The sequence below is a fragment of the Streptomyces sp. NPDC043867 genome (genome assembly GCF_056435845.1).
Map to the genome: position 1 here is coordinate 57,672 of NZ_JBWKDS010000029.1, position 42,475 is coordinate 100,146.

Annotated in this window: 35 protein-coding genes (1 of these 35 running past the window's edge); 11 read left to right on the forward strand and 24 right to left on the reverse strand. The window is 73.9% G+C overall.

The genetic code is table 11. The annotated features are described in order from the left end of the window. From AC069T_RS26215 to AC069T_RS26240, 6 genes are all read right to left on the reverse strand, one after another. Positions 1–1,182, reverse strand: partial view of an amino acid adenylation domain-containing protein gene (locus AC069T_RS26215; RefSeq protein WP_478785065.1) — the beginning only. The gene continues 6,582 nt to the left of window position 1, outside the view; only the first 1,182 of its 7,764 coding nucleotides appear in the window; it begins with the start codon at positions 1,180–1,182; the stop codon falls past the left edge of the window. 43 nt (positions 1,183–1,225) lie between these two features. Beyond that, complete coding sequence (locus AC069T_RS26220; protein ID WP_478785066.1) at positions 1,226–2,413, reverse strand: NAD(P)/FAD-dependent oxidoreductase; 1,188 nt, start codon at positions 2,411–2,413, stop codon at positions 1,226–1,228. Positions 2,414–2,549: 136 nt separating this feature from the next. Next, positions 2,550–2,780, reverse strand: coding sequence for an acyl carrier protein (locus AC069T_RS26225; RefSeq protein WP_478785067.1), 231 nt, complete (start codon positions 2,778–2,780; stop codon positions 2,550–2,552). 36 nt (positions 2,781–2,816) lie between these two features. Next, positions 2,817–4,400 (reverse strand): amino acid adenylation domain-containing protein, encoded by a 1,584-nt coding sequence (locus AC069T_RS26230; RefSeq protein ID WP_478785068.1) that lies wholly within the window; start codon positions 4,398–4,400, stop codon positions 2,817–2,819. Between the two features lie 92 nt (positions 4,401–4,492). Further along, positions 4,493–5,215 (reverse strand): LmbU family transcriptional regulator, encoded by a 723-nt coding sequence (locus tag AC069T_RS26235; protein WP_478785069.1) that lies wholly within the window; start codon positions 5,213–5,215, stop codon positions 4,493–4,495. A 188-nt stretch (positions 5,216–5,403) separates the two neighbouring features. After that, on the reverse strand, positions 5,404–5,619 hold the full coding sequence (locus tag AC069T_RS26240) for an MbtH family protein (protein ID WP_476755028.1): 216 nt from the start codon (positions 5,617–5,619) through the stop codon (positions 5,404–5,406). 423 nt (positions 5,620–6,042) lie between these two features. Between AC069T_RS26240 and AC069T_RS26245 the strand changes: the two genes are divergently transcribed. The 5 genes from AC069T_RS26245 (at position 6,043) to argB (AC069T_RS26265) (ending at position 12,815) form a co-directional block, all read left to right on the forward strand. Then, the gene (locus tag AC069T_RS26245; protein ID WP_478785070.1) at positions 6,043–6,789 is read left to right on the forward strand and encodes a thioesterase II family protein; all 747 of its coding nucleotides are present in this window, start codon (positions 6,043–6,045) and stop codon (positions 6,787–6,789) included. Between the two features lie 1,308 nt (positions 6,790–8,097). Then, positions 8,098–9,276, forward strand: a complete 1,179-nt coding sequence (locus AC069T_RS26250) for a serine hydrolase domain-containing protein (protein ID WP_478785071.1) — start codon at positions 8,098–8,100, stop codon at positions 9,274–9,276. A gap of 269 nt (positions 9,277–9,545) precedes the next feature. Beyond that, entirely contained in the window at positions 9,546–10,574 is a 1,029-nt protein-coding gene (gene argC / locus AC069T_RS26255; RefSeq protein ID WP_478785072.1) for an N-acetyl-gamma-glutamyl-phosphate reductase, read from the forward strand. 127 nt (positions 10,575–10,701) lie between these two features. After that, on the forward strand, positions 10,702–11,853 hold the full coding sequence (gene argJ / locus AC069T_RS26260) for a bifunctional glutamate N-acetyltransferase/amino-acid acetyltransferase ArgJ (RefSeq protein ID WP_478785073.1): 1,152 nt from the start codon (positions 10,702–10,704) through the stop codon (positions 11,851–11,853). Next, on the forward strand, positions 11,850–12,815 hold the full coding sequence (gene argB, locus AC069T_RS26265; RefSeq protein WP_478785074.1) for an acetylglutamate kinase: 966 nt from the start codon (positions 11,850–11,852) through the stop codon (positions 12,813–12,815). The genes argJ and argB (AC069T_RS26265) overlap by 4 nt, the downstream gene beginning before the upstream one ends. A gap of 153 nt (positions 12,816–12,968) precedes the next feature. Here argB (AC069T_RS26265) and AC069T_RS26270 read toward each other — a convergent pair whose 3' ends face one another. Beyond that, positions 12,969–13,907, reverse strand: a complete 939-nt coding sequence (locus tag AC069T_RS26270) for a ParB/RepB/Spo0J family partition protein (protein ID WP_478785075.1) — start codon at positions 13,905–13,907, stop codon at positions 12,969–12,971. A gap of 684 nt (positions 13,908–14,591) precedes the next feature. On the opposite strand from AC069T_RS26270, the gene AC069T_RS26275 reads away from it, so the two are divergent. Further along, positions 14,592–15,383: an LmbU family transcriptional regulator gene (locus tag AC069T_RS26275; RefSeq protein WP_478785076.1), complete on the forward strand. Its 792-nt coding sequence runs from the start codon at positions 14,592–14,594 to the stop codon at positions 15,381–15,383. Positions 15,384–15,411: 28 nt separating this feature from the next. Here the strand turns inward: AC069T_RS26275 and AC069T_RS26280 are convergent, their stop codons facing one another. After that, positions 15,412–16,056 (reverse strand): FMN-binding negative transcriptional regulator, encoded by a 645-nt coding sequence (locus tag AC069T_RS26280; protein ID WP_478785077.1) that lies wholly within the window; start codon positions 16,054–16,056, stop codon positions 15,412–15,414. Positions 16,057–16,334: 278 nt separating this feature from the next. Between AC069T_RS26280 and AC069T_RS26285 the strand changes: the two genes are divergently transcribed. The 3 genes from AC069T_RS26285 (at position 16,335) to AC069T_RS26295 (ending at position 19,816) form a co-directional block, all read left to right on the forward strand. After that, a complete protein-coding gene (locus AC069T_RS26285; RefSeq protein WP_478785078.1) occupies positions 16,335–17,705 on the forward strand; it encodes a lysine N(6)-hydroxylase/L-ornithine N(5)-oxygenase family protein in 1,371 nt (456 codons plus the stop codon). Between the two features lie 490 nt (positions 17,706–18,195). Next, entirely contained in the window at positions 18,196–19,104 is a 909-nt protein-coding gene (argB, locus tag AC069T_RS26290) for an acetylglutamate kinase (RefSeq protein WP_478785079.1), read from the forward strand. A gap of 301 nt (positions 19,105–19,405) precedes the next feature. After that, entirely contained in the window at positions 19,406–19,816 is a 411-nt protein-coding gene (locus AC069T_RS26295) for a hypothetical protein (protein WP_478785080.1), read from the forward strand. 80 nt (positions 19,817–19,896) lie between these two features. Here AC069T_RS26295 and ddaH read toward each other — a convergent pair whose 3' ends face one another. The 14 genes from ddaH to AC069T_RS26365 form a co-directional block, all read right to left on the reverse strand. Further along, on the reverse strand, positions 19,897–20,745 hold the full coding sequence (gene ddaH / locus AC069T_RS26300) for a dimethylargininase (RefSeq protein ID WP_478785081.1): 849 nt from the start codon (positions 20,743–20,745) through the stop codon (positions 19,897–19,899). 329 nt (positions 20,746–21,074) lie between these two features. Continuing rightward, complete coding sequence (locus AC069T_RS26305) at positions 21,075–21,536, reverse strand: nuclear transport factor 2 family protein (protein WP_478785082.1); 462 nt, start codon at positions 21,534–21,536, stop codon at positions 21,075–21,077. Between the two features lie 219 nt (positions 21,537–21,755). Next, positions 21,756–23,009, reverse strand: a complete 1,254-nt coding sequence (locus tag AC069T_RS26310) for an MFS transporter (RefSeq protein WP_478785083.1) — start codon at positions 23,007–23,009, stop codon at positions 21,756–21,758. Between the two features lie 49 nt (positions 23,010–23,058). After that, positions 23,059–24,384 carry a M16 family metallopeptidase gene (locus AC069T_RS26315; protein WP_478785084.1) on the reverse strand — a complete coding sequence of 442 codons (1,326 nt, stop codon included), beginning with the start codon at positions 24,382–24,384 and terminating at the stop codon, positions 23,059–23,061. Next, positions 24,381–25,682, reverse strand: a complete 1,302-nt coding sequence (locus tag AC069T_RS26320; protein WP_478785085.1) for a M16 family metallopeptidase — start codon at positions 25,680–25,682, stop codon at positions 24,381–24,383. Before AC069T_RS26320 ends, AC069T_RS26315 begins: the two co-directional genes overlap by 4 nt. Next, on the reverse strand, positions 25,679–26,221 hold the full coding sequence (locus AC069T_RS26325) for a GNAT family N-acetyltransferase (RefSeq protein WP_478785086.1): 543 nt from the start codon (positions 26,219–26,221) through the stop codon (positions 25,679–25,681). The genes AC069T_RS26320 and AC069T_RS26325 overlap by 4 nt, the downstream gene beginning before the upstream one ends. After that, entirely contained in the window at positions 26,218–27,138 is a 921-nt protein-coding gene (locus tag AC069T_RS26330; RefSeq protein WP_478785087.1) for an AAC(3) family N-acetyltransferase, read from the reverse strand. The genes AC069T_RS26325 and AC069T_RS26330 overlap by 4 nt, the downstream gene beginning before the upstream one ends. Further along, on the reverse strand, positions 27,135–29,084 hold the full coding sequence (locus tag AC069T_RS26335) for an alpha/beta hydrolase family protein (RefSeq protein WP_478785088.1): 1,950 nt from the start codon (positions 29,082–29,084) through the stop codon (positions 27,135–27,137). The genes AC069T_RS26330 and AC069T_RS26335 overlap by 4 nt, the downstream gene beginning before the upstream one ends. Next, positions 29,081–30,364: a TfuA-like protein gene (locus tag AC069T_RS26340; RefSeq protein ID WP_478785089.1), complete on the reverse strand. Its 1,284-nt coding sequence runs from the start codon at positions 30,362–30,364 to the stop codon at positions 29,081–29,083. The genes AC069T_RS26335 and AC069T_RS26340 overlap by 4 nt, the downstream gene beginning before the upstream one ends. Beyond that, positions 30,361–31,554, reverse strand: coding sequence for a YcaO-like family protein (locus tag AC069T_RS26345; RefSeq protein WP_478785090.1), 1,194 nt, complete (start codon positions 31,552–31,554; stop codon positions 30,361–30,363). The genes AC069T_RS26340 and AC069T_RS26345 overlap by 4 nt, the downstream gene beginning before the upstream one ends. Then, complete coding sequence (locus AC069T_RS26350; protein ID WP_478785091.1) at positions 31,551–32,699, reverse strand: JmjC domain-containing protein; 1,149 nt, start codon at positions 32,697–32,699, stop codon at positions 31,551–31,553. The genes AC069T_RS26345 and AC069T_RS26350 overlap by 4 nt, the downstream gene beginning before the upstream one ends. Continuing rightward, a complete protein-coding gene (locus AC069T_RS26355) occupies positions 32,699–33,565 on the reverse strand; it encodes a JmjC domain-containing protein (RefSeq protein ID WP_478785092.1) in 867 nt (288 codons plus the stop codon). The genes AC069T_RS26350 and AC069T_RS26355 overlap by 1 nt, the downstream gene beginning before the upstream one ends. Positions 33,566–33,637: 72 nt before the next feature. Further along, on the reverse strand, positions 33,638–33,814 hold the full coding sequence (locus AC069T_RS26360) for a hypothetical protein (protein ID WP_476755052.1): 177 nt from the start codon (positions 33,812–33,814) through the stop codon (positions 33,638–33,640). Positions 33,815–34,223: 409 nt separating this feature from the next. Further along, positions 34,224–35,420 (reverse strand): aminotransferase class V-fold PLP-dependent enzyme, encoded by a 1,197-nt coding sequence (locus tag AC069T_RS26365; RefSeq protein ID WP_478785102.1) that lies wholly within the window; start codon positions 35,418–35,420, stop codon positions 34,224–34,226. A 410-nt stretch (positions 35,421–35,830) separates the two neighbouring features. On the opposite strand from AC069T_RS26365, the gene AC069T_RS26370 reads away from it, so the two are divergent. Together AC069T_RS26370 and AC069T_RS26375 are read left to right on the forward strand one after the other, a co-directional pair. Further along, positions 35,831–36,256, forward strand: a complete 426-nt coding sequence (locus AC069T_RS26370) for a hypothetical protein (RefSeq protein WP_478785093.1) — start codon at positions 35,831–35,833, stop codon at positions 36,254–36,256. A 292-nt stretch (positions 36,257–36,548) separates the two neighbouring features. Continuing rightward, positions 36,549–37,820 (forward strand): class I SAM-dependent methyltransferase, encoded by a 1,272-nt coding sequence (locus AC069T_RS26375; protein WP_478785094.1) that lies wholly within the window; start codon positions 36,549–36,551, stop codon positions 37,818–37,820. A gap of 263 nt (positions 37,821–38,083) precedes the next feature. Here AC069T_RS26375 and AC069T_RS26380 read toward each other — a convergent pair whose 3' ends face one another. Next, entirely contained in the window at positions 38,084–39,319 is a 1,236-nt protein-coding gene (locus AC069T_RS26380) for a helix-turn-helix domain-containing protein (protein ID WP_478785095.1), read from the reverse strand. Positions 39,320–39,866: 547 nt separating this feature from the next. Next, positions 39,867–41,999: a condensation domain-containing protein gene (locus AC069T_RS26385; protein ID WP_478785096.1), complete on the reverse strand. Its 2,133-nt coding sequence runs from the start codon at positions 41,997–41,999 to the stop codon at positions 39,867–39,869. Positions 42,000–42,475 lie beyond the last annotated feature (476 nt).

Genomic DNA, 42,475 nt, shown 5'->3' on the forward strand with positions numbered 1-42,475 from the left:
CGCCCCGCCGGAGCTGTCGGGGAGCAGGTCGAAGAACAGGTCGAACTTGGCGGTGCCGGTCTCCAGCCGCTCGGCGCGGACGGTGAGGCCGGGCAGTTCCAGGGCCGGCACGGGCGGCTGCCAGGAGAGCATGACCTGGAAGAACGGGTTGTAGGCGGTGGAGCGGTCCGGGTTGAGGAGTTCCACCAGCCGCTCGAAGGGCATGTCCTGGTTGTCGTAGGCGGCCAGCGAGCGGTCGCGTACCTGCTGGAGCAGTCCGCGGAAGGTCGGGTTGGCGGAGAGGTCGACGCGCAGCACCCAGGTGTTGACGAAGAACCCGACGAGGTCGCGCAGTTCCTCGTCGGTGCGGTCGGTGATCGGCGCGCCGATGGACACGTCGTCGCCGCATCCGAGGTGGTGCAGGAGCACCGCCAGCGCCGAGTGCATGACCATCGACACGGTGGTGTCCAGTTCGGTGGCCAGCTTCTGCACGCTGTCGAGGAGGTCGCCGTCGATGGTGAACGCGACGCGGTCGCCGTCGGGGCTCATCACCCGGGGGCGGGGGCGGTCGGTCGGCAGGGCCAGCGGCTGCGGCAGGTCGGCCAGGGCCTCGCGCCAGTACGCCAGTTGGCGGGCCGCCAGGCTCTGCGGGTCGCTCTCGTCACCGAGCACGTCCCGCTGCCACAGCGTGTAGTCCGCGTACTGCACCGGCAGGGGCTCCCAGGTGGGTGCCCCGCCCTCGGTGCGGGCCGCGTAGGCGGTGGTGAGGTCGCGGAACAGGGGTCCGAAGGATTCCCCGTCCACGGCGATGTGGTGCGCGACGACGACGAGGGTGTGCTCGCGCGGTGCGCAGCGCAGCAGCCTGGCGCGGATGGGTGCGTCGCCGGCCAGGTCGAAGGTCTCGGTGGCGGCCTCCTCGACGGCCGCCGCCCGTCCTTCCCGGGTGACCTCGAGGACCGGCAGGTGGAAGGGCTGGTCACCGGGCGCCAGCACCTGCTGGTGCGGGACGCCGTCGTCGTCCTCGACGATGACCGTGCGCAGGACCTCGTGCCGGTCGATGACGTCGCGAAGCGCCGCCTGAAGCGCCCCCACGCGCAGTTCACCGGTCAGGTGCAGGGCGAAGGCGCCGTTGTAGGTCGCTGACGGGCCTTCGAACCGGTCCACGAACCACAGCCGACGCTGCGCGAACGACAACGGGATCATTGTTTCTCCAAATCGGCGGAACCAGGAGGGGGCGGGTCGTCACTCAGCTCAGGTCGAGCAGGGTCAGCAGTTCGTCGTTGTAGAAGTCGTCGATGGAGCAGGCGCCCGACAGCGTCGAGAAGTAGCGGTCGATGTGCTCCTGGTGGCCGACCAGTTTCTGCAGCATCTCGACCCGTCCCTGGGGCTTGAGCTCGGCCACGTTGAGCGCGCCCTGGTAGTGGCTGAGGGCTTCGCCGCTGAGGTCGTTCTCGTAGCGCCGCAGCGCGGTCCTGAGGGCGGCGTCGTCGTGCAGTCGGGCGCCGATGCGGTCGGTGAGGGACTGGGCCTGGACGAAGGCCTCGGTGATGCCGCGGGCGGTGATGGAGTCCTTGTGGTTGACCGCGTCGCCGACCAGTACCCAGCCGGGCCCGTAGGCCTTGCGGAAGTAGTTCTCCTGGTGGCCGGTGCCGTACAGCTGCTCCACGCGCCGGCCCGCCGACATCCGCTCGTACAGCTCGGGGGCCGTGGTGCGGAAGGTGTCGAGGTAGAAGGGTTCGACTCCCTTGCGGACGTCGTTGTACTCCTCCTGCGGGAAGTAGGTCATGAGCAGGGTGAGGTCGTCGTTGGTGGGGATGACGCCGACCCAGCGGCCGGGCCGCTCGTACAGCTCGAAGTGCGAGGGGACGTCGGCCCAGTAGCTGTAGTAGGTGCAGGTGACCCGCGGGTGCTCGATGACGTTCTGCGCGCCCGCCTTGCGGGCCACCAGCGAGCGCATGCCGTCCGCGCCGACGACCAGGCGGGCCCGCTCGGTGGTCTCGGTGCCGCCGGGCGTGGTGCAGCGCACCCCCACGACCCGGTCGTCCTCCCACACCAGGTCCTTGACCGTGCAGGACTCGCGGAACTCCACGCCGGCCGCCACGGCGCCCTCGGCCAGGACCGGGTCCAGGACGTAGCGGCGCGGCGCGTAGGTGTACCGCAGGCCGTCCAGCGGCAGGGAGAAGCCCTCGATGCGGACGCCGGGGCCCTCGTAGCTCTGGTGGGTGATCGGGCGGCAGCCCGCGTCGCGGAGTCTGTCGAGCAGTCCCCACCGGTTGAGCAGCGACATGCCCTGCATGTGGATGTAGTGCGAGGACAGGGTGTCCTGGGGGAACTGTGCCTTCTCCAGGAGCAGGACACGATAGCCCTGCCGGGCGAACAGCATGGCCGTCGGCGAACCCGCACAACGGGCACCGATGACAATCACGTCGTACATGGCGCGCCTCTCTTGCCGAATAGGTGGTGAACGCAGCTTCCGGCCGCGGCCGGAAAAAGCCCTTTTGGTGTGGAGCGCGCTGCGCGGGGCGGCGGGCCCGCAGGTGCTGCCGGGCGCGGACGGGACGCGGACAGGCTCAGGGGGCCAGTGCGCCCTGGGATTCGATGTACGCGCAGATCGAGGCGATGGTGGGGTTGAGGAACATCTGGTCCATGGGGACCTCGACGCCCAGCTCCTCCATGAAGGCGCCCTGGATCTTGACCATGATCAGGGACTGGCCGCCCAGGGCGAAGAAGTCGTCGTCGGCCGCTATGTCGTCGCGCTGAAGTTCCCGGCACCAGATGGCGCGGACGCTGTCGGCACTCATCGTTGTCCTTTCCGTTGCTCGTCAAGGGGCGTTCGGCTAGGCCGCCGTGCCGCTTTCGGCGTACGTCCTGAGTGAGTCGAGGAGGGCTGCGCGGTCGACTTTCCCGTGCGGGCTCAGCGGAAGCCGCAGAATGTTCACGAAGCGGGCCGGAACCATGTTCCGCGGCAGGGTGCGCAGCAGGCGGGTGCGGACCTCGTCCTCGGTGAGCTCGTTCCTGGTGGGGACGATGAACGCGGTCAGCTCGGCCTCGCCGGAGTCGGTGTACGTGACCGCCACGGCGGCCTCCCGGATCCCGGCGAGCTTGCCGAGGGCGCGCTCGATGTCGGTGGGGTCGATCCGCATCCCCCGCACCTTGACCTGGGCGTCCATCCGGCCGGCGACGACGAGGTGGCCGGCCTCGGTGACATGGCCCCGGTCGCCCGTGCGGTACAGCCGCACCGGTGCGCCGTCGACGACGACGGTGGTGAACTTGTCGTTCTCGGGGCCCGCGGCACCCAGGTAGCCGGCGCCGACGCCGGCCCCGGCGATGCAGATCTCGCCGTACTCCCCCGGCCCGACACCGCGCAGCTGCTCGTCGAGGAGGTGGATGTCGGTGTTGTAGGCGGGTGTGCCGACCGGCGGGATGTCCTGTTCGCCGGAGCGGTACTGGGCCAGGTCGTAGGAGGTGGCGACGTCGGTGCACTCGGCGACGCCGTACTGGTGCAGGAGGGTGCAGGTGTTGCCCTCGCGCCGGGCCCAGCCGGTGAGCCGTTCGGGTTTGAGTGCCTCCCCGCCGAAGAGCACGTAGTCGAGCCGGGTGAGCGCGTCACCGCCGCGGGCCCGCTCCCAGTCCACCAGCACGTACAGCGTGCTGGAGGCGCAGTGCACCACGCGGATCTCGTGTTCGTTCAGGATGCGGTAGGCCATCATCGCGTCGAAGTTGCGGCTGGCCATCAGGTACTGGGTGGCGCCGCAGAACAGCGGCGTCATCAGGGCCCGTTGGGAGAGGTCGAAACCGAACGCGCTGACGACCAGGTTGTGGGAGCCGCTGTGCAGGCCGTACTCGAGCGTGAGCCAGTTCATCAGGTTGAACCAGCCCTCGTGGCGCACCGCGGTCAGCTTCGGCGTACCGGTCGACCCGGACGTGAAGACGGCGTAGCACACGTCGTCGCCGGTGACGGGGACGCCGGGTGAGGTCGCCGGGAGGGCTGCCAGGTGTCCGGAGAGCTGTTCGAGGTCGACGACGTCGACGGCCGCGTCGTCGACCATGGCGGCCGTCGCCGGGGAGGCCACGATCAGGGCGAGGCCGGGGACCTGGCCCAGCAGCAGCTGGAGCCGGGCCGCCGGGTAGGCCGGGTCGAAGGGTACGTAGGCCGCGCCCGCCTTGAGCGTGCCGAGGATGGCGACGAGCATGTCGGGCGAGTAGTCGAGACAGACGCCGACCTTCGCGCCCCGGCCGTGCCCGCGGGCGGTGAGGAAGTGCGCGAAGCGGTTCGCCCGCGCGTCCAGCTCTGCGTACGTCACCTGCCGGCCGGCCCAGACGACGGCGACGGCGTCGGGGGCGGCCTGCGCGTTCGCCTCGAACTGCTGGTGGACGACGGGCTCCGGGGGCAGGGCGACCCGCTTTCCCTGAAGGATCATCAACTGACTCCGATGTGAAGGAGGGTGCGGACCGGACGGGGTGCCGGCGCGCCACAGGTGAAACGGTGGGCGGCCGGCCCGTCGGGCAGGCCCTAGGCGGCCGGCCGCACGGCGGCGGGCCGGCCGAGGGTTTCGAGGACCTGGGTCACCCACTTGTCAAGAGGCAGACCGTGCGCTGCGGCGGCTTTCGAGCAGTACTCCAGCTGGCCGGCGGACAGCTCGATGGTGAGCGTGGTGACGTTCTGCCGGTTGGCCCCGGCCGCCGGGCGGGGTGCTTCCTGCTGCTCGTCACCGCCGCAGGGGGTGGGAGCCGCGTCGTTCTGCACGGCGAGGCCGGCGCGCAGTGCCCTGCGCAGTTCGTTGCGCGACCACTTCTGCGCCTCGGCCTTGCGCAGCCAGTAGTCCTGCTCGGCCGGCGCCAGGCGGGTCACCTCGGCGTGGTGGGCGAAGCTGAGGCTGTCGTGCCTGCGGTGGTGCTCGAAGCGCCTGGCCACCCACGCGTAGTTGCGCAGGGTCTGGTAGTCGAGCCCGGTGCGCTCGATCGCCTCCTTGTAGCGCCGCCACCCGTAGGTGGCCTCGCCGTAGATCAGCCAGTCGGCGAGCCACCACGCCGAGGAGTTCACCAGCTCGCGCAGGTTGGTCCCGATCTGCTCCCAGGACCGCTCGGGCAGGTTCTGCGGGAACGTCATCCCCGACTTCTGCACCGTGGCCTGCCTGCCCACGAAGGACAGGAACACCTCGCGCTGCGCCGGCTCACCACCGGTGTCCGCCGGCCTCGCCCCGTACCTGCTCGCGGTCCTCACAGCCCCCGTCACAACCCTTCATCTCCCCACTCGACGTGTCTTGTCCGGCATGGGCCTTGTCACTCGGCCGAGCGCCCCGGCTGCGTCGCCGCCGAACCCGCGGAGCCGGGCACCGCGGGCCGCGGCGCCCGCACCGGGGCCCTCGGGTCCAGGGGCGGACGGGTGCCGCCCGCGGTCAGGTCCGCGAACGGCGCCGCTGTTCAGTCCGCCGCCATGGCCTCCTGCAGGCTCTTGGGGCGCAGGTCCGTCCAGTTCTGCTCGACGTACTCCAGGCACTCGGTCCTGGCCGCCTCACCGAAGACCACGCGCCAGCCCGCGGGCACCTCGGCGAACACCGGCCACAGGGAGTGCTGCTCCTCGTCGTTGACCACCACGTAGAAGCGGCCGTCCGCGTCGTCGAAAGGGTTCGTGCTCACCTGACACCGTCCTTGTCCGTCATGAGGTGACTCGAGATGGGAAATCGCCGGGGCCGGGTGCACGAGGGCACCGGGTGCGGATCGCGCCGGGCGGTGTCCGTCCGGTCGACAGGACACTTCGCTGTCCGGTCGACGGGACACCCCGGTGGCGGCCCCGGCGATGCCACGTCACCGTAGGGACCCGGCCCTCGGCGCAACAAGGGCGCCGGGCGTGCCGGCCCTCCCGCCGGCCGCCCGCACCTGCGCCCGCCCGGATCCCCTGTACCGCGCCGCTCTCCTGTGCCACGATGCCGCGCTCGCGGGGGCGCCTGAGGATCACTCAAGAGCCGCCACACCTGCGGCGGAGCCCGCTGGGTGCCTCGTCCCGGCGGCCCGGCACCCCTCTATGGTGCGAAGGTGCGCCGTCCGATCCGAGGGGGAGCGATGGACAGCACCCGACCCGCCCTGCGCCTGTTCGTCCTGCACCACGCGGGGGGCTCCCACGTGCTGTACCGGCACTGGCCGGCCGCGCTGCCCCCCACGTGGGACGTGCGGCTGCTCGACGCCCCCGGCCACGGTCTGCTCCTCGACCTGCCGCGGATCAGCGACGCCGGCCGCCTCGCCGACTTCCTGCTGGACGGCATGGCACCGGAACTCACCTGCCCCTACGCCCTGTTCGGACACAGCATGGGGGCCCTCGTGGCGTACGAGATCACCCGGCGGGCCGCCGGCCGGGGCCTGCCGCTGCCGGTGTGGGTCGGGGTCTCCGCCCGGCCCGCGCCGCAGCCGGCGGGGCCCGGGCCGCGGTACCACGAGCTGCCCGACGCCGAACTGCAAGCCCGCCTGAAACAGCTCGGCGGCACGCCCGAGGAGGTCTTCGACGACCCCGGCCTGTGGAGCGTGTTCGCCCCCGTCATCCGCGCCGACCTGCGCCTGGTGGAGACCTGGCGGCCCGCTGAAGACGCCGCTTTGCTGCCCGTGGCGCTGTCCGCCTACGCGGGCGCCGGGGACCCCTTTGCCGCACCGCCGGGGATGGCGGCCTGGGCGGAGCACACCGAACACTTCCTCGGCCTGCGGGTCCTGGACGGCGGCCACTTCTACTTCCAGGACGATCCCGGCCCGCTGCTGCGCCACATCGAACTCGACGCGAGGGCCGCACTCGACGCGACGGCCGGCGCGGCACGCACCTGACGAACCCCGCCTCCCGCGCCCGCAGGACACCGGCCCGCTTTGCACCCGGCCTGCGCGGGAGCGTACTGCGCGGCACGACCCGGGGGCGTCCGGTGCCGTGAGCGTGCTGCGCGGCCCGGCCCGGGGGCGTCAGGCGTCGCTTGAGGTGAGAGCGGGCGGGGGCGCGACGGCGGGCGCCGGCCCGCCGCGCAACGGCGGCAGGTGAACCCCGGGACGGGGCCGGTCGCCGGGGCGGCGTGCCACGGCCGGGGACAGGCGGCCGGACTGCTGCGGCACACCTCGCCGTACCGGCCAGCACCACACCCGGGCGCTGCCACCGGCCCCGGTACGGCGGCCATGTCACCCCGCGCGGGAAAGCGCCGCGTCCCGGCTGCGCTGCCGCCCCACGTCGGCGACCTGACCGCGCGAGCGGTACGGCGGCCATGTCACCGCGCGCAGGAAAGCGCCGCGCCTGCGCCGTGCGCCATGCCCCCGGGACGCAGCCGGTGCCGCAGCCAAGGGCACCCCGGCACGGGGATGCGCCGTGCACCCGGGCCGCCCCCGCCGTGCCCTCACGCGGCCCGCGCAGGGCCGTGTGCCGCCGGTACGGCGGCCATGTCACCCCGCGCAGGGAAGCGCCGCGCCTGCGCCGTGCGCCATGCCCCCGGGACGCAGCCGGTGCCGCAGCCAAGGGCACCCCGCCCGGGGATGCGCCGTGCACCCGGGCCGCCCCGCGCCGTGCCCTCACGCGGCCCGCGCAGGGCCGTGTGCCGCCGGTACGGCGGCCATGTCACCCCGCGCGGGAAAGCGCCGCGCCTGCGCCGTACGGCGCAGTCACCCGGGACGCAGCCAAGGGCACCCCAGCACGGGGGTGCGCCGTGCCCCGGGCCGCCCCCCGCCGTGCCCTCACCACGGCCCGCGCAGGCGCCGCCGGTACGGCGGGCCAGGTCTCCCCCGCGCGGGGATGCCCCGCGCCCGCGCCGGCGCCCCCTGGGCGCGGGGATGTGCCGCGCCCGAGCCCGCGCCGTGCAGCGGCAGGAGTCGGTCCGGGGCGCGGTGCCGGGCCTGCCCCGGGCCGCCCCGCACCGGCGCCGCCCGTGCCGTCGGGCCCGGTGGGCCGGCGTGTACTCCCGGCCAACTCCCTTGGCGTGCGCGCCGCGTGACCCGTCGGTCCCGCGGGGCATCCGGTGTGCCGCCCGACCGCTTTGTCGTTGTTCGCGGTCTTGCTGCGCACGCTATCCGCACACATCGGCGGTGACCTACTCTGCCGCCGACGGACCGCACAAGTACGGCATCAGCCAATGAGAGACGACTGTCAGGAGCGGGGAAATGACGATACGGATGAGGCCGAGAGCCGGCATGGTCGGCGTGGCGGCAGTCGCGGTCACGGCCACCGTCCTCACGGGTCCGGCCCGGGCGGACACGGCCGGCGGGGTGTCCGCCCATCAGGCGACGCAGGCCGCGATCGAGGCGGCCGTCGCGGCGGGTGTCCCCGGCGTCACCGCCGAGGCGCGCGACGCCGACGGCGTCTGGAAGACGGCGGCGGGCGTCGGCAACCTGAAGACGGGTGAGCCGCGCGGCAAGAACGACCGGTTCCGCGTCGGGCACCTCACCAGCACCTTCGTGGCGACGGTTCTGCTGCAGATGGAGGCGGAGAAGAAGCTCAGCCTCGACGACAGCGTGGAGCGCCATCTGCCCGGACTGGTGAGCGGCAACGGCAACGACGGCCGTGCGATCACCGTGCGCCAGCTCCTCAACCACACCAGCGGCCTGCCCGACTACTTCGCCGACAGCGACTACGTCGCCACCTACGTCCTGGGTGAGGGCTACCTCCAGCACCGGTACGAGACCATGCCGCACAGCAAGCGCGTGGAGGTGGCCCTCGCCCACCCGCCGATGTTCGCGCCGGGGGCCAGGCACGGGTTCTCCAACACCAACGACGTCCTGGCCGCGATGGTCGTCGAGAAGGTGGGCGGCAGGGCGTACGAGGACGAGGTGCGCAAGCGCGTCATCGAGCCCCTGGGGCTCAAGGCGACGTCCACTCCCGGCACCGGCGCGCAGCTGCCCCAGCCGAGCGGGCGCGGCTACTCCAAGCTCTTCTTCGACACGAAGCCGGACCGGATCGACGACGTCACCGAGGTGAACGGCTCGCAGCTCTGGGGCAACACCGACATCATCTCCAGCGCCGGCGACCTGAACAGGTTCTACGGGGCGCTGCTGCGCGGGAAGCTGCTGCCGGCGCAGCAGCTGAAGGAGATGAAGACGACCGTCGTCAACCCCGACTTCCCGATCTCCTCCTACGGGCTGGGCCTGGAGCGGCTGACGCTGGGCTGCGGCACCAGCATCTGGTACCGCGACGGCGGCACCGTGGGGTGGCTGTCCCTGGTCGCCCTCACCGACGACGGCCGTCACCAGCTCACGTTCAACTACAACGGTGACTGGCGGGCGGACGAGATCCTGTCCATCCTGAGCGCCGAGTACTGCGGCACGTCCTCGCGTACGCGCTGACAGCCCCGCCCCACCCTCCTTGTGTGCGCGGGCCGGCACCAGCAGGACGCCGGCCCGCGCCCCGCCCGCGGATGCCGGGACCCCTCCCGGGGTCTTCGGGTCGCGTCCCGGGCGGCAGCCGGCAGCCGGTGTGGTGCGGGCACGGCGCCGGTGAGCTGCGGTGGTGCGGTCCCGCGCAACCTCCCAGACTTGTCATGGGCATGGTGAGGGTGATTGCTGGCGGGGCTCGGGCCGCGTTAGAACGGCATGTCTGCCAACGGGGAGGATCCATGAAGGTGCGAGTGGCCGTGGCGGGAGCCAGCGGGTATGCGGGGGGTGAGCTTTTGCGCCTGCTCCTGGCCCATCCCGGTGTGGAGATCGGTGCGCTGAGCGGGCATTCGGGCGCGGGAGAGCGGCTCGGTGCGCTGCAGCCGCACCTGGCGCCGCTGGCCGGGCGGCGGGTGCAGCCGACCACCGCCGACGTCCTTGCGGGGCACGACGTGGTCTTCCTGGCTCTGCCGCACGGCCATTCCGCAGCCCTGGCGCGGCAGTTGGGCCGGGAGAGCCTGGTCGTCGACTGCGGCGCGGACTTCCGGCTGGCGGACGCGGGTGACTGGGAGAGGTTCTACGGCTCGCCGCACGCGGGCACCTGGCCCTACGGTCTGCCCGAACTGCCGGGCGCCCGGGCCGCGTTGGCGGGCGCGCGGCGCATCGCGGTGCCGGGCTGCTATCCGACCGCGGTGCTGCTGGCCCTGTTTCCCGCGTACGCGGCGGGGCTGGCCGGGCCCGAGGCGGTCGTCGTCGCGGCGTCCGGCACGTCCGGCGCGGGCAGGGCGCCCAGGGCGGATCTGCTCGGCAGTGAGGTCATGGGTTCCATGCGGCCGTACGGCGTGGGCGGCGGCCACCGGCACACCCCCGAGATGAGGCAGCACCTGAGCGCGGTGGCCGGCCATCGGGTCGCCGTCTCCTTCACCCCGACGCTGGCCCCGATGCCGCGCGGCATCCTCGCCACCTGTTCCGCCGCGGCGCGGCCCGGGACCAGCGCCGAGGAGGTGCGGGCGGCGTACGAGAAGGCGCTGGACGGTGAGCCGTTCGTGACGCTGCTGCCCGAGGGGCAGTGGCCCGCCACCGCGGCCGTGCACGGATCGAACGCCGCGCAGATCCAGGTGGCCCTGGACCCCGAGGTGGGCCGGATCATCGTGGTGAGCGCCATCGACAACCTCACCAAGGGCACCGCGGGCGGTGCCGTGCAGAGCATGAACGCCGCCCTGGGCCTGCCCGAGGGGCTGGGGCTTTCCACCACCGGAGTCGCACCGTGAGCCGGGGCCCGTCACCGGCGGTCCGCAGGGGCGCCGGGCCGCAGGCGGCGGCGAGGGCCGCACTCCTGCGCCGCGCGGGCGCCGGTGACATCAGCCGCCGGTGCGGCGGGGCCGACGAGGAGATGCAGTGAGTGTCACCGCAGCACGGGGCTTCACCGCGGCGGGCATCGCCGCGGGAATCAAGCAGAACGGTGCCCGGGACCTGGCCCTCGTCGTCAACGAGGGGCCGCGCTGTGCCGCGGCGGGTGTCTTCACCTCCAACCGCGTGCAGGCCGCTCCGGTCCAGTGGTCCCGGCAGGTGCTGGCGGGCGGCCGCGTCCGCGCGGTCGTGCTCAACTCCGGTGGCGCCAACGCCTGTACCGGGCCGCAGGGCCTGCGGGACACCTGCGCCACCGCCGGGAAGGCCGCCGGGCAGCTCGGCCTGGACGCGGCGGACGTGGCGGTCTGCTCCACCGGGCTCATCGGCGTGCCGCTGCCCATGGACCGGGTCCTGGCCGGCGTCCAGAGCGCCGTCACCCGCCTGTCCGACTCCGGCGGCCGGGACGCGGCCCTCGCCGTCATGACCACCGACACGGTGCACAAGACGGCCGCCGTCACCCGGGGCGGGTGGAGCGTCGGCGGCATGGCCAAGGGCGCCGGCATGCTCGCACCTGGCCTGGCCACCATGCTGGTGGTCCTGACGACGGACGCGGACGTCGGCAGCGGGACCCTGGACCGGGCGCTGCGGGCGGCCACCCGGGTCACGTTCGACCGTGTCGACTCCGACGGCTGCATGTCCACCAACGACACCGTGCTGCTCCTCGCCTCCGGCGCCTCCCGCATCACCCCCGGCTACGAGGAGTTCGCGCAGGCGGTGCGGGCGGTCTGCGGCGACCTCGCCCGGCAGCTCGTGCGGGACGCCGAGGGCGCCGGCAAGGACATCAGGGTCGAGGTCGTGAACGCGGCGAGCGAGGACGACGCCGTCGAGGTGGGCCGCTCCATCGCCCGCAACAACCTCCTCAAGTGCGCCGTCCACGGCGAGGACCCCAACTGGGGCCGCGTCCTGTCCGCCATTGGCACCACCGCCGCCGCCTTCGAGCCCGGCCGGCTCAACGTCGCCATCAACGGCGTGTGGGTGTGCAGGAGCGGATCGGTGGGCGAGGACCGCGCACGGGTGGACATGAGCGGCCGCGACGTCACCATCACCGCGGACCTGGCCGCGGGCACGGACTCGGCCGTCATCTGGACCAACGACCTCACCGCCGACTACGTCCACGAGAACAGCGAGTACTCCTCATGAGCGCTTTTGCCTCTCCCCCGCCGTCCGGTGCGGGCCGCCCGGGCGAGGACACGGCCCTGCCCAAGGCCCACGCCCTGGTCGAGGCGCTGCCCTGGCTGGCACGCCATCACGGCAAGACGGTCGTCATCAAGTTCGGCGGCAACGCCATGGTCGACGACGCGCTGAAGGCGTCCTTCGCCAAGGACGTCCTGTTCCTGCGGCACGCGGGCCTGCACCCCGTCGTGGTGCACGGCGGCGGACCGCAGATCAGCGCACAGCTGCGGCGCCTGGGCCTCGAGCCCCGGTTCGAGGAGGGCCTGCGGGTCACCACCGACGAGACCATGGACGTCGTGCGCATGGTCCTGGCCGGTCAGGTGCAGCGCGAGCTGGTCGGGCTGCTCAACGAGCACGGCCCGCACGCGGTGGGCATGACGGGTGAGGACGCCCGCCTGATGACCGCCGTCAGACGCTACGCGCACCGAGAGGGCCGGCCGGTGGACATCGGGCGCGTCGGTGAGGTCGTCCACGTCGACGCCGGGATCGTGCAGGCCCTCATCGACGACGGACGCATCCCCGTCATCTCCTCCGTCGCCCGGCCCCAGGACGACAAGGACGCCGCCCAGGGCGGTGTCTTCAACGTCAACGCCGACACCGCGGCCGCGGCACTGGCCGCCGCGCTCGGCGCCGAGGCGCTGCTGATCCTGACCGACGTCGGGGGCCTGTACGCGAACTGGCCGCACAGCGACGAGGTGATCCCCCGCCTCAGTGCCGGAGAACTCAGCCGGCTGCTGCCCCGGCTGGCCTGCGGGATGATCCCCAAGATGGAGGGCTGCCTGTACGCCGTGAACCACGGGGTGCGCAGCGCCCGCGTCGTCGACGGCCGGGTCGAGCATGCCGTCCTGCTGCAGATCTTCACCGACGAGGGCGCCGGCACGGTGATCGTGCCGGACGCCGGCGCGGGCTTGGAGGAAGCGACGGCATGAACGAGGACCCGGGCCCGGGCCGGGCGGGCAGTGCGGCGGCGGCCTGACCTCGCCGGCAGACCCGTTTTCCGGGTGCCGCCCCGCCGCTCCTCAAAGTGGCGGGGCGGCGTTCGCGTTGCGGCCGGCCGCCTGGCTGCGGGGCCGTGTGGGGGCTCACGTCCGGCGGGTCTCCAGTTCGTTGGCGAGGCGCAGCCAGTGGTCGGCGCAGCGGCGTGCGGCCTGCGCGAGGATGTCGGCGCGGTGTCCGGGCACGCTGCGTGCCAGGCGCAGCCACTTCGCCTCGTCGCCGATCGAGTGGACGTTGAGCATCTGCAGCAGCATCCGGCCGGCCTCCGTGCGCAGGGAGGGGTCCTTGCACACGTTGGGCAGGAGCAGCCCGATGGCGGCCGCGGAGGCGCGTGTCGCGGGCCGGGGCGGGCCCGGCTGCGGGAGGGTCCCGGGGCCGGCGGGTGAACTCGCGCCGGGTGCGGGCCTTTTGGGCAGGAGGGGGTCCTGTCCCTGGCGTATGCGGTCGCGTACGTCCTTGGCGGTGGCGGTGGCGATGCCCGCCTGCTGGGCTATCTCCCGCAGTGATGCGGCGGGGTTGGCGGCGATGACCTGGCTGGCCCGCAGCCGTCCTTCGGTGGCCTGCAGCGGCCGGGTGCGCCCGTCGCGGCCCACGCGCGTGTTCAACTGCGCGTTCTGGTCACTTGAACGGCGCCGGATGGAGGCGACGGTGCCGGCGGCGAGGCCGGCGGTGGCGGCGATGCGCCGGTCTGACCAGTGCGGGCGGGCGTGCAGGATCCGCTGTGCCGCGGCCGTCCGGTCGGCCGGTGACAGCGGCAGTCCGTGGGTGGTGTTGAGCCGTACCGCCAGGGTGAAGGCCTCCGTCTGCCCGCCTTCGAAGAACTGTGCGTTGATGGTGGCATCGCCGCGCAGCCGCGCGGCCTTGAGCCGGTGCATGCCGTCGATGACGCGCATCGTCGCGCGGTGCACCAGGATCGGCGGCAGCGGCGACTTGAGGGCGGCGAGCATGCGGACGCGGTCGCTGTTCTCGCCGTCGATGCGCGGCGAGTCGGCGTCCAGCAGCGCGTCCAGGGGCACCGCGGCCACGCGGCGTCCCGGGGCCGGCTCCCCTGCCGCGGCGGGGCCGGACACAGCCGGTGCGCTGTCGGCGGTGATCAGGTGAAGACCCATCACAGGCCCCTGTCCCGCGCCGTGGCACCGGGCCGCCCGGCCGCCCGGCGGCTGCCGCGCACTTGTGCGGCGGTGTTCACGAGGTGCATGTCCACGTACGGCTCCCCTCTGCGGCCATAACGGCCACGAGGCACAAAATACCTGCCCGCCGGTTCTTTTCCACGTTCCGGTGGCCGATTTACGCGCGCCGGGGATGCGAACCGTAAGGAAACATACCCACCGGATTCCCGGAGTGTTGGGGCGGTGGTGCCGCCGGGCGGAATTCCGGGCCGCGGTCCGGGACAAGGGAACCGTGCCGCGGCGCAGGAATTCGCCGGGCCCCGGCATGCCCCGCGGGCACCGGGAAAGGAAGAAGAAAAAAAGGGGGGGTGCAGGGCGCGCGCGGGGCCCGGTGGCCGTGGGGTGTCCCGTCGGCGGGACAGCTCCGCCGGGCCTGGAGGGATCACGGGCCCGGCCGCGGGAGGGCACCGATGATGCCACCGGAAGACGGCGCCATGCCGCGGGGACGTTCGACGTGCACTCGTTCGAGTGCCGCTCCGGTACCCCTCCATCCCGCCCTGCGAGGGTTCTCACCGGTTATGGGACCCACCTCATGGAGGCATGATGACGCGTCAGGCCGGTCAGACCGCAGGGTCGCACAACGGCCCGGCAGCAGCTCCCGCGCAGCCCCCCGCACGCACCGCGGGTGCCGGGCCGCGCCGGGGCCAGGTGCTGACGACCAGGGTGGGTCTGCAGATGCCGGCCAAGATGGCCTACGACGAGTGGGAGCGGGCCGGGCGCCAGCTCGCCGACGTCCTGGACTCCTCGTCCTGGTGGCTGGGCGACTGGCTGGTGTACGGCAAGGACCACTACACCGACCGCTACCAGCGGGGGATACGGGCCGCGGGCCTGTCGTACCAGACCCTGCGCAACTACGCGTGGGTCTCGCGGCGTTTCGACCTCACCCGGCGCCGGGCCGCCCTGAGCTTCCAGCACCACGCCGAGCTGGCCTCCATGCCGGTCGAGGAGCAGGACCTGTGGCTGGAGCGCGCCGAGCAGCGGCAGTGGACCACCAAGCAGCTGCGCGGCGCCATCCGCGCCGCGCGCCACAGCGAGCAGCCGCCGCCCGCCGCCGCCGAGCCGAGCCGGCGCCTCGATGTCCCCGGCAGCCGTTTCCAGTGCTGGCACCGGGCCGCCCAGCAGCTGGGCGTCGACTTCGAGCAGTGGGTGATGGCCGTGCTGGACAGTGCGGCGGCCAGCGCCCTGCAGGAGCCGGGCACGGCCGGGGAGCGTGCGGAGGTCACCGGGCTCACGTCGGTCAAAAGCCTGCCCGCGCCGGCCGCGGACGCCGGTGCGGACAGCACCCGGCCCAAGGGCCCGGCGGAGCGGGTCCCGGTGGCCATCAGCGCCTGAACCCGCCGGCGCCGGGGCCACCGGCACCTCACGGCAGCCGGTTCATCAGCGCGGCGGTCTCGCGCTTGTAGGTGCACGCGCTCTGCCCGAACGACTCCCGTACCCGCTCGCGCACCTCGCCGGGCTGTTCCTGGCTGAGTTTGAACATGCCCTCGGCCCCGGTCACCGTGAACCGGAAGGCCCCCACGGCGGGCACGATCTTGCGGAAGTAGCCGAGCGAGTCGCTCATGTCCCAGCCGGTGCCGAACCCCTCCTCGAAGGCGCGCACGGTGGACTGCACCACGCCCAGCGTCTCCTCCGTCGAGGTGATCCTCTCCACCACGCCCCGGACGTGGACCGCGGTGAAGTTCCAGGTCGGGGCCGCCGGCGTCTTGTCGTAGACGGTGGGTGACACATAGGTGTGCGGGCCGGTGAACGTCAGCAGCAGCACGGCGCCCGTCTCCAGCGCCGCCCAGTGCGGGTTGGCCCGGTTCAGGTGCCCGAGCAGCGTGGTCCCCACCAGCTCGCCGCTCCGGTCGCCGGAGGTCTCGGGGTCGAAGATCACCGGCAGGTGGGTGGCGAACGGGCCGTCCTCGGCGCTGCCGTTGGACACCGCGAGCGCCAGCGGATTACCACGGATCAGATCCACCATCCACGAACTTTCCGGTTCGCGATAAAAGCTCGGAACGAACATCCGGAGTCACCTTTCGGCAATTGTCTCGGGGCACGGCAAAGGGGGCAGGACTCACCTGCGGGGAGCCTGCGTCACGCAGAAGCCTTGAGAATCCGCGCCGACCGTACCCCCGTCCCGTCGACGGGACAACGCTTTCGGATATCGAGCACCCGGCGGCGTCGTCGAACCGTCTTCATGCCGCCCTCTAGTTGCCTTTTAGACACTCTCCGGAGAACACTGTACGACGGTCTCTCGAGCCACCGGTCGAGTTTTTCAGACGCAAAGCGGGAGAATTTTCTATGGACATAACGGGTAGGCCCAGCCAAGAAATCTACGACGTGGTCGGTATCGGGTTCGGCCCGTCCAACATGTCGCTCGCGATCGCGCTGGAGGAACACGAAGCGAGCTCTCCGCAGCATTCGATCAAGTGCCACTTCTTCGAGCGGCAGCCCACGTTCGGCTGGCACCGGAACATGCTGCTGCCGTCGACGACGATGCAGATCTCCTTCCTCAAGGACCTGGCGACCTTCAGGAATCCGGCGTCCCGGTACAGCTTCGTCTCGTATCTGCACGCCTCGAACCGGCTGGTGCAGTTCGTGAACAACCAGGACTTCTTCCCGACCCGGCAGGAATTCCACCAGTACCTGGAGTGGGCGGCCGCCGGCCTCGACGACCGGGTCACCTACGGCGCCGAGGTCACCTCCATCCGGCCCGCCACCGGGGCCGGGGCCCCCGCCTCCGACCTCCTGCAGATCGAGGTGCGCACCGGCGACGGCACCACCAGCGTGGTCACCACCCGCAACGTGGTCGTCTCCACGGGCCTGGTTCCGCGCCTGCCCGAGGGCGTCAGCGGTAACGAACGGGTGTGGCACAGCTCGCAGTTCCTGAGCCGCTTCAACGCCTTGGCCCCGGGCGACCTCAAGAGCGTGGCGGTGGTCGGCGCCGGCCAGAGCGCGGCCGAGATCACCCGGTTCCTCTACGACTCGCTGCCGCACGCCGAGGTCAGCGCGGTCATCCCGTCCTACGGCTACTCCGTGGCCGACGACACCCCCTTCGCCAACCAGGTGTTCGACCCCAGCGCCGTCGACCAGTACTACTTCGGCACCGAGCGGGCCCGGGACTCGTTCTGGCGCTACCACCGCAACACCAACTACTCGGTGGTCGACGCGGACGTCATCCGGGCCCTGTACCAGCGCTCGTACGACGAGCAGGTGCGCGGCAGCCAGCGGCTGCACTTCCGCAACCTCACCCGGGTCGCCGAGATCCAGCAGGCCGGCGACACGACGCGGGTTCTCCTGCACTCGCTGCTCGACGACCGCAGGGAGGAACTGGCCGTCGACGCGCTGGTGTTCGCCACCGGCTACGACGGCCTGGACCCGGCCCGCCTGCTCGGCGACTTCGATGAGAACTTCGAGCGCGACGAGGTCGGCAGGCACCGGATCACCCGCGACTACCGCCTCGTCGCCGCATCGGGGCCCGCCTGCGGCGTCTACCTCCAGGGCGGCACCGAGCACAGCCACGGCCTGTCCTCGGCCCTGCTGTCGAACATCGCGGTGCGCAGCGGCGAGATCGCCGACTCCATCGTGCTGCGGCGCGCCGAGCGGGAGCTGGACAGCAGCCGCGCCGTCGAGGTCGCCGACGTCGCCGAGGTCGCGTCCTCGGCCGCCTGAGAAGGCACACCACGGGGGTGGGTTCCGGCTGCTGTCGCCGCAGCACCGCAGCCCACCCCGCGGCGGTTTCACCACGGCGTTTTCACACCGCGCGCCGTTCATACCGTCCGGCGCGGCCCCTTCGTATTCCACTGCCCCTCGAGCCGTCCGCGACCCGTTTTGGAGCGGGGAATGGGATATCCGTCAGGGGAGGAATCCGGTGGTGTCGGAAAAGCGGGAAAGCAGTCGCCTCCGGGGGCGAGTTGACGGGAATCGGTGTTCCGCCGGGCCGCGTCCGCGCGCCATGATGACGGCACAGCCGACGCCCGGGCCGGCAGGTGTTCACCTTCCCAAGAGCCCGCATCCCGGCCAAGTGTTCTCGTGCGGTGTTCAAGCGCATGTCCACCGGTCATCAGGGCCCGGCCCGTGGCCGGCCCCCACCAGAAGGAGTCGTTCCCATGAGCGCCAACTGCCCGGCCGGCTGCCTCGTTGCCCGGCGTGCGAGGTCGTGGTGAGCGCCGGGGTGCACCCGGCGCTGGCCAAGGCCCGGTCCATCGGCGACGCCCTGCCGTGGCTGGCCCGCCACCAGGGCCGCACGGTCGTCATCAAGCTGGGCGGCCACGCCATGGTCGACGAGGACCTGACGGCGGCCTTCGCCCGCGACGTGGTCTTCCTGCGCTACGCGGGGCTGCGGCCCGTGGTGGTGCACGGAGGAGGCCCCCAGATCGATGCCGAGCTCGCACGGCGCGGCCTGGCGCGCGAGTTCAGGGGCGGGCTCAGAGTCACCTCGCCGCCCGCGATGGACGTGGTGCGCATGGTCCTGGCCGGGCAGGTGCAGCGCGAGCTGGTCGGGCTGATCAACCGCTTCGGCCCGCTCGCCGTCGGCATGACCGGCGAGGACGCGGACACCCTGACCGCGGTGCGGCACGTGCCGTGGATCGACGGGGAACCGGTGGACGTCGGCCGGGTCGGCGACATCACCGGCGTGGACACCGGCGCCCTGGACAGCCTGCTGGCCGACGGCCGGATCCCGGTCGTCTCACCGCTCGCGCGCAGCGCCGAGGACGGCGCGGTCTACAACGTCAACGCCGACACCGTGGCAGCGGCACTGGCGGCCGCCCTGCGCGCCGAGGCGCTGGTCATGCTGACCGACGTCGCGGGCCTGTACGCGGGCTGGCCGCACAGTGAGGAGGTCATCGGGCGGCTGACGGCCGGCGAGCTGGAGAAGCTGCTGCCGGAGCTGAGCGAGGGCATGGTCCCCAAGATGACCGGCTGCCTGCACGCCGTGCGCGGCGGCGTGGGCGCGGCCCGGGTCATCGACGGCCGGATCCCGCACGCGGTCCTGCTGCAGATGTTCACCGACGACGGCACCGGCACGGTGATCGTGCCGGACCCGCACGAGGCCGAGGTCCTGGCGTGAACGGCCACCGGCCGCAGCGGTCGTGTCCTGGCGGCCGCCGCCGGGAGGGCGGCACCCGCACGACGACACTCCAGCGAAGGCGAGGGCAGTGCCCGTGACCCACACCCCCTGGTTCCCCCCGCCCGGCGGCCGCGGTGAGGCCCCGCCGTCATCCGCCCCGCCCGGCGGGCGGGGTGAGGCCCCGCCGTCATCCGGCGCGTCCGCCGCGGCCGGCCCGGACGGGGAGGCGGCCGGCTGTCCGGCTGCGTCCCTCCCGCCCCGGGCCCGGCTCGTCCTGCTGGATTCCCGGCCCGGAACCGGCGTGCTGCCCGCGGCGGACGAGCCCGCCGCGCACCTGAGCGTCCTGCCGGCGTACCGGGACACCGCGCCGGCCGAGCCGGCAGGGCAGGCCGCGGTGTCGGGGCCGGGTGATGGCGCCTTGCGGGCGGCGCCGCGCAGTGATCCGCCCGACGCCCTCATCCGCATGCGGTTCGCCGACGCGCTCACCCTCGAACGGGCCGGCGCCGCGTTCGGCGCCGTCGCGCACCCCGGGCCCGGCGAGGCGAGCTGCGACCTTGTCACGCTCACCCTGCAGATTCCCGGCGACGCCGGCGTGCAGACCCTGCGGGCCGTGCTGGCCGCCCTGGACGCGGCGGCGCTGACCCCCGAGTCGCTGACCGTGCACACGCACGAACTCGACGACCTGTTCGCCGCGTTCACCAGCCTGCCCTGAAGCGGCGGGCGGGGCCGTCCCCGGCCCCGCCGGCCCAGGCGCGCGGCACCGTGCCCGGCGGCGGCCGCGGCGGCGGGGTGTCAGGACAGCGTGAGGGTGCAGCACTTGACGCTGCCGCCGGCCTTGAGCAGCTCCCCCAGGCTCACCCCGACCGGGTTGAAGCCGCGTTCCCTGAGCTGGGCGATGAGCCCGGTGGCCGCCTGGGGCAGCAGCACGTTGAGGCCGTCGCTGAAGGCGTTGAGGCCGAACACCGCGGCGTCCTGGGCGCGGGCGAGGATCGCGTTGGGGAACATCTCCCGCAGCACCGCCCGGCTGCCGGGGCTGAAGGCCGCCGGGTAGTACATGACCTCCTCCGGGGAGAGCACCGCCAGCGCCGTGTCCAGGTGGTAGAAGTCGGGGTCGACCAGGGTCAGGCCGGTCACGGGCAGGCCGAAGAACTCCTGGGCCTCGGCGTGCGAGCGGGGGTCGGTGCGAAAGCCGGTGCCGGCCAGCATCCGGCGCCCCACGCGCAGGTAGTCGCCCTCGCCCTCGTTGATGTGCTCGGGCCACAGCAGGTCGGTGAAGCCGTCCTGTGCGAACCAGTCGAGGTAGGCCGGGCCCTCCGCGGTGCGCTGCCGGTGCCGGAACCGGGCGCCGAGCACCTTGCCGTCCACCACGGTGGCGCCGTTGGCGGCGAACACCATGTCCGGCAGGCCCTCGATCGGCTCGATGACCTCGACGCTGTGCCCGAGCGAGAGATACAGCTCCCGCAGCTGCTCCCACTGCAGCAGGGCCGTCCCGGCGTCCGTCGGCTTGTGCGGGTTCATCCACGGGTTGATGCGGTAGGTCACGTCGAAGTACTGCGGGCGGCACATCAGCAGGCGGTGCGCGACCGCCCTGCGTGCCGTGCGGGGAGCCTGTTCGTCGACGGTGTCGGTGTGGGCGGCCACGGCGGGTTCCTCCTTGTGTTCTTCGTGGGAGAGGCGGGGGCGGGCCCGGCCCGGCGGGGTGTGCCGGGCCGGCCGCCCGGGCCCGCGAACGGGCTCTGGTCCGGGCGTGGGGGTGTCGGGCGCGGTGCGCGCCCGCTCCCCCGTGGGTCGACGCGCCCGCCCTCGTCGGGTGACGGCAGGCGGGCGCGGACAGGGAGGTGATGAGCACGGCCACTGTAGGCAGGGGCGCGGCTCCGCGTCCCGTGCGTGGTGCGGAACTTCGAGTTCAGCTGAAGCGGCGTTCCACCTCACGCCACCGGGCGCCGGGCCCAGGGCCCCGGCTGTCCAGGTCAGGTCAGGTCGTCGCGGGTCACCCGGCGGTGCGCGGTGCGCCAGGTGCCGTGGGTGCGGACCAGGACGTCCTGCATGACGCACACGTACAGGACCTTGGAGCTGCTCTGGGGGGGCGTGGTGTGCACCAGGGCCGAGCAGCGGGTGTGCAGGGTCCCCTCGGGCCGGGGATGGACGTCGAGCATGCCGACCCAGTGGTGGAGGCGGGCGCCGGCCTGCCGCAGCCGTGCCGCGCCGGCGCGCTCGTAGCGGGCGAGCCCGGTGCGGGCTGCCACCGGCCCGGGCAGGAAGGGCAGTTCGAGGACGGCGTCCTTGGTGAAGGTGGCCGCCCAGGAGTGGGTGTCGTGTGTGTCCAGGAGCTGCATCTGGTGGGCGTAGAAGTGCTGCGCCTGCGCGTACAGGGCGGCGAACTCCTGGCCGGGCCAGGCGGGTTGGGTGCTGTGCGCCAGCTCGACGGGCATGATCTCAGCCTCCGCTTTTGTCCGTGGCCAGGTCGTGTCCACGGGGGTGGTGAGGGACGCCGGGGGAACCCGCGTGAGGGATCCGGACTCGGCAGGGGCAGTCTCCGCGTCCGGGATCGAGCATCTTTCGCATACCCCTCAAGTGCTGTCGGCGCGGCCCGCTCCGGTGCCCGCCGGGCCCGGCGGTACGGGGCCGGCGGTGGCTGTCCACTGTCCGTCTCAGGCGGCTGCGCGGGGCTGGGGGGCGGGCTCGCGGTGCTGTGCGGGCAGGGCGCGGCGGGCCCGGGTGACCGAGGGGCCGATGGCGGCCGTGCCGGCCAGGAAGAGGGCTGCCAGGGCCAGCCAGCCCAGCGGGCCGTGGCCCACGACCAGGAAGCAGACCAGGGCGGGGCCGAGGGTGGCCTGGATGACCACGTGCAGGTGGAAGGCGCCGAGGTATTCGCCGCGGGCGTGTTCGGGGGCCAGGGCGAAGCCGAGGCCGAAGCCGCTGGCGGACTGCCACAGTTCGGCCAGGGTGAACAGCAGGACCGCGGCGAGGGCGAGCGCGCCGGTGGCGAAGGACTGGGTGAGTGTGCCCGCCGCCAGGACGGCGCAGGCCAGGACGCTCACCAGTCCCGCTCTGCGGCCCGCGGCGACGGCGCCGTCCAGGTTCTCCGAGCCGCGGGCCGCCGCGACCTGGAAGAGGACCACCAGGACGGTGTTGACGGCGAGGATCAGCGGGACGGTGCCGTGCGGCAGCGCGGTGTTCCGGACGATCCACAGCGGGATGCCGGCGAGCAGGACCGCGCTGTGCAGGGCGAGCAGGCTGGAGGCGCCGATGACGGCGAGGAAGGGCAGGTCGCGCAGGACACCGAAGGCTCGGCCGGGGCCGGCGGCGGCCCGGGCACCGGTCACGGGCAGTTTCAGCACCAGGGCGGCCGCCAGCAGGAAGGTCAGGCCGTTGCCGAGCGGGAGCAGGCTCAGGGCGTCCTTGCCCAGGGCGATCAGCGCGGCGGCCGCCAGCGCGCCGGCCGAGAAGCCGGCGTTGAACAGGGAGCGCAGTGCCGCCCGGGCGGTGACGCGTTCCCCCTCGGGGACCAGGTCGGCGATCAGGGCGCCGAAGGCGGGTCCGCAGCCGTATTCCAGGGCGCCGGTGACCACGACCACGGGGAAGTAGGCGGCGGGTGAGTGCACGGCCGGGTAGAGGGCGTAGGCGCCGGCCAGGAGGAGCAGCAGGACGGTGAGCAGGCGCCGGGCGCCCGCCTTGTCGGTCAGGCGGCCGAAGACCAGGCCGGCGGCGAAGCCGCTGAGGCCGGCGAGGGAGAGCCCCAGGCCCACGACGGTGGCGGGCAGGTGGGCGACGGTGACGAAGTAGACCGCGGAGCCGGCCATGAACAGGCCGTTGCCGAGGCTGTCGGCGAAGTGCAGCGCGCCGAGCGTCCTGGCCGGTCCGCGCAGGGACGAGAACGTGCGCTCGATGAACGTTTTCACCATGGTGGGTCCCCTCGTCGTCGGTTGCGGTGCGGTGGCGCCTGCCGGGCGCTCAGGCGGCGTTGCGGGCGGGCGGCGGGAGGCCGGGGGTCCAGGCGGGAGCGACGGCCACCGTGCTGAGGCCGGGCGCGGCCAGGTGGGTGGCGGCGGCGCGGGCCACCTCGTGCGCGCTCAGGGAGCGCAGCCGGTCCTCGTAGCCGGCCGGCCAGGTCGCGGGCAGGCCGCCGGCCAGCACGGCGGCGTAGGTGGAGGCCAGTCCGGAGCGGGAGGAGCAGGCCATCGCCATGGAACCGACGGCGTAGTTCTGGGCGTTGTGCAGTTCGCGGGCGGTGAAGGCGCCCTGTGCCAGGCGCTGGGTCTCCTGGGTGATGAGGGCGAGGGCGAGGGCGGCGCCGTCGTGGCGTACGTCGGCTTCCACGGTCAGTACGGCGCCGGCGCCCAGGGGGTCAAGGACGGCGCGCGGCGCGTAGGCGAGGCCTTCGCGTTCGCGCAGGACGCGGGTGAGGCGGCTGGCGTAGTAGCCGCCGAGCATGAGTACGGCCAGTTGCAGTGCCGGGTAGTCGTGGTGGCCGCGGCCGGGGACCAGGGCGCCCAGGCGCAGCAGGGTCTGCGGGGTGTCGGGGTGCAGGACGGTGGTGCGCGGGCCCGGGGCGGGCGGGCCCGGGGCGGGCGGGGGTGTGCTGGGGGCGGGCGGCGGGCTGGGGTGGGTGGCGCCGGTTTCGGGCAGCAGGGCCAGGGCCTGGGCCAGGAGGTCTTCGGCGGGGCCGGGGCCGACGGTGACGCTGCGGCGGCGGGCGGGGTCCGCGCCGTGCAGCAGGGCCGCGGTGTGCGGGCCCTGGACGTCGGCGCTCTGGGCGGCGGTGGCGGCGCGGCCGTAGGGGTGGGGGCCGTAGACGGCGGTGAGGAAGTGGGTGCGGGCCAGGTGGGCGGGTGCGGTCCTGGCGGCGGTCAGGCGCTCTGCGACGCGGCCGGCGGCCTCGCGTACCCGGCGGGTCTGGTGGGGGCGGCCGGTGTCGAGGCAGTCGCGGATGCGGGCGCAGGCGGCGGTGAGGTCGTCGGCGAAGGTGCGTACGGCGATGACGGCGCGGTCGCTGCGTGTCTCCACCCTTACGGTCGCCAGGTCCGCGGCGGCTTCGGTGAGGGTCTCGCGCAGGGCTTCGGCCAGCACCTCGACCCGGGCCTGGTGCGGGCCGGGGGCCGGGGTCAGCGGGAACAGCAGCCTGGCTTCGGCGAGTTGGCCGGTTCCGGGGCGCCGCAGGGCGACGGCGGTGCCGCGGGCGGTGCTGTTCTCCAGGTGCGGGGGTGCGGTGAAGCAGGGCGTGGGCGTGCGTGTGGGTGCGGGTGTGGGTGTGGGTGTGGGTGTGGTGGGGGTGCTCATGCGGCGGCTCCTGTCCGGCCCGGGGCTGGTGTGCGCGTGGTGGGGGCGGGCAGGCTGGTGATGCGGGCGGCGGGGGCGGTGGCGTAGCGGTGTGCGGCGGCGGCCACCTCGGTGTCGGTGAGGCGGTGCAGGGCGTCGGGCAGGGCGGCCAGGTGGAGCGGGTCGCCGTGGACGGCGGCGCCCACGCACAGCCAGGACGCCTGGCTTGCCACGGAGTCCAGTTCGGCGTGCAGGGCCAGGGCGAGCTGTCTGCGGATGCGGGCCAGGGGTGCGGTGAGCGGCACGGTGCCCCGGGCGATGGCGTGCAGGACGGAGCGCAGGCAGTGTTCGCCCTGGTCGGGGTCGGTGTCGGCGGGGTGGGGGAAGTCCACGGCGAACAGGGCGTCGCGGGCGACGTCGAAGGGGTTGCCGGTGCGGTGGGCGCGGGTGCGGAAGGCGCCCCAGGTGCGCCTGGCCGGGGGGTGGCAGGCGCAGTGGGTGCCGCGGGTTTCCAGCAGTTCGCCGAGCAGGACGGCGGCGAGGTGGGCGCCGGGGTCGGTGGCCGGGTCCGGGGTGCGAAAGCCCAGGGCGGTGCGGGCGGTGCGGGCGATGTGTTCGGTGCGCGTGGCCCGGCGGTCGGCGGTGAGCGGCTGCTCGGGGAGGTGGGTGCGGGTGCGGGCGGTGCGTGGGGGCAGCGGGGACAGGCGCTGGTGCACCAGGTCGCGGGCGTGGGCGGCGTCGAAGTCGCCGACGAGGGCGAGGTGCACGTCGGCGGGTGCGTAGGACTCGTCGAAGAAGTGCCGCAGGGCGGCGGGGTGGAGGTCCTGGAGGGCGTCGATGTCGCCGTATCCGTTGTGCCGGTTGTGCCAGGTGTCGTGGAGCAGGGCGGGCAGGTCGAACAGGACCAGTCCGCCGTGCGGGCGCTGGAGCATGTTGCGGCGTATCTCGGCCTGGACGACGGCGATCTGTGCCGTGACGTGGCCGGCTCCCAGGTCGGGGTCGCTGAGCCTTTCGTGTTCGATGCGCAGTCCCAGGTCCAGTGCGCCGGCCGGCAGGACGGCGGTGTACTGGGTGTAGTCGGCCGCGGTGCGTGCGTTGGTCATGCCGCCGGTGGCGGCCACGGCGTCGGTGAGGGGTCTGCTGCTGGAGGCGCCCTGGGCCAGGACGTGTTCGAGGAGGTGGGCTGCGCCGGCGGCCGGTTCGTTGCGGAATCCGGTGCCGACGTGCAGGCAGGTGGCGACGACCTGGCAGCCGGGCAGCGGCTGCAGCAGGACGCGCAGGCCGTTGTCCAGGCGCAGGGTGGTGGGCTGCTCGCTCATCGGGGCTCCTGGTCCGGCAGGGGTGTGTCGGTGCGCAGTACCGAGTAGAGGATCTGGTCGTGCCAGCGGCCGGCGCGCCACTGGGCGCTGCGCAGGGTGCCCTCGCGGGTGAAGCCGGCTTTTTCCAGGGCTCGTTGTTCGGCGAGGTTGGCGTGGTCGGTCCAGGCCTGGATGCGTTCGGCGCGGGTGTGGGCGAAGAGGTAGCGGGTCAGGTGGTGCTGGGCGGCGGTGCCGGTGCCGCGGCCGCGGCAGGCGGGGAACAGGCCGATGGCGATGGTCCAGCAGGAGGAGGTGTCGGGGCGTCCCCAGGCGGCGGGAAACCATTCGACGCGGCCCGCGGCGGTGCCGTCGGCGGTGACGGTGAGGGTGCCGCCGTCGGGTCCAAGGAGTGCGTTGTCGGCGAAGCGGGCGCGCAGCCGGTGGGCGGGGGTGAATCCGAACCACTGGTGGGGGCCGGTGCCCTCGGGGGTGGTGAACTCCCGCTCGAAGAGGTCGAGGTCGCCGGGGGTGACGGGCCGCAGGGACACCTCGGCGTTCATGGGGTGGGCTCCTTGTGCGGTGTGCGGGGGTGTGCCGCGCCGAGGTGTCCGGCGGGCAGCGGGGCGGGGGCGTCGGTGACCGCGCGCCAGCCGGGGGGTGTCAGTGCGCGGCGCAGGTCGCGGTGGCCGGCCAGCCAGCGGCAGGCGAAGCGCACCAGGTCGCGCAGTGGTACGGCCCGGCACAGGGCGCCTGCGACGCGGGTGGTGGCCAGGGGGCCGGCGGCTGCTTCGTAGGCGGCGCCCAGGGCGTCGAAGTCGCCTTCCCATACGAGGAGTTCGGGTATCTCCTGCCAGTGGGTGCGGCCGGGTGTGCGGGATGTGGGCAGCGCCCACATCCCGGCGCGGCGGCCGGGGTAGGCGGTGGCGTACTCGGCCAGGTGCAGGGCGGTGCATTTGTGCCAGGGGGTGCCGAGCATCAGCACGGTGGCCTTCAGGTCCCACAGCCGGCCCAGGGGGCCGTGGGCGGCGAGCCGCCAGGGGTGCGGGTGGTGGCGCACGATGTGTTCGGCGAGGGGGCCCTGGGCGGTGAAGGAGACGTGGGGGTGGGTGGAGCGGTGGGCGGCGGGCTGGGTGCGCAGGAGTTCGGGCAGGGCGCCCATGGTGCGGGCGGCGGGGGTGCGCCGGGGGTCGAAGGGGGGCATCTGGGCGGCGGTGTCCGGGTCGGCGGCGGCGTGGGCGAGGTCGGGTGCGCGCCAGGTGCGGGGGTGGGACAGCTGGGGGGTGAAGGCGGGCATGACGAGGGTGCCCTGGGGGCCCAGGGTGTCGCGCAGGGCGAGCAGGACGCTGTGGGCGCCGCCGACGACGTAGCCGAAGGAGCTGAGTGAGGTGTGGGCCAGCACGGTGGTGCCGGGGCGGATGCCCAGGGTTTTCAGGCCGTGGGCGAGTGCGGACCTGGTGATGACGTGCCGGGCGGTCATGACGCCGCCTGCGCGGCGGGGGCGGTGGCGGGGGTGGTGGGGGTGAGTTCGTCGGCGGCCGCCGACAGGACCCAGCGGTACCAGGCGCGGATGTTGCCGGGCCGGCTGAGGGGGTGTGCCTCGGAGCGGAAGAACGCCACTTCGCTGCGCACGCCCTGGCGGGCGAGTGCGCGGTGGGTGCGCAGGGTCTCGGTGGGCGGTACGAGGCCGTCGTGCAGTCCGTGCGAGAGCAGTACCCGGGTGCCGGGCCGTACGGGGCGTGCAGTGAGGCTGTTGAGCTGGTAGAGCGGGCGGCGTTCGGTGGGGTCCCCGAATTCGCGGATCCACTGCCAGCCCACGTCGCTGCCCTCGGCGACCTGGGTGAGGTCCAGGGGTGCGCCGTGGGTGACGACCAGGTCGGGGTTGAGGAGTTCGGCGGTGGTCAGGGCCAGGTAGCCGCCGAAGCTGCCGCCCATCAGGGCCAGCGGGGAGTCCAGCAGGCCCTCGGCGGCGCGGACCGCCTCGACCTGGGCGGCGGCGCAGGCGGCACTTCCGCCGCGCCACTGGCGCCAGCCGGTGCGTACGGCGTTGGGGTAGCCGAGGCTCATCGGCGGTTCGACCAGGACGACGGCGAAGCCGCAGGCGACGAACGGCCAGGGGTTCCAGCGCCAGGACCATTCGCTCCAGCTGTTGAACGGGCCGCCGTGGTAGAGGACGACGGTGGCGCGGGGCGGGGTGTCCTTGGGCAGGCACACCCAGCTGGCGACCTCGCCGTGGGTGCCGGGGATGTTCTGGGGCCGGTGGTGCAGGCGGCCCGGCAGCGGTGGCGTGTGGGCGGACACGACGTGTTCGGCGGTGCCGGTGTCCAGGGTGCTCACCTCCAGCGCGGGCGGGGTGCCGGGGGCGGAGGTGAGGACGGCGGCCCGGCCGGTGTGGATGCGGGCGTTCATCACCGACGCCCGCAGGGGCACCGGCCGCCAGGTGGCGTGGTCCAGGTCGTGGACGTACAGGCCGCGGCGGGGTCCCAACTCGGCGGTGCACACCAGCCGGCGCGGTCCGTCCCAGCCCACCGGGCGCTGCCACAGGCCGTTCTCGGCGCTCAGCAGGGCGGGCTGGTGCAGGTGTGCGCCGACCAGGCAGGCGTACTGGGTGACGGGTTCGTTGTCCTTGTGCCGGGTGGTGGCGAGGTAGGCGACCTGCCCGCCGGGGCCCTGGACGGGGTAGCACAGGTCGAGGGTGCCGCAGAACAGTTCACCGGCGGTGTCGCCGTCCTGGGCGTTCAGGGCCAGCAGTCCGAAGTTGCGGACGCCGTGGCGGTGGTGGCGCTGGGCTCCCAGGAGCAGGGTGGCCGCTGTGGCCCAGGCCGCCTCGCCGGTGAGGGCGAGGCCTTCGGGGACGGCGGGGGTGAGCCGGTGCGGGGCGCTGCCGTCCAGCGGCAGCAGGTGCAGGTGCCAGTCGCCCTGGGGCTGTTTGGCGTGGCTGAGGGTCATGTCGCTGCCCTGGGCCCAGACGGCGTCGGAGCCCGTCAGCAGGCCCTGGGGGTGTTCTCCGGGCCCGCCGAAGGTGGTGGTGGTGACGGCGATGCAGGTGCCGTCCGGGCGGGGGGCGAGGGCGGCCACCTGTCCCTGGACGCTCAGCAGGACCTGTTCCCCGGCGCCGTCGGCCCGGCGCCGCACCACCAGGGTGCGTCCCTGCTCGCGGCGCACGCACACGTAGCCGCCCGGCACGGGAAGCGCCTTTGTGCCCCAGGGCATCGTCCAGGTGTGTTCCCAGCTGCCGTCCGGGCGGCGCCGGTAGTGCAGCAGGTGCGGCTGCTCGGCGCCGTGCCGGGTGGGGACGTCCACGCGCAGCAGCAGTCCGTCGTCGCCGTGGGCGGCCACCTCGGTGGGGCGTGGTTCGGTGCACAGCGCTTCGGCCAGCGCTTCGGCCGGCGCCAAAGGGGTGGGGGGCGGCGGGGTGGGGGTCATCGGGCTGCCGCCGCCGGGGCGTGCAGGAGCCGGGCGATCAGGGTGAGGTCGAAGGCTGCGGCCAGGCGGGCGGCTTCGGCGCTGTCGCGCAAGCCGCGTTCCAGCGCGCACAGCCGGTACTCGTGGTCCGATCCGGCCTGCCACAGTTCGCGCAGCAGGGCGTGCCGGTGTGCGGTGGGGGCGGGCTGCGCGCCGGGCGGCAGCAGCAGCCGCAGGCAGTGCTCCTCCAGTTCGTCCAGGGTGGTGCCGGTGACTGCTTCGGCGGGCAGGTCCTGGTAGACGAGGCGGCCGGGCGGCAGGCGGAAGGTGCGGGCCAGGAGCCGTTCGTCGGTGCTCCAGGCGGTGGTGGCCTCGGTGGCGCGGGCCAGCTGGGCGTCGGGGCGGGGGGCGGGGGCGAAGCCGGCGGCGCCAAGGACCTGCCCCGCGGTGGCGGTAGCGCCGACGGCGGTGGTGGTGGTGGCCAGGCGCAGGGCGTAGGCGCGGTGCCGGTCGGGGAAGTCGGCGGCGAACAGCTGCAGGCAGGCCAGGGCGAGGCGGGCGCTGACGGCGGAGCCGGGCTTGAGGGGGCGGTGTTCGAAGTCCCATTCCCGGCCGTAGGAGCTGGGCCAGGCGTCGGCGGTGCCGGCGGCGGCGGGGGGCGGTACGGGGTGGGCGGCCAGGGTGTCCAGGGCGTGGCGGGCGTCGCGGGTCTTGATGTCGCCGTGCCGGGCCAGGTGGTCCAGGAGCAGGTCCATGGCGGCGCGGTCGGCTCCGGCGGTGTGGCGCAGTCCCGCGGCGGAGCGCTGGGTGAAGTGCAGGCGGGCGGCCGCCTGTTCGAGGCGGGTGGCCTGGCCGGTGTCCAGGTGCTGTGTGCTGAGCAGTTCGGTCAGGGCGTGCCGTATGCAGACCATCGCCTCGGTCAGGCGGCGGGCGCCGGCGCTGTCGTCGGTGTGCAGGACGGCGACGTCGGCGTCGGCGTTCAGGCGTCCGGCGCGGGCCTCGGCGTACACGTGGCCCAGGCCCTGCATGCCGAAGCCGGCCAGTTCGGCGGCGCGCAGCGCGCCGAGGCTGGCGGTGCCGGTGACGTGGACGCCGCGGGCGAGCTGGGCGAGGATCTCCTTGTGCCGGACGGGCGCGAAGTGCTGGTAGACGCCGTCCACGATCAGTATCTGGTCGCCGGGGCGCAGGCACAGGTCGAAGAGGTCGCCGTGGCGTACGGGCGGCCGGTATTCGAAGGGTCCTGCGGGCCGTTGGGGCGGGGGCAGGGTCGGGCCGACGAAGGCGATGCGGCGGGGGGTCACGCGAAGCTCCTGCTGGCGAGGGACTGCGGGCGGGGGTGCTGGAGGGTGAGTCCCAGGCCCGGTGCGAAGATCTGGACGACGGCGGGCCACGGCTGCCGGCCGGGGGTGAGGTCGACGGCGATCACGGGCCGGCCGGTGGTGCGGTGCACGGCGGTGACCAGGTTTTCCAGTGTCCGGCCGAGCGTGGCGCAGGGCCGGGGTGTGTGCGGCATCGCTTCGGTGCGCCGTGGTGTGGGGCGGGGCCGGCCGGGCGGGGCGGCCAGGCGGCGGTAGGTCCATTCGGGGATGTCGTCGCGTCCGCCGCTGATGGCGGAGCCGCGGCTCTGGACGGCTTCCAGCAGGGCCCGTTCGGCGGCGGTCGCCGGGTCGGTGTGGCAGCCGGAGCCGGCGAATATCTGCCACATCTCGGGCTGGGTGAGCCAGCAGGTGTAGGCCCAGGTTCCGGGTACGGAGGGGATGCGTTCCAGGGTGACGTCGGCTCCGGCGGCGTGGATGCGGGCGATGACCGCGCCGAGGCGTTCTCCGACGGTGTCCAGGTCGGTGGCGGTCGCGTCGCCGTCGCGCAGCCGGGCCAGGGCGTCTCGTTCGACGGCTTCGAGCAGTCCGTGGAGTGCGGCTTCGACGTGGTCGTTGCCGGAGGCGAGGCCGTTGGTGGTGGTGACGAAGGTGGCCGGCTGCCAGCGGTCGGCGGCCCAGCCGCGCAGTCCGACCGCGGCGGCCGGGACCAGGGCGGGCCGGCCCGCTGCCAGGTCCCAGCCCGGGGTCCAGTCAAGGACGGTGCGCTGGTCGGCCAGTGACACGGGGTGCAGGGACAGCTCGCCGACCTCGTAGCCGGGGGTGAGCGCGCGGGCGCTGTCGCGGGTGACGCGGGCGGGGCGGGCCTGTTCGGCGACGGCGACCTCGAGGGATTCCATGACGGCGGAGATGCGGGCGGCGTCGGGTGAGATGCCTTTGCCGGCGCTGGCGACCAGGGTGGCGGCGGCGGGCCTGATCGCCGTCCACACCGGGACGTCGAGGATGTCCAGGCCGGTGAGGTCGGCGACCCGGGTGATGCCGCGGGCGGACAGCTGCGGGGCGAGGCGGGCCCAGGTGTCGTCGAGGGCGGTGGTGCGCAGGGTTCCCTCGGTGACGGCCGCGGGTCCCCCGCCGCTCATCCAGGGGGCGCGGCGGGCGCCCTGGCGCCATGTCACCGGTGTTCCCTGCGCAGGGTGACGGCGGCCCGCGTCACCGCTTGTTCGTCCACGGCGGCGAGGTGGGCGAGCAGGGCTGCGCGCAGCAGTTCGGTGCGCTGGTTGAGGGTGTGCCGGTGGTGGTGGTCGTGCAGGGCCTTGAAGGCCGGGTCGCCGAGGAAGCCGGCGAGGATCACCTCGGCGAGGTTGTGCGCGGTGGGTTCCTCGACGGTGATGGCGACGTGGATGGAGTTGCCCTGGCGTGCGGTGGCGTAGTGCGGGGTGCCGTGCGGCATGTACAGCACGTCGCCCGGGCGCAGCGTCATCTCGATGCGGTGTTCGTCGGGGATGGGCCCCTCGTGCAGGGTGGAGTCGCTGGTGGAGGTCTCGTCGATGCGGCCCACCACCCAGTCCTTGACGCCGGCGACCTGCATGATGAAGACGTGTGCGCCGTCGGTGTGGGCCTGCATGGCGGTCTTGCCGGGCGGGCTGAGGAAGACGAAGGACTCCAGGCCGCCGCTGAAGTGGGGCTCCAGGGCCTTGACCAGGGTGCGGATGCGCGGGTGCCAGTGCTCGGCCTGGTTGAACTTGAAGGTGGCGCCGGCCGCGAAGTCCTGGCGGATGCGTTCGGGTTCGATGTAGCCGGGCAGCTCGTGGCCCACGACGCGGCGCTTGCGGGTCATGTCGCTGATCGCGGTGCGCACGCCCTCGTTGAAGACGGTGAAGTAGGGGCGGGACAGCAGGCCGCACTCGGCCTCGTCCCACATCTCCTGCTCGGTGATGAGCCGGCCGAGGTCGCTGTGCGCGCGCAGCAGGACGGGCTGGTTGGCCCAGTGGTCGCGGAAGAAGGCGTCGGTGTCGCCGACCAGGTGCTCCAGACGGGTGGGCACCACGTCGTACCCGGACGCGTCGTGCCCGGCGGACGGGTCGTGCCCGGTGGGCGCCGGGGCGTAACTGGCGGACGGGTCCTGCCCGTTGGGCGCCGGGTCGTGGCCGTTGGGCGCCGGGGCGTGTCCGGTGGGCGGGTCCTGTCCGGTGGGCGCCGGGGCGTAACTGGCGGACGGGTCCTGCCCGTTGGGCGCCGGGTCGTGGCCGTTGGGCGCCGGGGCGTGTCCGGTGGGCGGGGCCGGGGCAATCTCGTGGATCTCGGTGGTCGTGGTGGTCATCAGCCGATCGCCTCCCGCATCGTCTCGAGCGCCGTGCGCGCCCAGCGGTCGCCGTCCAGTGTCTTGGCCTGCTCGGTCAGGGCCGAGCGGACCTCGCTGGTGCGGGCCGGGAGCCGGCGGGTGTGGAAGTGGTGCACGAGGTTGTCCTCGTCGTCCAGGAACCGCCGCAGGAGCGCGTCGGCCAGGTCCTCGGGGGTCGGCTCGGTGAGCGTGAACGTCAGGTGCAGGGAGTCACCGCCGACGGCGACGGCGTCGTGCGGCCAGCCGTGCGGCAGATACAGCACGTCGCCCGGTTCCAGGGTGAAGACGTGGGTGGGGCGGGCGGCGTCCACGTCCAGGCCCGCCGACGCGCCGATCTGGCCGGGCTCCGCGTACAGGTGCCACTGCTTGCGGCCTTCGAGCTGGATGACCAGGACGTGGGCGGCGTCCCGGTGGGGAAGCATGCCGCGCGACTCCTGGGGCGTCCAGAAGATGTAGGAGTTGGCCGCCACGGGCAGGAGTTGCTCCAGCCGGCGTGCGATGTCGCGGGTGGGCCGGTGCCAGTCCGCCACCTGGTTGAGCTTGAGGGAGGCGCCGTCCGCCATGAGACGGGCCACGGCCCGCGGGTCGGCGAATCCGCCGACCTTGTGCCCGATCACGTCCCGCTTGGCCGTGTAGGAGGACACGGTGGGCACTTCCCCGTGCTTGAGCAGGGTGAAGTAGGGCCACTTGAGGAGACTGGCGTCGAGCAGGCGCCGGATGCCGTCGCAGGTGAGCAGGCCCGCGGGATCCAGGGCCTGCTTCTCGACGCGGTGCGAGACGCCCCAGGCGGCGTCCCCGAACAGCCTGCCGGTCAGGGCGGCAGGCCAAGGAGTGGCTGTGGTCATGCGGATGCCAACCTTCCCGGTCCGTGGCGCCCGGGAGCCGAGCGCTCCCGGGCAACCCCCTGCGTGGTGCTGTCAGGCCTCGTTGATCTGGCTGAGGACCGTCATGGGGGCGTCCGCGGCCTCCTCGTTGTTACTGAGGACGGCGGCCTTCTCCGGGTCGAGGATGCCCTCGCCCGCGAGACGGGACTCGGCCGGAGAAGCAACGGCGTCGGTCTCGTTCAGGGACTGGAATACGTCACGGAGAGCCATGCGAAACCTCCTTCAGAACCACTGCCGTTCAGTGGCCGTTCCCCGAGGCAACAGCAGCGCCCTTGCAACGCACCAGTGCGGCCCTCGCGCCGGGCTGGAGCCCGGCCGATACGGGCCGATACACGGACGGTGCGGGCCCGGTACCCCCGGTGCCGCCGGTGCCGGTACCCCGGTGCCGCCGGTGGCCGGGCGCGGGGCAGGGACCGGGGGCCGGGGTGCGGCGCCGGCGGCCCGGGGCCGGGACTGGAACCGGGGCCGGGGCAGGGACCGAGGCCGGGGGCAGGGTGCGGCGTCGGCGGGCCGGGGCGGGGCTGGAGCCGGGGGCGGGGCCGGGGCGGGGGCCGGGGTGCGGCGTCGGCGGGCCGGGGCCGGGCTGGAGCCGGGGGCGGGGGCGGGGTGCAGGTGGGGGTCAGATGCCGTCCTGGGTCCGCTCGCCGGCGCGGGATCGTGCCGCGGCCGCCGGCGGCACGGCGTGCGCCGGTGCCGGTGCGCCGAACAGCGGGCGCGGCATGCCGGCGGAGCGCGCACTGCCCTGTGCCACCGCGTCCTTGAGCGCGCCGGCGAACACGTCGATGTCCTCGGCGCGGCTGTCGGGGTGGAGCGAGGCGCGGACGGCGGTGACGATGCCGCGCCCGGGCAGGTACAGCGGCATCTGCGCGGCGACCGTCTTCCATACGGTGACTCCGCGGTCGGCGAGGCGGCGGCGCACCAGGTGGGCCGGCAGGTCCTCGTGCCGGAAGGTGACGATGGCGCACTGGACCCGGCCGGAGGCGATGAGTTCGGTGCCGGCGGTGTCCTGCACGGCGGCCCGCAGCCGGGACCCCAGTTCCCCGGATACGGGTGCGGGTGGGGGTGCGGGCCGGTCGAGGGCGGTGTTCAGCGCGGCGACGGCGGCGCCGTGCGGCGGCGCGAGGGTCAGGCCGCCGCACGGGGCCAGTGCCTGGCGCAGCCGCGGCGCGGTATGGGCGAACCCGACGCGCTGCGGGCCGCGCAGGAAACGCCAGCCGTCGCCGGTGAGCAGGTGGCAGCCGATGCGGGTGACGTCCACGGGCAGCTGCCCCACGGCGTAGGAGGCGTCGACGGCGTACAGGCACCGGTAGGGGGCCAGGAGGCGGCCCACGTCCTCGACGGGGTTGACGGTGCCGCAGCCCGGAGCCACGTGGGGGACGCAGACCAGGGCGACGTCGTCGTCGATGTGCTGCGCCATCCACTCCAGGTCCAGGTCCCCGTCGGGGCGCAGCGGTACGACCTCCAGGCGGCAGCGGGTGCGGGCGCGCAGGGCGTAGAGGGCGGCGAGGTGGGCGGCCGACTCGTAGGGGGTCGTCCAGATGCGGTCGCGCGGGCCGAGCGGGAGCCGGGAGACGACGGCGGTGAACGCGTCGGCGGCGCCGGTGCACACGGCGGTGTCGCCGGCCGGCGCGCCGAGCAGGGCGCCCAGCCGTTCGTGGACCTGCCCGTGCAGGACGCCGTCGAGGTGTTCCTCCAGCTCCAGGGGCCCGTACCGGTCCTCGAAGCGGGTCCATCGGGTGAGGACCCCAAGGACGGCCGCGGGCATGCGGCCGACGCCGGCCGCGTTCAGATGGACCCTTCGCTCACCGTGGGACATCGCGTTCACTTCCGGTCCTCCCCCGTCACCACAACAATTGAGGCAATGTGTTGCCTCATGCTTGGCAATACATTGCCTACACGGGAGGGGAATTGGCAACATGGGCTCCGGCGGCGCTCTAGCGGACGGGGCCCGCCGGCCCCCGGAGTCAGCCGCTTCTGGCTTCCTTTTCCAGGGTTTGCCGAGCGTTGCCAAAGGACCCGCAATTGTGCCCAGGATGTGCGTCTTCGCAGCTCACAGGCAGTTTTCTTAGGCAATTCAGTGGGGCGTGCCGGGCTTTTGGGGTGCACCTCGCGGCTATCTTGAGTGAAATTCCACCCATTCCCCACCAATTCACGAGAATTGCTTGCCAATCTCTAGGCAAGAGGTTGCCAAGCAACGAACACGGAATTGACACCGAGGAGCCCGCCATGAACCGCATCGCCCGGATCGCCACCGCCGCCGCCGCCATCGCCGCCGCCGCCTTCTCCACCGCCGGCGCCTTCAGTGCCGCGGACGGGATCGGCTGGCCGGCGGCGCCCGGGACGGTCACCGTCGCGGACTCCATCGGCTGGCCCACCACCCCCACCGCCACCCCGGCCGGCAACATCGGCTGGCCCACCACCCCCACCGCCATTCCCGCCGGTGACATCGGCTGGCCGACCGCCCCCAAGGTCGTCCCCGCCGGTGACATCGGCTGGCCCACCGCCCCCACCGCCGTCCCGGCCGGCGACATCGGCTGGCCCACCGCCCCCACCGCCATTCCCGCCGGCGACATCGGCTGGCCCACCGCCCCCACCGCCATTCCCGCCGGCGACATCGGCTGGCCCACCGCCCCCGAGGTCGTCTCCGTCTGATCGCGTCCGGGCCCGGTGCCCGCTTCGTGACGCCCCCGCCGGCCGCCGTGCCGCAGCGGGGGCTTCGGCGTTCCCGGGGGTGTTCTCACCGGCCGGCGGGGCTCCGCCCCACACCGGGTGCGGGCGGTGTTTGGCAACGTGCCGTCTGCGTGCGGGCGCCGGCGCGACGGCGCCACCAGCGACTCAACTGCCGCTCGACCGGGGCGAGACACTCCCTCAGGCCGCCGTTGCCAACATGAAGGCAATGTTTTGCCAAGCCGGAAGGCGCTGTCGAAAAAGGGAGCGGGTGCCGATGTCCATCTCCGGGCTCAGGTACGAGAGCGAGGGCGCCGACGCGCGCCGGGGGACACTCCCGCCATCGGCCGCTGCCTTGGGGGCGGGCGCCGGGGAGAGCCGCACCAGCAGCTACGACGGCCTGCCGATCCCGCCGGAGCAGCTGCGGGAGTGGCGCGAGGCCACCGTGGAGCGGATCCGGGAGCTGCCGCGCCGCCGGGTCCTTGAGATCGGTGCGGGCGCCGGGCATCTGATGGAGCGTGTGGCCCGCGACGAGGAGGTCCACGAGTACTGGGCCACCGACCTCCGTCCCGCGGCCGTCGCCGCGCTCACCGCGCGGGTCGGGGCCGATGCGGTCCTTGCGGACAAGGTCCGGCTGCAGTGCCGCAGTGCCCAGGACACCGGCGGGCTGCCGGCCGGCCACTTCGACACGATCGTCCTGAACTCGGTGGTCCAGCGCTTTGCGAGCCTTGCCCGCCTGCGCAGCCTCATCGAGGGGCTGCTGCCGCTGCTCGCCCCGGGCGGTTCGCTGTTCCTGGGTGACCTGCGCAGCCTGGATCTGGCGCGCTGCTTTCACACCGGTGTCGCGCTGGCCCGGCCGGGTGCCGCCCGCGGCGAGCGGGAGGCGCTGCTGCGCGCCATCGACGAGCAGGTCGCCCAGGAGAGCGAACTGCTGCTTTCCCCCGCCCTGTTCGGCGTGCTGGCCCGGGATCTGCCGGCCGTGCGGGCGGTCGACGTACGGGCCAAGCGGGGTGTGCACCACAACGAGCTGACCCGCTACCGCTACGAGGCGGTGCTCTCCACCGCCGAGCCGGTCGCCGACCTGGCCGGCGCGCCCGCGCTGCGCTGGGGCCAGGACGTCACCGATGCCGCCTCTGCCGTCCGGCGGCTGGCGGGGCGGCCGGCCGTGCTGCGGCTGGCCGGGGTGCCCAACCGCCGGGTGCACGACGAGTACGCGGCCATGCGCTCACTCTTCGATCCCCGGGAGGGCATCGACCTGGCACCGCAGGAGGTGCTCGCGCCCGACCCGGAGGTGCTGTGCGGGGCGGTGGAGCGGCTGGGCTACCGGGCGCTGCTCACCTGGGGCCGGGAGCCGGACCTGCTCGATCTCCTCGTCCTTGATCCCGGGCAGGTGCCCGCGGGCGCGCTGAGCGGTGTGTGCACGCTCTGGGCCGGCGAGGCCGGCGACTGCGCCAACACCCCGGTGGCCGCCCGCGCCGCGCAGGTGGAGGCCGTCCTGTGCGGCCCCCTCGGGGAGCCGGCGGACCGCTTGGCCGCGTCCGCACGGTGAAGGCCGCCCGGCCGGATGCTGACGGGCCCGGCAGGAAGCTGACGGCCCGGCAGGAAGCTGACGGCCGGGCAGGAAGCTGACGGCCGGGCAGGGTGCTGACGGCTGGGCGGGGTGCCGGGGCGGTGCCCGGCCGGCCGGGGGCGTGTGGGGCCGGTTCCCAGCGGCAGGGTGGTGGGCGTGGTGCGTATGGGTGGTGGGCGTGGTGCGTATGGGTGGTGGGTGTGATGGGCGTGGGTGGGTGTTGGGGGCCGGGCGGGGGTCGCTCACGCCCCGGATGGGGCGGGGCCCCGTGCGGTCTCGAGCTGGGCCAGGGATTCGGCGAGCAGGCGCCAGATCTCCGCGGCGAGGTCGATGTTGGCGTCGGCCTGGGCCTGTTCGGCCAGCGCCCGCAGTCCCTTCACGCCGCTGTCGTCACCGGAGCGGATGCGCAGCTGGTGGCGCAGGATGTCCAGCCGTACCCGGTCGCGGTAGGTCATGCGGGGTTCGACCTGGGCGAGTTCGCCGAGCAGGTGGCGGGCGTCGTCGTAGCGGGCGGTGAGGAAGGCGAGGTCGGCTTTGAGGGCGGTCAGTTCCTGGTGCAGGGCGGGTGTGGAGACGAAGGCGAGGGCGCGTTCGGCGGCGATGACGCACTGTTCGGCGGCGTCGGGGTCCGGCGGCAGTTTCTGCAGGTGCAGGCGGCCGGCGGCGAGCCGCAGCCGCAGCCACAGCACGAGGTCCTCGGCGCTGTCGAACTTCTCCAGCGCCTCCTGCAGGTAGGCCTGCGCGGCGGCGTGGTCGCCCTGGCGCAGGCGCACCGCCGCGGCGGTCCACATCGCTTCCGCCCACAGTGCGCTGGACCAGCCCGCGACCAGTTCGACCAGTTCGTCGGCGTGGGAGCGGGCGTCGGGCATCCGGCCGGCCTCGGCCTCCACCGAGACCAGGGCCAGCAGTACCGCGGCGCGGTCGTGTGTCTCCAGGTCGTCCTCGCGGGCGAGGTGGTGGGCCGTCATCGCGGCGTCGAGGGCGGCGGTGATCTCTCCCAGTGAGCGCAGGCAGCGGGCGTAGCGGGTCAGTCCGCGTACGCGCAGTGCGACCAGGTTGACGGCGTCGCCGAGGCGGACCAGTTCCTCCAGGTCCTCTCGCTCGCCGGGGTGGTCGCCCTGCAGGCGGCGGCGGCGGGCCAGTTGCCACAGCGCCTGCCAGCGCAGTACCGGCACCTCGTGTCCCTCGGCGGCCAGGGCCTCGCGCAGGGTGTCCATCGCCGCGTCGGACTGGGTGGAGGCGACCAGTGTCAGTGCGTGGGCGAGTGAACCGCCGGCGGGTTCCTCGAAGTCCGCGCGCTGCAGGCCGAGTTGTTCGGCGAGGTAGGCCACCGCCCGTTCGGTGGGCTGGCGTGCGCCGGACTCCAGCCGGGAGAGGTAGCCCGTGGACATGCCCTCACCGGTCAGCGCGGTCTGGGACAGCCCGCGGGCCTGTCGCAGTTTGCGAAGACGGCGGCCGAAGGCGGGCTGACGCAGCATATGACCATTCCCTGGGACGCACGGGTGGGGGCGGGTGCGGGGCGCACGGGGCGGGTCACCGCCGGTGGCCACCGAAGCCGCCCCGAGCGTAGGGGGCCGGGCAACGGGCGGGCAATGTTTTGCCATGGGTTGTGCCCTGGACCTCGTGCGATCCTGGCCGGGCTCTCAGGCGTTGTTCAAGCGGTTCTCGAACGGTTCTTGAACGGATCCGGGAAGCATTTCGAGCACCAGTGGTGGTGCCCCGGCACCAGCCGTCCTCGATCACGGGAACTGTTCTCGTTCACATCCACGGGAGTCGTTCATGAAGCACTCGGTTTCTGGCCGCCCCGGTGAGGTGGAGGGCGGCGGCGGCTGGGCGGGAGCGGTGCACGTCACGGCGTCGGACGAGGACATCGGCTGGCCCAGGAGATGATCCCGCCCCCGCGCACGACCAGGGGACGCCGCGGGACGCCGCGGGACGGCGCGGGACGGCGCGGGACGGCGTGGGACGCCGCGGCGCCTGTGCTTGTGCCTGTGCGGGGTGCTTGTGGGGGCGGGGTGGTGTTTTTCAGTGGCGGCCGGCCGACGCGCTCGCCCGCTGCAGGGCGCCGGCCAGTGTGCGGGCCCCGTCGGGGTCCTCGCCGGCGCCGCCGACCACGACCAGCGGCGGGCGCACTCCGGGCCTGGTGAGGTGGCGGGCCAGTTCGCAGGCCAGGGCGCCGGTGCCGGAGTAGCCGCCCAGGACCAGCCGGCCGTGTGAGCGGGCCAGGGTGCCAAGGGCCGCGGCCTGGTCGCTGTGCCGGCCGGCGGTGAGGCTGAGTGCGGTCAGTGCCTCCGGCCCGCGGTAGTGGCGCACCACCTCCCAGTGCCCGGTGCGCGGTGCGCCCGGTACGTCGAGCAGGCACACGGTGGCCGCCGCGGGTGCCAGCGCACCGCGCAGTGCCACCAGGGGTGCCGCGTTCCGGGCGCCGGGGCCGTCCGGGACGGGGGGTGTGGCCGCGCCGGGCAGCAGGGCCAGCACGTCGGCGACGGTGGTGGCCGCACTCGCGGTGGCGGGCAGCAGGCTCAGCAGGTGGGCGGTGTGTGCCAGCAGGGTGCGGGCGGCGCCGCCGTCCAGGAGGTCACGGTCGTAGGCGCAGGTGAGGGTGAGCGCGCGGCGGGCGTCGTGTCCGGCGCGCAGCCGCAGGGCGTATCCGGCCGGCGCCCCGGCGGCTTCCTGCTCCTCCAGGCGTATCCCGTGTGCGGCCAGGTCGCTGCCGTGGAAGGTGTCGGGCCGCGGGCCGCAGTCGAAGGCGAGCAGGCCGCCGGCCCGCCGCCCGGGGCCGCTGCCGGGGGCCGGGCCCGCGGCGGCGGCCCATTCGTAGGCGGCCATGTCCATGGCCACGTCCCGCAGTTCACGCAGCAGCGCGGGCAGGCCCCGTGCCGCGTCGAGGGTGACGGTCAGGGGCAGGGCGTTCTCGAACGGGCCCGGCAGGCCCTCGATGCCCTGAAGGAGCAGTCCCCGTCCGGGAAAGTCCAGGCCGAAGCCGACGGTCGCGGGCCCGGGTGCGGCGCCGCGGGCCCGGTAGGAGAGCATCGCCCACACCGCCTGGAGCACGCTGCTCTCCGCGACCCCCCACTGCGCGGCCCAGTGGGCCAGCCGTGCGCTGCGGTTGGGGGACAGGGCCGTGCGCAGCACGCCGGTGCCCCCGCTGCCGGCGGCGGTGCGGGCGGGCTCGGGTGCGGCGGGCACGGCCGGCGGGCGGGCCGCGCCGCGCCACCAGGCGCCCGGGCCCGGGGTGCGGGTGCCGAGCCAGCGGGCGAAGTCGCCCAGGCCCGGGCGGCGTTCACCGCCGGGCAGCACACCGCCGGCGAGGTAGGCGCGGCAGCATTCGCGCATCAGCAGCCGCACACTCCAGCTGTCCAGCAGGGCACGGTGATAGGTGAGCAGTACGTCGGTGAAGGGCGCCGCGGCGTCGGCGGGGCTGCTGTCCAGCAGCGCCACGCGCACCGGCGCGGGGCGGCGCAGGTCGAAGGAGCGGGCACGCTCGCGGGCCAGCAGCGCAGCACGCCGGACCGCCGTGCCGTGGGGGTGGCGGGCGACGTGGGTGATGGCGCGGTCGAAGACGACGGCGCGCGGGCGCGGGTCCCACACGAAAGCGGTGCGCAGTACGCTCTCACGCGCGCCGACGGCCTGCCAGGCCGCCTCGAAGCGTGCGGTGTCCAGCGGGCCGTGCCAGCGCCACAGGATCTGCTCGACCTGGTGCTCGGGCCAGGTGAGGGCGTCGGTCAGACGCTGCTGCTGCAGAGGGGTGAGAGGTTCGGTGCGCGGCAGTGTCCCGCAGGGCAGGCCGGCCGCTCCCGCCCCCGCCCCCGCCCCCGCCCCGGTGCCGGTGCCGGTGCCGGTGCCGGTGCCGGTGCCGGTGCCGGGCAGAGCGGTGGCGGCGGGCTCGGGCGCGGCGGTGAGCAGGTCGGCGAGCAGGCCCGCAAAGCCGGGCGCGGGCGTCTGGTCGCCGCCGGACAGTTCCACGCTGTGCAGGCCGGGGCCGTGCCGCAGCAGCCGCAGCCCGGTGTGGCGGGCAGCGGGACGGATCTCCGCGATGCGGTGCAGGGCCCGGTGGACACAGGCGGTGTCCAGTGGGCCGTGCAGTTCCAGGACGCCGTGGGCACCCCGTTCGGGGTCGATCACCGCGCATACGCCGGTAGGCCGGCCGTCGTTCATCGCCTCCCCCTCCTCAACTCAACCCCGTACGCAACCCGAACCCCTTGCCCCCGCAGCTCAGCAGACCGTCACCCCCGTCACCCCCGCGGCCGGCGGCAACCGGCACCCCCGGAACGGTGGAGAGCGTTGCCACCCGGCCGTGAGGACCGTCGCCCTCCGGCCGGCGGCAACCGGCACCCTTGGGAACCGGTGAGGAGGGGTCGCCTCCCGGCCGGGTGGCAACCCTCGCCACCGGGCCGGGGAGGACCGTCGCCCCCCGGCCGGTGGGATACAGCACCCCGCACTGCCGAGCCACGCGCACAGCACCGCCGGCCCGCCCCCGCCGGCCGACCCGAGCCCGGCCCAACCGGGACCGGCACAACAAGGACCGGCGGTACGGAACCGGCCCAACCGGGACCGGCCCAACCGGGACCGGCAGGTACGGGACCGGCACAACCGGGACCGGCGGTACGGAACCGGCCCAACCGGGACCGGCC

Excerpts from the sequence above, each read along its gene's own strand:
- AC069T_RS26225 (WP_478785067.1), bottom strand. The coding sequence starts at position 2,780 with ATGAGTGCCGACAGCGTCCGCGCCATCTGGTGCCGGGAACTTCAGCGC.
- AC069T_RS26310 (WP_478785083.1), bottom strand. The coding sequence starts at position 23,009 with ATGGTGAAAACGTTCATCGAGCGCACGTTCTCGTCCCTGCGCGGACCG.
- AC069T_RS26385 (WP_478785096.1), bottom strand. The coding sequence starts at position 41,999 with ATGAACGACGGCCGGCCTACCGGCGTATGCGCGGTGATCGACCCCGAA.
- AC069T_RS26335 (WP_478785088.1), bottom strand. The coding sequence starts at position 29,084 with ATGACCCCCACCCCGCCGCCCCCCACCCCTTTGGCGCCGGCCGAAGCG.
- AC069T_RS26370 (WP_478785093.1), top strand. The coding sequence starts at position 35,831 with ATGAACCGCATCGCCCGGATCGCCACCGCCGCCGCCGCCATCGCCGCC.
- AC069T_RS26315 (WP_478785084.1), bottom strand. The coding sequence starts at position 24,384 with ATGAGCACCCCCACCACACCCACACCCACACCCACACCCGCACCCACA.
- AC069T_RS26330 (WP_478785087.1), bottom strand. The coding sequence starts at position 27,138 with ATGACCGCCCGGCACGTCATCACCAGGTCCGCACTCGCCCACGGCCTG.
- AC069T_RS26360 (WP_476755052.1), bottom strand. The coding sequence starts at position 33,814 with ATGGCTCTCCGTGACGTATTCCAGTCCCTGAACGAGACCGACGCCGTT.
- AC069T_RS26380 (WP_478785095.1), bottom strand. The coding sequence starts at position 39,319 with ATGCTGCGTCAGCCCGCCTTCGGCCGCCGTCTTCGCAAACTGCGACAG.
- AC069T_RS26230 (WP_478785068.1), bottom strand. The coding sequence starts at position 4,400 with ATGATCCTTCAGGGAAAGCGGGTCGCCCTGCCCCCGGAGCCCGTCGTC.
- AC069T_RS26365 (WP_478785102.1), bottom strand. The coding sequence starts at position 35,420 with ATGTCCCACGGTGAGCGAAGGGTCCATCTGAACGCGGCCGGCGTCGGC.
- AC069T_RS26285 (WP_478785078.1), top strand. The coding sequence starts at position 16,335 with ATGGACATAACGGGTAGGCCCAGCCAAGAAATCTACGACGTGGTCGGT.
- AC069T_RS26245 (WP_478785070.1), top strand. The coding sequence starts at position 6,043 with ATGGACAGCACCCGACCCGCCCTGCGCCTGTTCGTCCTGCACCACGCG.
- AC069T_RS26325 (WP_478785086.1), bottom strand. The coding sequence starts at position 26,221 with ATGAACGCCGAGGTGTCCCTGCGGCCCGTCACCCCCGGCGACCTCGAC.
- argC (WP_478785072.1), top strand. The coding sequence starts at position 9,546 with ATGAAGGTGCGAGTGGCCGTGGCGGGAGCCAGCGGGTATGCGGGGGGT.
- AC069T_RS26275 (WP_478785076.1), top strand. The coding sequence starts at position 14,592 with ATGATGACGCGTCAGGCCGGTCAGACCGCAGGGTCGCACAACGGCCCG.
- AC069T_RS26305 (WP_478785082.1), bottom strand. The coding sequence starts at position 21,536 with ATGCCCGTCGAGCTGGCGCACAGCACCCAACCCGCCTGGCCCGGCCAG.
- AC069T_RS26320 (WP_478785085.1), bottom strand. The coding sequence starts at position 25,682 with ATGAGCGAGCAGCCCACCACCCTGCGCCTGGACAACGGCCTGCGCGTC.
- AC069T_RS26220 (WP_478785066.1), bottom strand. The coding sequence starts at position 2,413 with ATGTACGACGTGATTGTCATCGGTGCCCGTTGTGCGGGTTCGCCGACG.
- AC069T_RS26355 (WP_478785092.1), bottom strand. The coding sequence starts at position 33,565 with ATGACCACAGCCACTCCTTGGCCTGCCGCCCTGACCGGCAGGCTGTTC.
- AC069T_RS26280 (WP_478785077.1), bottom strand. The coding sequence starts at position 16,056 with ATGTTCGTTCCGAGCTTTTATCGCGAACCGGAAAGTTCGTGGATGGTG.
- argB (WP_478785074.1), top strand. The coding sequence starts at position 11,850 with ATGAGCGCTTTTGCCTCTCCCCCGCCGTCCGGTGCGGGCCGCCCGGGC.
- AC069T_RS26350 (WP_478785091.1), bottom strand. The coding sequence starts at position 32,699 with ATGACCACCACGACCACCGAGATCCACGAGATTGCCCCGGCCCCGCCC.
- AC069T_RS26250 (WP_478785071.1), top strand. The coding sequence starts at position 8,098 with ATGACGATACGGATGAGGCCGAGAGCCGGCATGGTCGGCGTGGCGGCA.
- AC069T_RS26375 (WP_478785094.1), top strand. The coding sequence starts at position 36,549 with ATGTCCATCTCCGGGCTCAGGTACGAGAGCGAGGGCGCCGACGCGCGC.